This window comes from Chitinophaga sp. HK235 (genome assembly GCF_018255755.1).
GTDB lineage: Bacteria > Bacteroidota > Bacteroidia > Chitinophagales > Chitinophagaceae > Chitinophaga.
Map to the genome: position 1 here is coordinate 980,417 of NZ_CP073766.1, position 57,671 is coordinate 1,038,087.

22 protein-coding genes (2 of these 22 running past the window's edge) are annotated in these 57,671 nt (G+C 49.1%); 7 read left to right on the forward strand and 15 right to left on the reverse strand.

Features of this window, described 5'->3' with window-relative positions:
• From KD145_RS03350 to KD145_RS03400, 11 genes are all read right to left on the reverse strand, one after another.
• Positions 1-415 carry the 5' portion of a Crp/Fnr family transcriptional regulator gene (locus KD145_RS03350; RefSeq protein ID WP_212004495.1) on the reverse strand. Its footprint begins 212 nt before the window's first position, so the window shows 415 of its 627 coding nt (coding positions 1-415); the start codon lies at positions 413-415; the stop codon falls past the left edge of the window.
• Positions 416-537: 122 nt separating this feature from the next.
• Complete coding sequence (locus KD145_RS03355) at positions 538-738, reverse strand: hypothetical protein (protein ID WP_212004496.1); 201 nt, start codon at positions 736-738, stop codon at positions 538-540.
• A gap of 56 nt (positions 739-794) precedes the next feature.
• Positions 795-1,991: a lanthionine synthetase LanC family protein gene (locus KD145_RS03360; RefSeq protein WP_212004497.1), complete on the reverse strand. Its 1,197-nt coding sequence runs from the start codon at positions 1,989-1,991 to the stop codon at positions 795-797.
• Between the two features lie 154 nt (positions 1,992-2,145).
• Complete coding sequence (locus KD145_RS03365) at positions 2,146-3,873, reverse strand: ABC transporter ATP-binding protein (protein WP_249219727.1); 1,728 nt, start codon at positions 3,871-3,873, stop codon at positions 2,146-2,148.
• 75 nt (positions 3,874-3,948) lie between these two features.
• Positions 3,949-5,238, reverse strand: a complete 1,290-nt coding sequence (gene ectB, locus KD145_RS03370) for a diaminobutyrate--2-oxoglutarate transaminase (protein WP_212004499.1) — start codon at positions 5,236-5,238, stop codon at positions 3,949-3,951.
• Positions 5,239-5,267: 29 nt separating this feature from the next.
• On the reverse strand, positions 5,268-12,656 hold the full coding sequence (locus KD145_RS03375; RefSeq protein WP_212004500.1) for a non-ribosomal peptide synthetase: 7,389 nt from the start codon (positions 12,654-12,656) through the stop codon (positions 5,268-5,270).
• Between the two features lie 10 nt (positions 12,657-12,666).
• Entirely contained in the window at positions 12,667-17,433 is a 4,767-nt protein-coding gene (locus tag KD145_RS03380) for a non-ribosomal peptide synthetase (protein WP_212004501.1), read from the reverse strand.
• 41 nt (positions 17,434-17,474) lie between these two features.
• Positions 17,475-37,766, reverse strand: a complete 20,292-nt coding sequence (locus tag KD145_RS03385) for a non-ribosomal peptide synthase/polyketide synthase (protein WP_212004502.1) — start codon at positions 37,764-37,766, stop codon at positions 17,475-17,477.
• Positions 37,767-37,820: 54 nt separating this feature from the next.
• The gene (locus KD145_RS03390) at positions 37,821-38,792 is read right to left on the reverse strand and encodes a 2,3-diaminopropionate biosynthesis protein SbnB (RefSeq protein ID WP_212004503.1); all 972 of its coding nucleotides are present in this window, start codon (positions 38,790-38,792) and stop codon (positions 37,821-37,823) included.
• A 23-nt stretch (positions 38,793-38,815) separates the two neighbouring features.
• On the reverse strand, positions 38,816-39,787 hold the full coding sequence (locus KD145_RS03395; RefSeq protein ID WP_212004504.1) for a pyridoxal-phosphate dependent enzyme: 972 nt from the start codon (positions 39,785-39,787) through the stop codon (positions 38,816-38,818).
• Between the two features lie 584 nt (positions 39,788-40,371).
• Positions 40,372-40,995, reverse strand: a complete 624-nt coding sequence (locus KD145_RS03400; protein WP_212004505.1) for a response regulator transcription factor — start codon at positions 40,993-40,995, stop codon at positions 40,372-40,374.
• Between the two features lie 574 nt (positions 40,996-41,569).
• Here KD145_RS03400 and KD145_RS32435 point away from each other — a divergent pair.
• Positions 41,570-41,695: a hypothetical protein gene (locus tag KD145_RS32435; protein WP_256441261.1), complete on the forward strand. Its 126-nt coding sequence runs from the start codon at positions 41,570-41,572 to the stop codon at positions 41,693-41,695.
• Between the two features lie 630 nt (positions 41,696-42,325).
• Complete coding sequence (katG, locus tag KD145_RS03405) at positions 42,326-44,605, forward strand: catalase/peroxidase HPI (RefSeq protein ID WP_212004506.1); 2,280 nt, start codon at positions 42,326-42,328, stop codon at positions 44,603-44,605.
• A gap of 133 nt (positions 44,606-44,738) precedes the next feature.
• On the opposite strand, the gene KD145_RS03410 is transcribed toward katG, so the two are convergent.
• Positions 44,739-45,953, reverse strand: coding sequence for a family 16 glycosylhydrolase (locus tag KD145_RS03410; RefSeq protein ID WP_212004507.1), 1,215 nt, complete (start codon positions 45,951-45,953; stop codon positions 44,739-44,741).
• 110 nt (positions 45,954-46,063) lie between these two features.
• Positions 46,064-46,630 carry a DUF4256 domain-containing protein gene (locus KD145_RS03415; RefSeq protein ID WP_212004508.1) on the reverse strand — a complete coding sequence of 189 codons (567 nt, stop codon included), beginning with the start codon at positions 46,628-46,630 and terminating at the stop codon, positions 46,064-46,066.
• A gap of 309 nt (positions 46,631-46,939) precedes the next feature.
• On the opposite strand from KD145_RS03415, the gene KD145_RS03420 reads away from it, so the two are divergent.
• Genes KD145_RS03420 through KD145_RS03440 form a run of 5 tightly spaced genes read left to right on the forward strand, consistent with a single transcriptional unit; the run spans position 46,940 to position 54,726 of the window.
• Positions 46,940-48,436, forward strand: a complete 1,497-nt coding sequence (locus KD145_RS03420) for a ferritin-like protein (RefSeq protein WP_212004509.1) — start codon at positions 46,940-46,942, stop codon at positions 48,434-48,436.
• Between the two features lie 24 nt (positions 48,437-48,460).
• Positions 48,461-50,860, forward strand: coding sequence for a hypothetical protein (locus tag KD145_RS03425; protein WP_212004510.1), 2,400 nt, complete (start codon positions 48,461-48,463; stop codon positions 50,858-50,860).
• Positions 50,857-52,242 carry a radical SAM/SPASM domain-containing protein gene (locus tag KD145_RS03430; RefSeq protein ID WP_249219728.1) on the forward strand — a complete coding sequence of 462 codons (1,386 nt, stop codon included), beginning with the start codon at positions 50,857-50,859 and terminating at the stop codon, positions 52,240-52,242. Before KD145_RS03425 ends, KD145_RS03430 begins: the two co-directional genes overlap by 4 nt.
• A 16-nt stretch (positions 52,243-52,258) precedes the next feature.
• On the forward strand, positions 52,259-53,713 hold the full coding sequence (locus KD145_RS03435) for an NAD(P)/FAD-dependent oxidoreductase (protein WP_212004511.1): 1,455 nt from the start codon (positions 52,259-52,261) through the stop codon (positions 53,711-53,713).
• Positions 53,714-53,769: 56 nt separating this feature from the next.
• Complete coding sequence (locus tag KD145_RS03440) at positions 53,770-54,726, forward strand: hypothetical protein (protein ID WP_212004512.1); 957 nt, start codon at positions 53,770-53,772, stop codon at positions 54,724-54,726.
• A gap of 13 nt (positions 54,727-54,739) precedes the next feature.
• Here KD145_RS03440 and KD145_RS03445 read toward each other — a convergent pair whose 3' ends face one another.
• Together KD145_RS03445 and KD145_RS03450 are read right to left on the reverse strand one after the other, a co-directional pair.
• Positions 54,740-56,068: an HlyD family secretion protein gene (locus KD145_RS03445; protein WP_212004513.1), complete on the reverse strand. Its 1,329-nt coding sequence runs from the start codon at positions 56,066-56,068 to the stop codon at positions 54,740-54,742.
• 24 nt (positions 56,069-56,092) lie between these two features.
• A protein-coding gene (locus KD145_RS03450) for a peptidase domain-containing ABC transporter (RefSeq protein ID WP_212004514.1) crosses the window boundary here: on the reverse strand, positions 56,093-57,671 show its 3' portion. It continues 614 nt past the right edge of the window; the window shows 1,579 of its 2,193 coding nt (coding positions 615-2,193); its start codon lies beyond the right edge, outside the window; the stop codon is at positions 56,093-56,095.

Here is a 57,671-nt window from a genome sequence, read left to right on the forward strand (position 1 = left end):
TTTCCAGATCATGACAGGTATCATACAGTGCAGCCAATTGCCTAAAATCTGCTATCCGGATAGTACAGGCAGTCAGTGCCTGCTGGGAAACCAGTGCCTTCTTTCCGGTGATGAGCGATGCATATCCTCCAATGAGTGAAGGGGCTGTAAACAACATTTTATTATACTCTTCTCCGTTATCCTTGCTGTAAAATGCCCGCACAACGCCTTTCTCCAGGAAAGCAATATTTTTTGCCGGTTCCCCTTCCCGGGTAAAAAAATCATTTTTTTCAAGTGTCTGAAGGACAAATAATGATTGAACACGTTTCCAGGTTGTCTCCCGGAGTGGGCTATACGATTCAATATAAGTACGCAACTGATCCCGTTTATCAGCTGTGACCAGTGAAGTATTATTATTTCCCGGATGAACAGACATGATCATCTATATTTTCAGGTAGCAAGTATAAACATAAATTCCATGAAGTGATCAATTTGCTATAGCCTAAAAAAGCCTTCAAATCCAGCGGACCTGAAGGCTTTGCCGATAATGCTACACAATCAGGCCTGAAAAAAATTGGCTACCGGTGGCTCTGTCGGACACTTTTCCGCTTTTGAAGGAGTGGTGCAACAGGGATCGCTCTGGGTACAGCGTACAAAAGACGTGGTAAAACCACCCAGCACTTTGTTTTGCTGGTCAGCGTTTAATGGATTTAATTGGTGGATGACCTGTTTCTTTAATACAAGTTTTTTCTTTTTCATACGGGTCGGTTGAGGGTTTATAAATGATGATATTACTACACGCGGCTTATAACGTATCAGCCCAGGAAAAGCGCCTCCAGCAAGTCGCTGTGACATCTCAGCATATCCGGATACTGCTGTATCAACAACAGTACAGCACATCCACTTAATCCATTTAACAAATCGTAATGACCAGAAAATTCATCATTACTTTCAATCCTCTTTTTAAACAAGCGCTCCTTTTTTTGCTCCAGAAGCAGCACAGATTCTCTCAACCAATGACTGGCAGCGATTTTAAAAGCCACTTCCCCTGTACAGTCATACGGTAATAAAAAAAGCAGACCGGCCCCACTCGTTCCGTGACAGACACTGATTTCATTGATACCTGTCTGATCATAAGTCAGCCGCTTTGAAGACTGTATCAGCATGGATAACAAATGTTGTTTTAACGACCCGTTCAAATCCAGCCATTCTGTAACTGTATACAGCGTATATAAAACGCCCAGATCTCCATAACACCAGGCTAAACGGGAGAATGATTTCTGCGGCGTTTTTCCATACTCCGCACATGGAATGGAATGCGGAAAACAGGCTCCGTTCAGCGTTTCCGCTCCATCAGCCTTATTCAGATAAAACCGGATAATACCCCTGGCCATCTGCCGGCATTCCTTTTTTTTGATACCGGCCTGGTAACATTTCCCTAGAAAATATAATATTCCCGCATTGCCATGGGCCAGTCCCATATCATAAATCGCGGTGCTATCGTTGGCACTATAGCGTCTCCATAGCCATTCATTCCCTATCCTTTCCGCCTTTTCGCGAAGATGGTTGATGATACGGCAAACATTTCCCCGCCTTACTTTTCTTCTGAGGAAATAAATACCGATTCCGAGATATCCAAACAACAGATCATATTCTGAACGGGCGAAATAATAATCCAGGGCTTTCGTTAAAAAAACATCAATATCCTTTAACAGCGGATGATAGGATTCATCCAGCATATTTTTTTCACACAAAAAAGCCATCAACCAACCTATGCCTGATAGTCCGGAACAGTGATTAAACTCAATATCATCACTATTTTCAACGACTTTAATAATGTGATCGATATTTTGCCGGATGCTTGAAAACAAAGCAGGATCCATATCGGCAGTGTTGCCTGTCAGGCCTGATAATGATTGAATAAAAACGGCCCCTGCTTCTCCGGTAAACAAAGAGAAATTTTCCAGTGAACATTCAAAGTCACGGTAAAAAGTCTCAACAGTATTTACCATTTCACTGCCGGGCACCATAGCGTATTTTCAGTACAGAGGTGAATGTATTGTTACTTCCAACAACAGACTTACCACAAGCATTCTTTTCATTTGTATTTTTTTATACAAATGAAGCACTTCTGTTGAAGGTGAAATTGTAAAATTGCGAACAAAATTATGACTGGACCTGCAGGGCATTCAAACTTCTGTATATTCCTCCTTCCTTACCGATCAGCTGATGATGCGTGCCTTCTTCCGCCACTTTTCCCTTGTCTATTACGATGATCCTGTCGGCTTCCCGGATGGTGGAAAGCCGGTGAGCGATGATAATACTGGTACGGCCCTGCATGAGATTATTCAATGCGCCCTGTACCAGCTGTTCGGATTCAGCATCCAGCGCAGACGTGGCCTCATCCAGGATAAGGATACGCGGATTTTTCAACAAAGCTCTTGCAATGGCTATCCGTTGCCGTTGTCCGCCTGAAAGCTGTACACCTCTGTCTCCCACCATTGTATCGATACCCTCCGGGAAATACCGGATAAAATCCCAGGCATTAGCCTGTTGAGCTGCAGTAAGGATCTCTTCCTCACTGGCCCCGGGATTGCCATAGGCAATGTTATCCCGGATGGAAGCGGCAAACAGGAACACCTCCTGTGGCACCAGCGCGATCTGACTTCTCAGCTCAGAATAAGATACATGGCGAATGTTACGTCCGCCGAAATAAATATTACCATTCACCGGATCATAAAGTCTCAGCAGTAAGGCAGCAATGGTACTTTTGCCGGCACCACTATGGCCTACCAGCGCCACCTTCTGATTGGCGTCCACTGAAAAGGACACATCATCCAGTACCTGCTGATCAGGCCGTGTTGGATAATTAAAAGAGACGTTCCGGAAAAGGATGGTGCCATCCAGTATATGCTGAGGCACTATGCCTGTAGTATCCGTTAATGACTCCGGTTCTTCGTCCAGGATTTCAAACAGGTGCCTGGTGGCGCCCACGCTCTTCTGCATCTGTGTATATACCTCCGCCAGTTCTGTAACAGACCCACCGATAAATGCAGCATATACCACAAAAGAGATCAGGGCGCCGGCAGAGTTCATTTCGCCGGTAGCCACCAGCAGCGCGCCTTTCCAGATCACGGCTACAATGGCCCCGAAGCCGCAGAGCAACAACATCGAGGTAAATACCCCTTTGAACTTCCCGTTCTTCATACCGATATCAGCACCTTCCATCACTTTCCGGCGATAACGTTTCATCTCAAAAAACTCGTTGGCAAACGCTTTCACGCTCAGTATCCCCTGCAGGGTTTCTTCCAGGATATTGTTGGCCTCCGCCAGCTTCCCCTGCGCATCTCCGGCAAACTTCCGGATATACCTGCCAAACAACAGGCCGATGGCCAGGATCAAAGGGAATACCAGCAATACGAACAATGCCAGTTTCAGCGAAGTTGTCAGCAACAATACAAAGGCTCCCGCAAACGTGATCATGTTACGGATAAACTCAGCCAGTGTAGTGGCAAGGGTTTCCTGCAACAAAGATATGTCAGCAGATATATGGCTGTTCAGTTCCCCGATCTTCCTTCTCATAAAAAAAGACATGGGCAATCTGATCAGATGATTATATACATCCTGTCTTAATGCTGACAATGTCTTTTCGGTAACATTAACGAAAAGGGTTACACGAAAAAAAGACAATATCGCCTGTCCACACAGGACGGCCAGCAAAAGTAATCCTACCCGGTTGATAGCCTCCGGCAGATGATCTTTTGCACCATAATCCACGAGCTGCCCCAGCAGATAAGGGATGGTCAGCCCCGCCAGACTTGACAGGACCAGGAATAACATCCCTGCAGCAAAGGAACCCCAATAAGGCTTTATATAGCCATATAACCTGAACATCTGCCGGGGCTTTGATTTCAACGAAGTGTTTGTCTGCATCGGTTATGATTGAAGATAAATACTGACTGTTTTCGTTTATGCGTGTACTTTTTTAGTGGAAGCGCCGGATGGGATATTCGCAGTAATATGACGCTGCAGGATATCCAGTGCCTGGTCCAGTGTTTCCTGCTCAATGGTCAGTGCAGGCAGTAGTTTGACTACTTTATCATGCCGGCCTACACATTCCACAATCAGTTTATCCTGGAAGCTCTGCTGCGCCACTTTCTTTGCCAATAAAGGATCTTCGAAAGATGAAAGATCGATGCCCCACATCAGGCCCCGGCCTCTGATAACGATACGTTCATCTGCGGCGGCCAGTTCTTCTTTCAGGAAACGTTCTATGTAGGAGGCTTTTTGTTTTACTGCAGCCTCCAGGTCTGTATCCCGTCTGAATTCCAGGGCAGCCTTGGCACCGATGAAAGCCAGCTGGTAACCTCTGAAAGTACCGTTGTGCTCACCTGGCTGCCAGATGTCCAGCTCCGGTTTCAGGAGCAGCATAGCCATTGGAAGTCCGTAGCCACTCAATGATTTGGAGAGCACCACAATATCCGGTACAATGCCTGCCTGTTCAAAAGAGAAGAAGTCACCTGACCTTCCGCAGCCAATCTGTATATCGTCGCAGATAAAGAGTATGTCGTGTTTTTCGCAGATCTGTTTGAGCCCACGCAGCCATTCAGAGGAAGCAACATTCACGCCGCCTTCCGCCTGTACCGTTTCAAGGATAACGGCAGCTGGTTTTTCGATACCTGAATGTGTGTCCTCCAGCATCATTTCAAGATAGGCAAGGCTGTCAAATCCGGCAGGGCCGTTGTTTTCGAAGGGCAGGAAGGTGACATTATGCAGACCAACGCCAGCCACCTGGCGATGGTACTGGTTACTAGTCAGTGCCAGGCTACCCTGTGACAATCCATGATAAGCGCCCATGAAAGCGATCACATTGGAACGTTTGGTATAATTCCTGGCCAGTTTTAATGCAGCCTCAATGGCATTGGTACCGGTAGGTCCGCAGAACTGGAACTTATACTGTAATCCTTTGGGCTTCAGCAGGAGATCATTAAATGTGGTGATAAATTCGCTCTTGGCAACGGTGAACAGATCCAGGCCCTGCATGATGTTATCCTCCGCCATATAGGCCAGCAGCTGCTGTTTGATATATTCATTGTTATGGCCGTAGTTGAGCGCACCCGCTCCCATCAGAAAGTCAATATATGCATCTCCGTTAGCTGCATACAGATGTGATCCTTTTGCTTTGTTAAAGAGGGCCGGAAAACTTCTGGAATAGCTCCTTACATTTGATTCCAATGTTTCAAAAACCTGTGTTGACATATCTGTAGATTGATTTAAGGGTTAAGAATTTATATAATAGGATTAGTGGTCAGGCTGATATCATTCAGATATTTGTTCAGTGTGCCGGCCAGTTTTATTGCATTGTCATTTTTGATCATCGACACGTGATCCCCTGGTACTTCTGCTGCTCTTACTTCCTCTGCAAAGGGTTTCCAGCCCAGCCACTCATCGAAGCCCAGCTGTGACCATTGCTGATCTGCAGCACGTATTACCAGCAACGGAGCATTCACTTTACCCGCAATGGTATAACCAATAGAAGCATTGCTGGTCAACAGGCGGATGGTCCGCTGTGTCAGATCCGGCAGGCCGCTGTGCGCCACATACTGTTGGTGGATGGCATGGAGCATAAAAGCCCGTCTTTCCGCTACCGGCAGTGATGCCAGCCTGGCTTTGAGATCCTGTACCCATTGCGGATAAGGCTTAGTCAGCAGGTGATATTCTTCGAGATACTGCAGCGCATCCCCTACCAGCATGTCCACATCTTCAAAGGATACATGGCGGGCTGCCGGCGCATCCAGTATAATGGCTTGTTCTACCTGCTCATCCACGGCTTCAAGTTGCCTGATCATCTCATACAGCACATATGCGCCAAAAGAATGCGCCATCAGTCTGTAAGGCCCCTCCGGCTGTAAGTCCCTGATACGGCTGATATTCCATGCCGCCAGTGCTTCCACGCTGTCCAGTGGCTGTTCTCCTTCCAGGAGACCGGGCATACTGATACCATACACCGGCCCGGTATCTTCCAGACAGGCTGCTATACCATCGTACCAGTCTACCACGCCATCGCCGCCGGGGATAATGAACAGCGGCCTGTTGGCGGTTTTACCACCCAGCACTACTACATGCTCTCCGCCGGGAAGTGCCGTTGCAGCAACATTTTCGCCATTTGTGCGTCGGTCCAGCAGGCTGGCCTGTGTAGCAATGGTTTTATGTGTCATGAGATCATTCAGCCGTATATCGTAACCAGCTTTTCTGATATGTGAAAGCAAACGTACCGCTGCAAGTGAATGCCCGCCTGTTTCAAAAAAGTTATGATGAATGCCTGGTTGTTTTACTCCCAGTAACTCTTCCCAGATAGCGGCCAGCAATTGTTCAGTAGCTGTCACCGGTGCTACATAGGGCGTACCGGAGAGCAGACTGGATTCTGGTTCCGGCAGGGCTTTGCGGTTTACTTTTCCGTTGGCTGTCAGCGGAATTTCTTTCAGTTCCAGTATGGCAGCGGGTATCATATATTCAGGCAGACGGCTTCTCAGCATCGTCAGCACTTGTTCACGTGTGAAGCCTTCTTTCATGACGAGGTAGGCAGCCAGGTATTTGTTGCCGGTACTGTCTTTACGAGGCATCACGATTCCCTGTACTACCATACCACTTTCCTGTAACACCCGTTCTATTTCACCGGGCTCTGTTCTATAGCCGCGGATCTTTACCTGATCGTCGGTGCGCCCCATGAAGAGAATGTTACCGTCGGGCAGCCAGCGGGCCATGTCGCCGGTTTTATATATTCTGGCGTCGGGGTCAGCGCTGAAAGGGTCCTGTATAAATTTCTCTGCAGTCAGCTCCCACTGATTCCAGTAACCTCTTGCTACTCCGGCTCCCCCGATCCATAGTTCGCCGCCTACACCCGATGGTACCAGGTTTCCGGCCTTATCGGTGATATAGGCTACCGCTCCGGCCATGGGCGTACCTATAGGTATACCTGTACCGGTACTGTGTACCCCTGTTTTGTACATACACTTACCGATCGTTGTCTCCGTAGGTCCGTAATGGTTATATACCTGGATCCCAGGGCTAAAGCCCTGGGCAATATTAGCCTGTATCATGGTCAGGATATCCTGCTGAAGGGCTTCGCCCCCGAAGATGAGCAGCTTTTCCGGCAACAGCAGCCTGCCTCCGGTGCTCAATGCTTTCCAGTGGGAAGGCACTATTTTCAGACAGTCGATGCTGTTAGCCTGGAAATATTCCTGTAGCAGCTCTGCATCGGTAATCCTTTCGGCAGAAATGATATGCAACACCGCGCCGGCAGCCAGAGCCCCAAAGAGCACGGTATTGCCCAGGTCTGTGGCGATAGTGGGTACCAGTGCAAACGAACGGCATGCTTCTGAGTTGCTCCGCTGATGAAGACCATACAGATAGTCTGATAGCTGAGCATGTTCTATCATGACCCCTTTGGGCCTTCCGGTAGAACCGGATGTATAGATCACATAAGCCAGATGATCTGCATGACTATCATCGGCTACCACGGCTGTTTCTGCAAGGGCACTGATCTCCTGCCAGTCCTCACGGAGATCTATACACGTAGTAATATTATTCAGCTGTAGTCCAGGCTGCAGATGACGGTCTGCCAGCACAATCCTGCTGCTGGTATCTTCCAGTATCCAGGCAATTCTGTCTTCCGGGAAAGCAGGATCAATCGGCACATAAGCGCCGCCGGCCTTGAGGATGCCGAGTATCGCTACCATCATCTCTAGGCTGCGTTCCATACATATCGGCACCAGCTTGTCGTGTCCTATTCCTTTCTTTTTGAGGAACTGCGCCAGTATGCCTGCACGCTCATCCAGTTCCCTGTAGGTCAGTTGCCGGCCTTCATATACTACAGCCGGTGCATCCGGGTGTTTAGCCACCTGGTCGATGAACTGAGCGATAATTGTTTTGCTGTTTCCGCCGGTAAGGTGGGCGGATTGTCTGCAGAACTGATGCAACAGTGTCTGCTCTTCTTCTGGCGCCAGCATATAAAGTGCACCTACTTCCTGGGAAGGCAGCGTAACGGCAGACCATAACAACTGTTCGAAATGTTTGGCCATACGCTCAATGGTGGCCGGCGCAAAGAGATCACTGCAATAAACGATATTCAGATCAATGCCTTCCTCTGATGTAGACCACATAAAATTGAGGTCGAACTTGGAAGCGGTATATTCCAGTTGTCCGGGTGATACCTGCAGATTGCCCAGCCGGAATTCGCCCTCCGCTGCATCTTCAGATACAAACATGGCCTGGAACAAAGGACTTCTGCTCATATCACGGTCTTTCACCACCAGCTCCACTACTTTTTCGAATGGAAGGTACTGGTGTTCGTAACTCTCCAGCAGTGTGGCTTTCACCTGTTTCAGTAGTGAGGTAAAGGACAGATTCCCATTCACTTCACTTCTCAGGGCAAACGTATTGACAAAAAAGCCGATGAGATTTTCGGTTTCCTTTTGCTGCCTGCCTGCGGCCACTGTGCCTACACAGATATCTTCCTGTCCACTGTAGCGGTACAGCAGCACTTTATAAGCCGCCAGCAGGGTCATATACAGCGTTACGCCTTCACTGGTGCTAAGTTGTTGTAATTTGGCTGTCAGCAGCGGATCTATGCGGAGTGGAAAGATAGCACCGGCATTACTTTGCAGCAGCGGACGTTCATAGTCTGTTTGCAGCTGCAGTGGCTCTGTGCCGGAGAGTTTTTCCGTCCAGTAGGTTTGTTGTGACTGCAGGAAATCCCCTGTCACATTGGCCCGCTGCCAGACCGCAAAATCTGCGTATTGCAATGGCAGGGCTGGTAAAGAGAATGGAGCTGCAGCCACAGCCTGTTCATACAGAGCACTAAGCTCTTGTACCAATATGCCGGCAGACCAGCCATCAGAGGCAATGTGGTGCATCACCAACACCAGCATGGTTTCTTCCTCTCCTATAACAGCCACGCCTGCACGCAGCAGGTAATCTGCCGACAGGTCGAATGGCCGATTGATAAAGGTATTAATATTTTCATCCAGGTTATGGAGGTCAATATCTTGCAGTGTCCACTGTTCATGTCCTCTGATCACCTGATAAGGAATGCCCTCTTCAGCGATGATGGAAGTCCTCAGCACTTCATGGCGTTCAATGATAGCCCGCAGTGATTGTTCCAATGCCTCCCGGTGTAATTGTCCTTTCAAGCGGAGTACAGAAGGCATATGATAGTGCAGGCTTCCTTCCAGCTGATCGATAAACCACAAACGTTCCTGGCTATACGACAAGGGTATCCGTTGCGGGCGCTGGGAGGCTGTGACTGGCGGGAGCTTTGCATGGTGCCCTTTCTCGCGGAGATGATCCGCCAGCGTTGTGATGGTAGGAAAGTCAAATATAGTTTTGACGGACAACTCTGCCCCTATCTCATCCCGGATGGCGGCCACCAACCTGATAGCCAACAGAGAGTGGCCACCCAGATCAAAGAAATTATCGTAAATACCGATGGGCTCCTGCTTCAGCAGCCGCTGCCAGATGGGCACCAGCTTTTCTTCCGTTTGATTACGGGGAGGGGCATACGAAGTATCCGTTTGATCACTGGCGCTGGGGACTACTAGTTTTTTCTTATCGATCTTACCGTTGGCAGTCAGCGGCAGCTGGTCTATCTCTACCAGTGTGCCCGGCACCATATAGGAAGGCACCTGTTCCCGCAAGGAGTCCAATATTGCTTCTCTGTCAAATTCCTCCTGCGGTACAATCCAGGCCACCAGGTTTTTCTGTCCGTAATCATCAGCAATGGCCAGTACTACGCATTGTTTTACCAGTGGGCATTTTTGCAGGGCTGCTTCCACCTCTCCCAGCTCTATACGGTATCCGCGGACCTTTACCTGATCATCTGCCCGGGTGATATATTCTATATTGCCATCCGGAAGCCGGCGCGCAATATCACCGGTACGGTATAATTTTTCCAGTGGATTGTCACTGAAAGGATGAGCGATAAATTTTTCTGCCGTCAGTTCGGGCCGATTGAAATAACCTCTGGCAACACCGGCACCACCGACATACAGTTCTCCGGTAACACCTACCGGAACCGGCTGCAGCCGGCTATTCAGCACATAGGCAGTACGGTTATTGAGGGGTACTCCTATCGGAACATTATCGTACAACGGATTTCCATTGATAAGATAACTGAGAGAGAAGGTGGTGTTCTCAGTTGGTCCATAGCCATTGCTGATAGCGATATGTGGGTAATGATGATGGAATTTTTTCACATGTTGTGAAGACAATTTTTCTCCACCCACCAGTATATGCTTCAAGCCCTCAAATACAGTGATATCAACGTCCACCAAGTGATTGAACCAGGCGGCCGTCATAAATAGCTTGGTCACCCTGCCATTTATCAGCGTCTTTCTGAGTACAGCAATATCCACCAGGTTATTATCTTCACTCAGTACCAGCCGGCCTCCATTGAGCAGCGCTCCCCAGTATTCAAAAGTAGTGGCATCAAAGGCCAGCGATCCTGCCGACAGTATTGCATCTTCGGGTTTGAAATCAATATAACCGGCATCATATACGAGGGTGATGATGTTGCGGTGTGTCACCAGCACCCCTTTGGGTTTTCCGGTAGATCCGGAAGTGTACATGATATATGCCAGCTGGTCAGGATGTATAGATACTTCCGGCAACATTGTTTCAGCGGCGGTCAGTACCGGCAGATCTTCTTTACAGATGATTTCCGGGATCACAGCTAGCTCCGCTTTCATCTTGTCCCTGAAAGCCGCATCTGTGATGATGATACGGTTACCGGCATCTTCCAGCATAAAACGAATACGCTCCCACGGATATGCCGGATCAATGGGCACATAAGCACCACCCGCTTTCAGAATGGCCAGGATCACTATCATCATCTCGAGGCTGCGGTCCATACAAACCGGCACCAGTGTTTCGTTTGTTACGCCTTTTTTATGCAGGTAATGCGCCAGCTTTCCTGACTGCTCATCCAGTGATTGGTAGGTAAGCTGTCGGGAGCCACAGATGGCAGCTATCGCGTCCGGGCATTGCTGCACCTGGCTGCTAAACAGCCCGCTTATATTTTCATGCTCCGGATAAGGCGTAGATGTTTGGTTTACTTCATACACCAGATGCGTATACTCTTGTTCCGTCAGCAGAGACAGCTCCCCGATTTCGCTGTAACGGGATGAGATCATCTGCAGCAGCACCTGCCGGAGATGGCTTTCCAGCTGTGTAACATAAGCATCGTCCAGGATGGCCGCATTGTATTTGAAAAGTACCTGTATCTGTGCACCTGCACCCACAATAACACTCAGCGGGTAATTGGAGTGTTCTTTGATCTCCACATTATCTACCCGGAATGCTCCCGGTGCGATGGCTTCGTCTTCTGCATGCGGATAGTTTTCGAATACAAAGATGCTGTCAAACATATCCCCGCTGATGCCTGTCCATTGCTGGATGGTATTCAGTGACAGGTAGCCATGTTCGCGGCATTGTATCTGTCCCTGTTGCAGTTGTTTCAGCCACTCCACAATAGCTGTTTCTGCAGTAAGGGTTGTAAACAGCGGTAAGGTATTGATGTACATACCAGCACGCTTTTCGACCCCTGGCAGCTGTTCCGGCCTGCCAGACACGATAACCCCATATGTAATGGCATCCTGGCCGGTATAACTATGTAACAGGTACGCCCATACGCCTTGTATCAGTGTATTGATCGTAAGTCCGTGTGCTCTCGCAAATACTTCAGCCTGGCGGCTGTTTTCTTCGTCGAGCGTAAGCAATCGTTCATGATAATGACCAATGCCCTTTGTACGGTCCGCGTTTGCCTGGATGAATGGCAACAGTGTTCCTTCTTCAATGCCGCTCATATATTGCCGCCAGTGCTGCTCTGCAGCGCTGGCATCCTGTGATGAGATAAAGCGGATATAATCTTCAAACACATCTGTTGTCGTATCCTCCACTGTTTTACCTGCGGCCAGTTGTTTATAGTACTGCATGAATTCTTCCATCAGTACCGAGATAGACCATCCATCCAGCAGGATATGATGAAAGGTCCAGACCATTAAATAATTACTTTCACCGGTCTGCAACAATGCAATACGCATCAGCGGCGGTGTTTTGAAATCAATTCCCTTTGCCTTGTCTTCCGCCAGGAATGCATCTATCGCGGCCTGTTGCACAGCAGCATCCGGATGACGAAGGTCCTGTATAGTGAAAGGCAGCGTCACTTCGTTATATACACATTGTACCGGTATCTCCAGCAGTTTATGTTCGAAGCCTGTACGCAGAATGGTATGCTTCTCCATCAACAGCTGCCAGGTCTGTTTCAGCAGTTCAGGGTCAGCGTTAAATACATAGCTGGAAACCTGCTCCAGATATGCAGAAGTCTGCCCGTCATACAACCCGTGAAACAGCATCCCTTCCTGCAGGGGGCTTAGGCGGTACATGGAATCAATATTGCTGGCCCTCTTCTTTACCTCAGGCTGCGAAGCGGTCTTCAGGAAACTGATCAGCTCCTGTTTGTTAGCCTTGATAAATCCTATTACTTCTGTATCTTTCCTGATAGCTGCTATCTGTTCATCAGTAAGCCGGCTTTTATCACCTTTCAGGATCAGTTTTTCTCCTTCCACAGTCAGCGAGAAATGTGACTGTTGAAGCCTGTCAACAAACGCTTTAATGGTCATTTTTACAATTTTAAAAGCTAAGTATATCTTCGGACTGGTCTTCTTCGCTATTCAGGAACCGGTCCATTTTCTCAAAGGTCACTTCACCAGAAAGCCCATAATCTGCGGGTGTAAACACCTGTCCCTGTTTTCCCTGTTTCACGCAGTGATTGATCAATTCCTGCAGATGGCTGATGTAAACGGCGCCGAGTGACTGTACGGTGGCATCTTCAAAGTGACGGCTGCTATAACTCCAGTGGCATGACAGCACACCGTCCTGTATCATACTGTTGATGGAGATGAGATCTCTTACCGGGAAATTTCCACCGACTTCCTTCCCTGTATATTCTTCTGCTGCTGACAACAGTCCTTCTTCGCTGTTCATATTATCAAACTGGCCCAGGTAGTTAAAAAGAATGTTCCATGGTAACATGCCTTGCAATGCAGGCTCCCGGCGGACATAACGCAGTAGGCCAAAGCCCATTCCTTTGTCGGGCACCTGCCGGAGCTGTTCCTTTATGCTGACGATCAGCGCGGCTTTATCCGTTGTTCCGGTCATATCGAGCAACAGCGGATACATAGAAGTAAACCATCCTGTAGTACGGCTGATATCTGTCCCGGGGGCCAGGTTTTCCCTTCCATGTCCTTCAAGGCCGATGGCTATCTGTTGATAACCTGTCCAGTCGTGGAGTGTAAGTGCCAGTGCAGACAACAAAATATCATTGATCTCTGTATTATAAGCCTGTGGTACTTCCTGCAGTAAACGACGGGTGACCGTTTCATCGAGGTACAGACTGAAGGAAGTGGTCTCCTTTGTAAGTGCAGCTGTGCCTTCATAACGGTCTGCAGGCAATGGGCGGGCCATTTTCATCACCCGCTCCCAGTAAGGCTGCTGGGCCAGCAGTGCGGGACTCTGGCTATATTGTTCCAAGGCAGTATACCACTGACGATATGAATTGGTTTTGTCCGCCAGGTTATCGTTCATGCCTTTCAAGAGCTGTTCAAGATCTTCAAGCAGAATACGCCAGGATACGCCGTCAATAGCAAGATGGTGAACAGCCATGAAGAGGCGGTTGTGTGAAGCCGTTTCCGGTGTGATGATATGTAATATGCTGAGCAGTTTTCCGGCGGTAATATCCAGGGATTGTTGCCCCTGAGCACAGGCATCACTGATGCGGGCTGACAGCTCTTTTTCTGAAACAGCTGTCAGATCAATCGTTTCAGGCGCACCCGTTGTTTCGCCATATACCTGTTGCCATCCGTTTTCATTTTTTGAATACGAGAAACGAAGTGCATCATGATGCAGTATAAGCTGTTCCACTGCGCGCGACACCTCTGCTGAACTGAGTTGTTTGTTTATGTGAAACAACATGCTTTGATTAAAATGACTGAGGTCAGCCACCTCAGTGGGTCCTTCTTCAAAGAACCACTGTTGTATAGGGAGAAGTCCTGCAGGACCTTTTAGTGTGCCCTGTTCGCTGGCCACCAAAAATGTTGCACCGCGATGTGTGGCCAGTGCAGCTAATTGTGCGACGGTCTGATGCAGAAACACATCTTTGGGTTGCAACTCACATCCGGCGCGGCGCGCACGGCTTACCAACTGAATACTGATAATAGAATCACCTCCCAGCCGGAAGAAATTATCGTGAATACCAATATTGTCTTTTCCTAACAGTTCCTGCCATATGGCCACGAGTGCGGTTTCTGTAGCATTACGGGGTGCCACGTATTCCTGCGATGAGGCTTGTTCTTCCATCCGGGGTTCAGGCAGGGCGCGGCGATCTACCTTACCGTTGGCTGTCAGCGGGATAACAGTCATCTCTACATACCAGGCTGGTACCATATAGGCCGGTAGATGATCTTTCAGATATTCAGCGATGGCTGTTTCATCAAAAGTATCTGTAGGCACGATATAAGCGACCAACTGCTTATTACCACGTGAATCGGGAGTAGCTGTAACCACCGCCTGATCGGCCAGGCCGCTCTGCAACAATACATTCTCTATTTCCCCCAGCTCGATGCGGTGCCCGCGGATCTTTACCTGATCGTCTTTTCTTCCCAGGAACTCGATGTTACCGTCGGGCAGCCAGCGTGCCAGGTCGCCGCTTTTATACATGCGGCCATCGATACCTGCGAGGTCTGTAACAAATCTTTCAGTTGTCAGTTGCGTTCTTCTGAAATAACCACGGGCCACTTGTACGCCGCCGATATACATCTCACCCGGAACGCCTACCGGCACAGGGTTTCCGTTATCATCCAGGATATGGATAATGACGTTATCGATCGGTTTTCCGATCACCACCCTGCCGTTCTCTTTTACAGGCTGATCAGTAAGGCTGGCGCATACTGTATTTTCCGTAGGGCCGTAAGCGTTAATAAGTCGTATACCCTTGGATTGTATCCAGGTGGCCACTTCATTGCTAAGTGCTTCACCCGCAGAGACAACAGTTTTGAGAGAGACAGGAATATAATCTTTAATCGCGTGCAGATAGGAAGGCAGCAGTGTGGCTGCTTCCACGCCTGTATGATCGAGGAAAGCGCAGAATTTCTCAGCGGAAAGAATATCTTCGGTTTCTGGTATCACCAGGCATCCGCCACTCAACAACGTATTAAAAATTTCATAGCAGGAGGCATCAAAGCCGAAAGAAGCAAATTGCAACGACTTCATGGCTGGCTGCAATCTTAATGCTGCCGCCTGTGAGGTGGCAAGATTTACAACGCCACCATGCGCTACCAACACCCCTTTAGGTGTTCCGGTAGATCCTGAGGTGTATATCATATAGGCAAGATGATGCGGCTTCAGGTCAGTACAGGCCACAACACCGGGTTGCCCCCTGAGAACAGCCAGGTCGTCTATGCAGATGAGCTGGCCAGCTTCGGGCATCAGTTGCTGCAATGGTTCCAGGTAATCGGTAGTAGTAAGATATAAAGACGCACCTATATCATCCAGCATGAACCTTACCCGTTCAGCCGGATATTGTGTATCGATGGGCACATAGGCACCTCCGGCTTTCAACACAGCCATGATACCAACAATCATATTGATACCCCGGCCAGTATATAAAGGTACCAGCGTATCTTCCTTAACACCCTGGCTGCGCAGGTAATTGGCCAGTTTTCCCGCAACGTCATCCAGCTCACGGTAAGTGAGCACATCGCCTTTATACCATACTGCAGCTGCATCAGGTGCATATTTCACCCAGGTATCAAAGGCATCGGGAATTGTTTTGCCGGCTGCATCTCTATTCACCGGCCTGTTAAAGCCATACAATACCTTTTGCTCTTCTTCCTGCGTGAGTAACTTCAGTAGGCCAGCCGTCTCTCCGGGTGCTTCCACCACAGCCTGCAGCAGCTGCTCATAGTGGCCTGCCATGCGGGTGATGGTTTCTTCCATAAAGAGGTCTGTACAGTATTCCACATCCAGGATAAGTCCGGACGGCGTTTCATCCAGTACAAATGACAGGTCGAACTTAGCGCTGGTATGTGCAGCTTCACCGACAGACAATACCATATCCCCGAGTTTCACGTCTTCTGTCTCCGGGGTATTCTGCAGGGAAAACATCACCTGAAACAATGGTGTCCTATCCAGTTCCCTTTCCGTGACAACGGCATCCACCACTTTTTCAAACGGCGTGTCCTGGTGCTGATAAGCCTGTAGCAATGTTTCTTTCAGCTGTTGTAGAAAACCGCGGAAAGAAAGTGTACTCTCCACGTTGCTGCGTATCGCCAGTGTATTGATGAAGTAACCAACCATAGGCTCCGTTTCACGCAATTTCCTGCCGGCAACGGGAATGCCTACACAGATATCTTCCTGTCTGCTATACCGATATAACAAAACCTTAAATACCGCCAGCAGCGTCATAAACAGGGTTACCCCTTCACGCTGGCTGAGCTGCTTCAGTGCTGCCGTGAGTGTGGCATTGAGGCTGAACCCTGCCAGGGCTCCCCTGGTGCTTTGCAGTGCCGGTCTTGTATTGTCAAGCGGCAGTTCCAGGGCGGTAACGCCGGAGAGTTGTTTTTTCCAATATTCCAGCTGACCGGCCAGTACTTTCCCTGTAAGATGATTACGCTGCCACACTGCATAGTCAGCATAGCGGAAAGGCAGCTCCGGCAGTTGTGGTACCCGTTTCTCCACCCGGGCACCATATAGCTCAGCAAGCTCCGAAATGATAATTGACTCAGACCATCCATCAGAAGATATGTGATGGGTGACAATTACCAGTGTATGCACCTCCGGGACAGAAGTGATAAGCGCCGCACGCAGCATATAATCAGCAGAGAGATCGAAAGGCTTTTGCACAAAGGCATCTGTTTCTGCTATATTGATATCAGCCAGCTGCCAGGCTGCTGCATCCAGTGTGTGCTGCCAGGCTACGTCATCATCGGCCGACCATTGTATCACCGTTCTCAATGCCTCATGACGCCCAACGATGTCACGCAAGGCTGCCTCCATGCTGTCCCGGTCAAGATGGCCCTTCATGTGCACCACAGACGGAATATGATAATGCGCGCTGCCCTCCAGTTTGTCTACCAACCATAATCGTTCCTGGCTGAAAGAGAGCGGAATGCGCTCCCCGCCGGATATCCGCTGCAGTCCCTGCTCTTTCACTGAGCTGTTCAGCGGACCATTATCTTTCAGATATTGCAGCAGGGCACCTTTGTTGTTTTTCAGGGTATCCCAGAAATCATCGTCCACATCTTCATCTTCATCCATTTCAATCACCAGCTGATTATCTTCCAGTAATATCTCCACCCTCAGTGCTGCTGCTTTTTCCAGCAATGCTGTTATGTCTGTCATTTCCGAGGTTTTCATATTCAATTATTTCAAGGGTTATCTCTTTATAATGCAATACGTTTACGTTTCCTGGATTCGCCTGCTTTTCTTTCCTCCGCATATACTGCCAGCGCTTCAATGGTAGGCTGTTCAAAGAAGGTCTTTACCGGTATCTCTATCTGGAGAGCTTCCAGTACAGCGGCGGTAAACCGCATCACCATGAGGGAGTGCATACCCAGTTCGAAGAGGTTAACGTTGACGCTTATACGGTCTGCATTCAGCAGCTCCTGACAAATACCGGCCAGTGTTTCTTCCGTTGTATTACGGGGGGCGGTATATACTCCGGATTGCTGGCCTGCATCCGGCTCCGGTAAAGCTTTCCGGTCTATCTTGCCATTGGGGGTCAGCGGCATTTCGGCCAGTTCCACCAGCAGCGGTATCATATACTCGGGCAGTCTTTCCCTCAGATAAGCCAGTACGTCTTCCTTCTTCAATGGCTGCCCAGGCACGATATAACCTATCAGCTGGCTGATTCCCTGTGTATCCTTGCGTACGATCACTACACTTTGATGTATCAGTTCGTACTGCTGCAATACACTCTCTATTTCGCCCAGCTCAATACGGTTACCCCTGATCTTCACCTGGTGGTCTATCCTGCCGAGGTATTCGATATTGCCATCCGGCAGCCAGCGGCCAAGGTCACCGGTACGGTAAGACCTTAGCCCACTGCCGGGAGTCAGGCACACGAATTTCTCTGCCGTAAGGTCCGCACGGTTCAGGTAACCACGGCCTACGCCAATACCGGATACTGTAATCTCTCCGGGTACCCCTATCGGGCAAAGTTGATCTGTGAGATCCAGGATCTCTATCTGCAGGTTCTGCACCGGCCTTCCCAGCGGAACGCTGCTCGTCTCCGGTGCTTCATCCATGAAGTAATGGGTGATATCATCAGATGCTTCTGTAGGACCATAAGCATTCACTACCGGAATATGTTTATAGTGTGGATGGCTGAACCATTGTTTCAGGAGTGATGGCGTCACCGTTTCTCCGGTAACCAGCAAGTAACAAAGCTTCTTCAGATCTACGGCCACATTGTGTTGCAACAGGATAGCCAGGTAAGACGGTACCAGCTCAAGGATGTTCACCCTGTCTTCCGCCACTTTGGTAATCAGCGCCGCCGGGTTCAAAACCGTATCAGCAGGATAAATGATAGTACGGCCCCCGCTGACAAGCGCAGCAAACATCTGCCATACAGAAATATCAAATGTATAGGATGCCGTAAAAGCAATGGTGGTGGCGGCATTTACCTTCAGATCATTTATTTTGGCATACAGGTGGTTCACCATCCCTGCATGTTCAATCATCACGCCCTTGGGACGCCCTGTGGACCCGGAGGTATAGATAACATAACAGAGATGATCCGTTGCAATGACATTACCGGGAGTGGTAACAGGCTGACGGGTTAATACTTTGTCATCATCCAGGCAGATGACCGTAATACTGCTGTTAGCAGGCAATTGGTCGCTGCATCGCTGATTGGTGAGCACTACGGTTGCCTTTACATCTTCCAGGATAAATTCTATGCGGTCCTGCGGATAGCCGGGATCAACGGGCACATAGGCTCCACCGGCTTTCACTATACCGAGTATGCCCAGAATCATTTCCAGACTTCTGTCTATGCAGATGGGTACCAGCACGTTTTCCTTCACGCCCTTGCCTCTCAGGAAATGAGCCAGCTGGTTGGCGCGTTCATTCAGTTCGCGGTAAGTGAAGGTAGATCCTTCAAACTCAATAGCCACGGCTTCCGGAAGCATAAGCGCCTGCTTTTCGAAGAGGCTGGCCAGTGTCTGATCTTCGGGCCATGGTACTACAGGGCCTGCAGATAATGCTTGCAGCACCTGTGTTTCTTCGCTGGTCAGTAACTTAATAGCTCCCAGCTGTTGTTGTCCGTTGTCCAGGAACTGTAACAACACACTTTCGAAATGCCCGGCCAGCTGACGCATGTACTGCTCTTCCAGCAATTCTGTATTATAATTGAAGGTAATCGAGGTCTTTTCCTTTGACAACGCAATCAGTATATCCAGCGGGAAGTTGGTTTGTTCCTGCAGTCTGACGTGCTCTGCTTTCAGGCTCCATTTATCTTCTCCCGCCTTTAATGCCTCACTAACCGGATAGTTATCAAATACCAGCAGGCTGTCAAACAGGTCGCCGGTGATGCCGGTAAGGGCCTGAATCCTGTTCAGCGACGTATATTCATATTCCCTGGACTGCACCTGATTCTTCTGAATCTGTTGCAGCCAGCTACTGATCGCTATATTTTTTTCGAAGCGGGTATGCAGCGGCAGCGTATTGATGTAAAGGCCGGCACGATGTTCCACACCCTGTAAGCTGGCAGGACGGCCTGATACCGATACACCATATACAATGTTCTGCAGACCGGTATACTTATGTAACAGTAACGCCCACACGCCCTGCATCAGGGTATTGACAGTGATACCGTAACGTTTTGCCGTTTCCGTTATCTGTAGTGTAGTGCTTTCACCGAGCAACAGCTGCTGTTCCTGATACTGCCCCACTCCTTTATTGCGGTTGCTGGTTGTTTTAATGAAAGGCAGCAGCGTAGCTGTTTCCAGGCCTTCCATGTAACGACTCCAGTATTCCTGTTCTTTCCATTTGTTGCGATCCCCGATGTAACGGATATATTCACTGTATTTATCTTCCGGTGCTGACTTCTCAACACCTCCTTTTACTTCATATTCATATTGCTGCAGCAACTCTCCCAGCACAAGGGATACAGACCAGCCATCCAGCAGCAAGTGATGGAATGACCATAGCATATGATAATTCCTTTCTCCTGTTTGTATCAGGGTGATACGCATCAGCGGTGCTTCCTCATAGTTAAATCCTCTTTCACGATCCTGGCGGATATATGTATCAATAGCCGCTTCCAGCCTGTCTTCCGGAAGATCACGGTAATCTACCGTTTCAAACGGCATCGTAAGGGTTTTGTATACATATTGTGCCGGTACCGGAAGGTCTTCGTAACTAAAGCCGGTACGCAGGATCGTATGTCTGTTGAGCAGCTGGTTCCAGCTACGCTGCAGCGCCTGCACATCCACATCCGGAAGGTCACAGCTGAATTGTTCTATATAGGCAGCGGAATCCTTATCATACAGTCCATGGAAGAGCATACCTTCCTGTAGTGGCGTCAACGTATATACCTCACTGATAGCCTGAAGACGGCTGATACTGTTTGTAGCACTAACCGGTGATTCCAGGAATTTATCGAGGGCTTTGTAGCCAACAGTGGCAGGCAGACCATATCCCCACGGTGTAGGTACAGACCCGAGCCTGCCCAGCTGTACACAGTGATCTATCAGCAATTCCAGCTGACGCAGATATGAGGAAGATAATGTAGTGATGGTGGCATCACTGAAATGCCCGTTGTTATAACTCCAGTTGATATAGAGCTCACCTTCTTTCACAAAACTGTGTACGGATATCACCTGATGGCCATGGAACGGGCTGCCGGTAACACCGTTATCACCCGCTCCAAATCTATCTGAGTGGCCGGTGTAATTAAATACCAGCTGATACGGGTTTTCACGCTGTAATCCGGGTTCCTGCATCATATATTTCAGTATGCCAAAGCCAAGACCATTATCAGGTACATGTAGCAACTGCTCTTTGACGCTTCTGATCAAACGGCTGTCATCTGTGCAATCCCGGGTATTTAACAGTAACGGATATACGCTGGTGAAACATCCCACGGTACGGCTTATATCCAGCGCCTCATTCAGCATTTCACGGCCATCACTTTCCAGTCCGATCACGATCTCCTGGGAGCCGCTCGGGCCGGCCAGTGTGCGGGTAAGTGCTGCCAGCAGGATATCGCTGACGGCTGTATGATAAGTAGCCTGTACGTCTTTCAATAACAACGAGGTCAGTGCTACATCCAGGTGGGTGCTGGTATTTTTCAGCGAACTTACCGGAGAAACGGATGTATGACCCGCCAGTAACGGCTGCCGCTGTTGCATGGCCTGTTGCCAGTAACGTTTTTGCGACAACAGCTGTTCGCTTTTTGCATATTTTGTCAACTGCTCATACCATTGACGGTAAGAAGCGGTTTTTTCTTTTGTTTCTTTTGAAGGATGATGAATCAATTGCTGCAGATCCTCTTGCAGTATGCCCATGGAAACCCTGTCGGCCACGATAGGATGTACTGCCAGCAACAGCCGGTGATGGCTACTGTATGCAGGCATTTTTATCCAAACAGCTTTCACTACATTGTTCAGATCAGGTTGGTATTGACTATAGAAATCAGCCAGTTGTGCTCCCAGTGATTTTCTGTCAGCAGCCGACAGATCTTCGGTATACAAGGTTACAAAGTGATCACTGTATTCCTGTAGCCAGCCGCCCTCATCGCGGCGATAAACAAAGCGGAGCGCATCATGTTGTTCCTGCAACCTTCTAACGGCAGCCTCCAGTACTTCAGGGGCAATATCCTTATCGGTTTCCAGGAGTATCACCTGACTAAGGTGGTTGGGTGCTTCCGTCACATTATGAAGATACTGTTGCTGCACAGGCAGTAACCCTGCAATACCTTTCAACACTCCCTGCTCCGGCGCTATTCCGCCATCTTTGTGGCGATCAGCCAGCACAGCAGACAGCTGCGCGATAGTCTGATACTGGAATACATCCTTTACCTGCAGGTTGATGCCTGCCTGTCTGGCGCGGCTTGCCAGCTGTATACTGATAATGGAATCACCACCCAGCCGGAAGAAATTATCATGGATACCTACATTACCTGTTCCTAACAGTTCCTCCCATATCAGGGCCAGTGCGGCTTCGGCGGCATTACGCGGCGCTGCGTACAAGTATCCGGATACTTGTTCTTCCTCTTCCGGTTCTGGTAATGCACGGCGATCAATTTTTCCGTTGGCGGTAAGCGGCAGCTCTGCCAGTGCCACATAACGCGATGGCAGCATATATGCCGGCAGGCGCCCCTGTAAGAAGTTGTTCAGCGCGGCTTCATCAAATACTCCTGACGAAACGATGTAGGCGATCAAACGTTTGATACCGCGGGCGTCTGGCGTAGCGGTTACGATCGTCTGATTTACCAGTCCACTCTGCAATAACACATTTTCAATTTCTCCCAATTCAATACGATAACCGCGGATCTTCACCTGTTCATCTTTCCTGCCGAAGAATTCTATATTTCCATCAGGCAGCCAGCGTGCGAGGTCACCGGTGCGGTAAAGGCGCTCACCGACCCGGAACGGATGCGCTACAAATTTCTCTGCTGTCAGCTCAGGCTGGCCAAGATAACCACGTGAGAGCTGGTTACCACTCACACAAAGCTCACCGGCCACACCCACCGGAACAGGACGTAGTGCCGTATCCGTTATATAGATACGTGTATTGCTTATGGCCCTGCCAATGGAAGGCTGTGTGCTGCCATCCACCGGCAACAGGTAACTGCTCGTTACCACCGTATTTTCCGTAGGCCCATAGTTATTCACCAGCTGGTAACGGGTGTCAGACAGTGACACCGATGCCAGGCGGTCGCCACCTGTCAACAGGTATTGCAGCGGCAGCTCGCGGCCCCGTAATGCCTGCATGATCTCCGGTACCAGGCCGGTAGCCACAAAGCTGTGGGTAATACCTGCCGAAGCGTACAGCGACACCACCGTTTCCGGCGACAGACGTGCATCATCATCCAGCAGCCAGAGACCGGCTCCTGCACAGAGGTATGGCCACAGCTCCCAGCCGAAGGCATCGAAACCAATGCTCGCCATTGCGGTTGCACGGCTTGCTGCACTCACTTCATAATAAGCCGCATGCCAGCGCACCAGGTTCACCACGTTGTGATGTTCTATCATCACACCTTTGGGACGGCCGGTAGAACCAGAGGTATAGATGACATAAGCCAGTTGTTTTTCAGTAATGCTATCTTTTAATGGAGACACAGGACTGTCTTCCCATATGTTTTCATCTGTCAGTATGATAGTCGCTTTTGTATCGCTGCACAGTGAGGCATATTTCGATGTGGTCAACACTAGTTCACTACCACTATCAGCCAGCATATAGGCAATACGTTCACGCGGATAACCTGCGTCCAGTGGAACATAAGCCCCACCTGCCTTGAGGATGCCCAGCATACAAACCACCAGCAACGGACGGCGGTCCATGCATACGGCTACCAGGCTCTCTGCCTTCACCCCACGTGATTGCAGATAATGCGCCACCTGGTTGGAACGTTCATCCAGTTCACGGTAACTGAGTTGAATATCTCCGCTAACCAGTGCCAATTCCGCTCCACGAAGTGCTACCTGTTCTTTGAAGAGCGATACCAGCGTGGCAGGAGGCTGCGCAGGCAGCTGTAAGGGCGATGCAGGGAATTTTTCCAGCACCAGCCTGTTCTCTTCCGGCGACAGTATATCCGTTGTCGTTAGCGGTTCCTCATAATGTTCGAGATAGGCGTTTATTATTTTTCTGAAATAATAGATCAGGTCTTCCAGCTTCTTCCCTGCACTTAGTTTTCTGCGTAAAGACAACTGAACGGTAAAGGTATCACCGGTAGTACTTACGGTACAATCCAGGAAAGTGTTGGTAAGTTCAAAATCATTGATAGCAGGCAGTTCGCTGGCATCTTCCGGCACCATTGCAGACATGCCGTCTTTCAATCCATCATACACATGGAAGTTGATGAAGTTGAAGATCGTATCAAAATAAGGGTTGTTGTTGGATGAATGCTCTCCGGTGATCTTCGTAATCTCGAAGAGGCTGGTACGGTCACGTTCCTTGAGCGACAATAATTTCGCTTCCACACCTTCGAAATAGGATTTCCAGGTGAGGCTGTTGTCCATGTTGTATCTGAGCGGAATAGTATTGAGGAAACAACCCAGCAGCCGGTCTGCATCTTCAACAAGCGGACGGGTGTTGGTCACCAGCCCTACGGTCAGATCACCTTCATAGGTCAGCAGGCTGAGTGTATAAAGATAAGCGCCCAGTGCCAGGCCTTTGATGGAGATATTATCCCACCTTGTCCGTTCCCTCAGTAACGCAGCATATCGCTCATCGAACCGGTAGTTGACCACTTCCAATACCGGCTCATCGGTGAAGATATCCAGTCGTTTATAATCTGTCAGCTCTGCCTCCCAGAAGTTCCTGCTATCATCTAATTTTTTAGTGACCAGTCTTTCGATGATATAATCCTTATAGGATGCTCTCAGCGGGGCTGGCAGCTCCATAGTTTTGTTGCTCACCAGGGCGGTGCACAGGTTATAAAGTTCTGTATTGAGTGATGCCACACTCCATCCATCAAGGATAGCATGATGGAACTGGAACACCAGCAGATTACAATCTTTCAGGGAGAATAAGGAAGCCCGCCACAATGGCGCATCTTCAATCACAAAAGGCCGGGTCCTTTCTTCTTCCAGATACTGTTCTATCGCTGCTTTTACTTCGGGGCCGCTGAGATGGCGGATATCATAGGTGGGCACCTCCACCTGTACGGATTTGTACACGATCTGTATATCCTGGTCATGGAGGCCCATTCTGAAGCCTGTTCTCAATATGCTGTGCCGGGCAATCAGCAGCTCATATGCCTGCCGGACGATAGTAGCATCAAATGTTTTCGGCAGCTTGCCAACAAACTGGTCGTGATACAGCGCTTCGGTGGGGTTCATCAGGGAGATGAACAACATTCCCCGTTCGATATCGCTGACTGGGTACAAATCTTCAATGTTGGCAGTTTCTTTCAGTAAAGGCAGGAGACTTTCCTTCTGCCGGTCGAGCGTTTCATTCACCTCCTGATAAACCGCTTCCCTGTATTCAGCGGTAGCAGCCTTGTTATCCACTACCCTGGCCAGTTCCCCGAGTGTTGCGGCCTGATATACCTCAAATACTTTTACTTCCTTATGGAAGAGATGATATATTCTGCTGGCCACTTTGATCACACGGATCGAGTCGCCTCCCAGTTCAAAGAAATTATCGTTGACGCCTACCCTTTCTGCCCCCAGTAATTCCTGCCAGATGGCTGCCAGGGAAATTTCTGTGGCGGTACGTGGTGCTACGTAGTCAACATTAGCCAGCCTTGCAGTATCTGGTTCCGGCAATGCCTTCCTGTTTACTTTTCCGTTGGAAGTAAGTGGTATGGCCTCCATCACTACCCAAATGGAAGGTATCATATATTCCGGGAGCAGCTCTTTGAGATGACCGATCACGGCCTCCCTGCTGTAGTTTTCTCCAGGCACCACATAGGCCACCAGCTGTTTATCGCCGGTGCCAACTGTTTTTGCAAGTACCACGCTGTTACTCACTACCCCGCTACCCTGTATGGCGTTCTCTATTTCTCCCAACTCTATCCTGAATCCGCGGATCTTTACCTGATCGTCTATACGGCCCTGGTATTCAATGTTACCATCATGATACCAGCGGGCAAGGTCACCGGTACGATACAGCCGTTCGCCTGCTTTGAAAGGACTGGCCAGGAACCTGGCTGCTGTAAGCTCGGGGCGATTGAGATACCCGCGGGCCACGCCGGCCCCACCGATGTACAGCTCACCGGTTACACCTACCGGTGATGGCTGCTGCTCACTGTCAAGGATATACGCATTTAAAGTGGGAATAGGTCTTCCTATGGCGCTGGCGCTGCTGTTCAGATGGACCTCCTTCAGTTCGATGAAAGTTACGTGTACTGTTGTTTCTGTAATACCGTACATGTTGATCAGGCGGGAAGCAGGGAAGCGTTCCTTCCAGGGCCGGAGTTTGGCCGGATTCAGCGCTTCACCACCGAAGATCACATAACGCACGGCAATGCTCTCCGGCCTTGTGGTCAGGTAATCCTGCAACACGTAGAATGCAGATGGCGTCTGGTTCAGCACCGTAACTTTTTCGCTGATCAGCAGATCACCGAAGCGCGTAACATCCCTGGCCACGTCTTTTGGCACTATCACCAGACGGCCACCGTAGAACAATGCACCGTACATCTCCCATACAGAGAAGTCGAAGCTGAAGGAATGGAACATCGTCCATACGTCATGGGAATTAAAATCATATAGCGGTGTCTCCGTTTCAAACAGACGTACTACGTTGATATGCTCTATCAGCACGCCTTTCGGACGGCCGGTGGAACCGGAAGTGTAAATCACGTAAGCAACATTGCCGGGCTTCACTCCTGTATTCAACCGGGTACGCGGCTGTGCGGCAATAGCAGAATCGGTATCCATTTCTATCAGGGTGTCAATACCTGCGGTGCGAAGCACTGTGCTATCAGCACTAGTGCTGATGGCCAGTTTGGCACCGGTATCCTCCAGCATGAAGTGTACACGATCCTCCGGATAATCAGGATCTACGGGTACATAAGCACCGCCAGCTTTAAGAATAGCCAGCATACTGATGATCATTTCCAGCCCTCTTCCCATACAAACGGGCACCAGTGTTTCTTCCTGCACACCCTTGATTCTCAGGTAATGGGCCAGCTGGTTAGAACGTTCATCCAGTTCCCGGTAGGTAAGCCTTTGGCTGTTATACACTACTGCCGTGAGTTCCGGCGTTTTGTCCACCTGCTCTTCAAAGAGGGTGACAATGGTTTTATCTTCAGGGTAACCCACCGCTGGGCCGTTGAATGACTTCAGCAACAGTTGCTCATCATGCGATGTGATCATCTGGAGCAGGCTTAGTCTGGCCTCCGGTGTGGTAGTCACGGCTTTCAGCAGCTGTTCATAGTGTTTGCCCAGCTGTGTGGCGGTGGCTGCACTGAACAGGTCTGTGCAATATTCTACATTCAGCAGCAGCCCGTCTTTCTTTTCTTCGAGTACAAATATGAGATCGTATTTGGCGGTGGTGAGTTCCGTTTCTTCTTCTGTGAGCACAGCATCACCCAGTTTCAACGCCGCTTCTTCAGGAGTGTTTTGCAATACCAGCATCACCTGGAACAGCGGGCTTCTGCTGAGGTCCCTGTTTTTCACTACGGCATCCACTATCCTTTCAAAAGGCAGTTCCTGATGCTCGTAGGCTTCCAGCAATGTGGTTTTCACCTGTTGCAGGTAGGTATCGAAAGGCAAGGCACCATCAGGCTGACTGCGTAATGCCAGTGTGTTGATGAAGAAACCTGCGAGGTTTTCAATTTCCTGCTGCCCTCTTCCTGCTACCGGGGTGCCTACACAAATATCCTGTTGACCAGTATAACGATATAATAATACTTTAAAAGTGGCCAGCAATGTCATGAAGAGCGTAACGCCCTGCTGTCTGCTGAGATCATTTAATGCGCCGGCGAGGCTGTTTTCCAGGTGGAAGGTGAGCATAGCACCCTTTGTGCTTTGCACCAGCGGCCTGGCATAATCTGTCGGCATATTCAATGCATCGATGCCGGACAACTGTTGTTTCCAGTATTGCAGCAATGTTTCCAGCACCGGCCCGTTGAGGTAGGTACGCTGCCAGATGGCATAGTCACTATACTGTAATGCCAGTGGCTCAAGGGCTGCATCACGTTTTTCAATATAGGCAGCATAGTATTCAGACAGCTCACCGATAACAATACCGGAAGACCATCCGTCAAAGGCAATATGATGTACTACTATCACCAGCACATGATCATTGGCTGAATCGCTGATCAGAGCAGCACGCAGCATATGGTCCCTGCTGAGGTCAAAGGGTTTTCCAACGAAAGCAGCAATGGCAGCTGGTTGGCCCGAAGCCGTGTCAATGCTCTCCATTTTCCAGCTATCCGATGGGAGGATATGCTGGTAACCGGTGCCATCTGCTTCACGGATTACTGTCCTCAGCACCTCATGCCGGTTGATGACCTGTTGCAAGGCCCATGCGATGCCATCAGCGCTGACAGCACCTGTCAGTGTAAGGATGGAAGGATTGTGATAATGGGTGCTACCTTCCAGTTTGTCAATAAACCAGAGTCTTTCCTGACTGAAAGACAAGGGTATCTGTTCGGGCGCCGGCACTATTCTGGTTACCGGCGGCAGCAACGATGCTGTCGCTACATCGATGCCTGCCGCGAGGGAAGCGATGTCTGAGTGTATGAAAACATCCTTCACCTGTAGCTCAGCGCCGATCTCCTTACGAATAGCGGCGATGAGACGGATAACCAGCAGTGAGTGACCTCCCAGCTCAAAGAAATTATCGTATATGCCTGCCTGTGATATGCCCAGCAGCCGCTGCCAGATATCTGCCAGCTGGCTTTCGAGCGGATTGCGCGGAGCCACATAGTTGCTGATGGCACCGGCCGCAGGGTCAGGCAATGCTTTTTTGTCTACTTTACCATTGGTGGTAAGCGGCAGTTTATCCAGGACAACCAATACCGGTATCATGTATTCCGGCAGCCGTTCCTTCAGGTATACCGTCAGTGTATCTTTATCCAGTTCCCCTTCGGGTACAAGATAACCTACCAGGCGTTTGATGCCTTTATCATCGGATTTTGCCACCACTACTGCCTGTGCGATCTGCGGATACTGTTGCAGGGTGTGTTCTATCTCACCCAGCTCTATACGGAAACCGCGGATCTTGACCTGATCATCTGCACGGCCAATGTATTCCATGTTGCCATCCGGCAACCATCTTCCGAGGTCACCGGTACGGTACATTCTTTCACCGGGGCAGAAAGGATCTTCCACAAATTTCGCTGCTGTGAGTTCCGGGCGGTTCAGATAGCCACGGGCTACTGCCAGACCGGCTACACATATTTCGCCCGGCACTCCCTGCGGGCACAGCTGCAGGTTGTTATCCAGCACGTACATCCGCAGGTTACGGATTGGTGTGCCTACCGGCACCTGCACCACATCCGGTGCTTCATTCATGAAATAGAAGCTCACGTCGTCAGACGCCTCCGTAGGCCCGTAAGCGTTAGCTACTATAATATTTCCAAAACGTTCGTGCGCAAACCACTGCTCCAGCAGGGAAACGGTGACCGCCTCTCCTGTCACCAGCAGGTAATCCAGCGACTGCAACGTTACATCCGGCTCTTCCTGTAATACAGAAGTGAGATAGGAAGGTACCAGCTGTAACAGTGTCACACCCTGCTCCTCCACTGTTTTAATGAACAGGTCGGGGCGATGGATAAGACTTTCTGTATAGATGACTGTTCTGCCTCCACATACCAGTGCATTCACCATTTGCCATACAGAGATATCAAAGGTATAGGGAGCCGTAAAGGCCAGTATGGTAGAAGGACTCATGTCGAATTCCTCTATCATGGCCAGCAGGTGGTTTAGCAGACCGGCATGTTCTACCAGCACACCTTTGGGTTTTCCAGTAGAACCGGAAGTATATAATACGTAGGCAAGGTGTTGTTGTGTGGCAACAGGTTGTAATGCAGTACGCGGCTGATTACTCAATATATCTTCTTCATCCGCTGATATTACGGCTGCTGTTATATCTGCAGGCAGCAATACACTACTTCGCTGATTGGTAACCACCACCTGTGCGGCTGTCTCTTCCAGTATATATCTTACCCTTTCTTCCGGGAACTTAGGATCAATGGGCACATAAGCGCCGCCGGCCTTCCAAATGGACAGCACCGCGATGATCATTTCAGGACAGCGGTCAAAAAATACCGGTACTTTGCTGTCCGCTCCAATCCCTTTACTACGCAGGAGATGCGCCAGCTGATTGGTACGTTCATGAAGTGTATGGTAAGTGATTTCCGTTTCTTCAAACTGAATAGCTACCGCATCGGGATATCGCTGCACCTGTTCTTCAAACAGCGTCACCACTGTCTGATCTGCCGGCAGGTCAATCACCGGGCCGGTAGCAAATGTCTGTAACGTTTGTTTTTCCGGAGCAGTCAGCATATTCAGCGTACTGATCTGCTGTGCCGGAGCAGCTGTTACTGACAGCAACAACTGCTTATAGTGTTCGGCCATACGCTCCACTGTTTCTCTGCAAAACAGATCTGTACAGTATTCCACGCCCAGCAGCAGTTCATCTTCTTTGGCCTGCAGGGTAAATATCAGGTCGAATTTGGCAGTGGTTTCTTCCACTTCTTCCATCTCTATAGCAAGGTCACCCAGGCTGAAGGCAGGAATATCCGGTGTGTTATGCAACAGAAACATTACCTGGAACAGTGGATGGCGGCTCAGATCCCTGGTCCTCACTACAGTGTCCACCACTTTCTCAAAAGGCATATCCTGATGCTCATAACCTTCGAGTAATGTATTTTTCACCTGCTGCAGGAAAGTATCGAATCCGGGATTGTTGCCCAGGTCGCTTCTTACAGCCAGTGTATTGATAAAGAACCCTATCAGGGATTCTACTTCCTGTTGTTTTCTGCCTGCCAGCGGTGTACCTACACAGATATCATCCTGGCCACTATAGCGATAAAGCAGCACTTTGAAAGCTGCGAGCAGCGTCATAAACGGCGTTACTCCCTGCTGGCGTGAAAGCACGTTTATTTTATCCGTAAGCTCACGGTCTATGCTGGTGATGAACAGCGCACCGTTATTACGCTGTACTGCGGGCCGTGCATAATCTGTGTGCAGATTCAGCGGCTCCAGGCCAGACATTTTTTTCAGCCAGTAATCCTGCTGACGTGAAAGCACTTCACCTGTAACATAGGTTTTCTGCCAGATGGCATAATCGGCGTACTGTATGGCCAGCGGCTTCAATACAGACTGTCTTTCTGTAGTGTATGCGTCATACAGCTCAGACAGTTCAGCAGCGAGTATAGATACAGACCAGCCATCTGATGCAATATGATGCATGGTGATCATCAACTCATACGTCTCATTGCCTGATTGCAGCAGTGCTGCGCGCATCATATAATCCGATGTAAGATCAAACGACTGATGGCTGTATGCTACAAAATCTTCCGCTGAAGCCAGTTCCAGCAGTTGCCAGTTATCCGCTGGTAATACCAGCTGGTAGGCGATTCCCTCGTTTTCCCTGAAAACGGTCCTCAAGGCTTCGTGGCGTTCTACTATATGGTGCAGGGCATGCTGAAGGGCCTGTCTGTTCACCTTTCCTTTAAGCTTCAGCAAAGTGGAAGTGTGATAGTGCATGCTGCCTTCCAGCTTATCGATAAACCAGAGCCTTTCCTGGCTGAACGACAAGGGGATATACGGAGGTTTGTTTTGTACGATGATTTCCGGCAATACCGTCTTTTCCTGCTGCTGGTCAATGAATGCAGCCAGTGTTTCGATGGTATTACGGGTGAATACATCCCTTACCGACAGCTCGGCGTGCAGCTCCTTACGGACAGCTGCGATAAGGCGGATCGCCATCAGGGAGTGGCCTCCGAGGTGGAAGAAATGGTCCTGTATACCGATCTGTTCTTTATCCAGCAGTTCCTGCCAGATGTTTACCAGCAGCTGTTCTGTATGGGTGCGTGGTGCCACATAGGCCTGGATATTTACCATACTTCCCACCGGTTCGGGCAGTGCCCTGCGGTCCACCTTTCCGCTTGCAGTAAGCGGGAAAGCCTCCATCTTCACCAGCAACGGAAGCATATATTCCGGCAGTTTGTTTCGCAGCCATTCTGTGATTTGGCCCATATCACCTTCTTTTGTGATGATGTAGGCCACGAGATAATTATTGCCGGCAGTGTCTTTTCTGGCTATCACCACCACATCTTCCACCAGACCGCTCTGTTGCAGTACGGCGGAAATTTCTCCCAACTCAATCCTGTAACCACGAACCTTCACTTGTTCATCTTTCCTGCCAACAAATGCGATATTACCATCTGGTAGCCAGCGGGCAAGGTCGCCGGTGCGGTAGAGCCGCTCGCCGGCCCGGAACGGATGCACTACAAATTTCTCTGCTGTCAGCTCCGGCTGGCCGAGATAACCACGGGAAAGCTGGCTGCCGCTTACACAAAGTTCGCCGGCAACACCCACCGGAACAGGACGTAGTGCCGTATCCGTTATATAGATGCGCGTATTGCTCACCGCCTTGCCTATGGATGGCTGTGTACCACCATCTGCCGGCATCAGGTAACTGCTTGTTACCACCGTGTTTTCCGTAGGCCCATAGTTATTTACCAGCTGGTAACCTGCATCAGACAATGATACAGACGACAGCCTGTCACCACCTGTCAACAGATATTGCAATGGCACCTCACGGCCACGCAGCGCCTGTATAATCTCCGGTACCAAACCGGTAGCCACAAAGCTGTGGGTGATCCCTGCTGAAACATACAGCGACACCACGGTTTCAGGCGATAACCGCGCCTCATCGTCCAGCAGCCAGATACCAGCCCCTGCACAGAGGTATGGCCAAAGCTCCCAGCCAAAGGCATCGAAGCCTATACTAGCCATCGCCGTTGCATGGCTCTCTGTACTCACTGCATAATATGCAGTATGCCAGCGCACCAGGTCCACCACGCTGTGATGTTCTATCATCACACCTTTTGGACGGCCCGTAGAACCAGAGGTATAGATTACATAAGCCAGTTGTTTTTCAGATATATCATCTTTCAGAGAGGACACAGGAATGTCCTCCAGTACATTTTCATCCACCAGTATCACATCCCCTTTTACATCACTAAACAGGGAAGCATATTCCGGGGTAGTCAATACCAGTTCACTGCCACTATCGGCAAGCATATACGCAATCCGTTCACGTGGATATCCGGCATCCAGCGGAACATAGGCTCCACCAGCCTTCAGGATACCCAACATACAGATCACCAGCAAGGGGCTGCGGTCCATACATACTGCGACCAGGCTCTCCGCCTTCACACCACGCACTTGCAGGTAATGCGCCACCTGATTGGAACGCTCATCCAGTTCACGGTAAGTCAGTTCAATACCTTCACTTACCAGCGCTACTGCATTTGCAGAAAGCAAAGCCTGTTGCCTGAAGAGCGACACCAGGGTCGCAGGTGCCTGCACAGGCAGTTGTAAAGGTGATGCCGGAAATATCTCCAGCAACTGATATTGTTCGGCGGCAGTTAACATGTTTAATGCTCCGATCAATTGCGCCGGGTCTTCAGTAACCGACTCTAGCAACTGCAGATAATGCTGTCCCATACGTTCAATCGTATCGCTATTGAACAGATCTGTGCAGTATTCCAGTCCGAATGTCAGTTCATCTGCTTTTTCCGTAACAAAAACAGTAATGTCAAATTTGGAAATAGTATGTTCAACATCTCCCGGTGATAATGTGAGGCCGTTCATGTCCACCTCCGCAAAATCCGGCGCATCCTGCAACACAAACATGGCCTGGAAAAGTGGCGTTCTGCTCAGGTCTCTGTTATCGGTAACGGCTTCTACTATTTTTTCAAACGGAAGGTCCTGGTGTTCGTATCCTTCCAGCAGCACTTCTTTCTCCTGTTGTAATAAGGTACTGAAAGCAGTGTCTGCATCAAGATGGCTATATAACGGCAGGGTATCTACGAAGAAACCGGCCATGCTCTCCAGCTCCTGTTGTGTTCTGCCAGCCACAGGTGTTCCTACGCAGATATCCTGTTGTCCGGTGTACCGGAACAACAATACCTTAAAGGCCGACAAGAGGGTAACAAACAGGGTCGTATCCTGCTGTCTGCCCAGCTGGTACAGCTTTTCAGACATTTCCTTACCGATGCTGAAATGCGTAACAGCCCCCTTCTTGCTTTGTATAGCTGGTCTTGGATAATCTGTAGAGAGATTCAGTGGTTCTATACCGGCCAGTTGTTTTTTCCAGTACTGCTGGCTGGCGGATAAGACTGCTGATAAAGAAGCCCGTTGCCAGATAGCGTAGTCAGTATATTGCAGCGGTAATTCCGGAAGCCCGGCTGCCTGTCCTGCAGCGGCTTCATTGTAATAAGCTGCAAATTCCTTTATGATAAGCGCCATTGACCAGGCATCAGCAGCGATGTGATGCACGGTGATGACCAGCGTATGTTCGTCTTCAGATTGTTTCAGGAGCGCTGCACGCAGCATATGATCTTTTGAGAGATCAAAAGGCCGGTAGATAAAATGGCTGATCGCCTGTTGTACATTGCCTTCGTTGGTCGGCTCTTCCAGCTGCCAGCTGTCTTTCGCCAGTACCAGCTGATAACCGGTCCCCTCCTGTTCGTAAACCACCGTCCTCAGTACTTCGTGGCGGTTGATCACTGACTGAAATGCGAATTGCAGTGCATCTCTGTCGACATGCCCTTTTAACTTCAGCACAAGAGGAATATGATAATGTTCGCTGCCCTCCATGGAGTCGATGAACCAGAGGCGTTCCTGGCTAAACGACAGCGGTTTGGGCGTGATATGCGGCTGGGCCGTGATCTGCAGCCTGCGGTTTCCACTTTGTTGCCGGATATAAGCCGCCAGCGTGGCAATCGTTGCATAGCGGAACAGCGCCCGTACGGTAAGGTCGGCGTTGAAAGTTCTGGAGATCACGGCAATCATCCGGATGCCCAGGAGCGAGTTACCACCCAGTTCAAAGAAATTATCGTGGATGCCCACCTTTTCTATGCGCAGCAGGTCCTGCCATATATCAGCGAGCGTCTGTTCTGTTTTATTCCGCGGCGCTACAAAGGCATCTGCGATATGTGCCTCTGCAAGCGGATCTGGTAATGCCCGTTTATCCACTTTCCCGTTGGGCGTGAGCGGCATTTTCTCCAGCTCTACGATCACGGGGATCATATATTCGGGCAGTTTATCTTTCAGATGTAAAAGTGCGGTTTCCCTTTCGAAACCGGCGGGCGCCACCACATAGGCCACCAGCTGTTTGTGGCCTTTATCTTCCCTGGCTACCACCACCGCTTCATTTACAAAGGGCAGCTGATGCAGCACTGCCTCAATCTCACCCAGCTCTATACGGTATCCGCGGATCTTTACCTGATCGTCCATACGGCCCAGGTATTCAATGGTACCGTCCCATGACCAGCGGCCAAGGTCGCCGGTTCTGTACATGCGCCTTGTTTCGCCGGTGGTCAACGGATCTGAAATAAATTTCTCTGCTGTCAGTTCCGGGCGGCCCAGGTACCCGCGGGATACGCCTATACCCGCCACACATATTTCTCCGGCTACGCCTATAGGGCACAGCTCCATATCCTGACTGACGATATAGATGTCCATATTCCGGACCGGCCGGCCCAGTGGCACATTGGCACTGGCGGGCGTTTCATACATGGTATGATGAGTGATATCATCAGAGGCTTCGGTGGGGCCATAGGCATTCACTACAGGAATACGACCATACAACGGATGCGTGAACCACTGCTGTAACAGATGCTGGCTCACCGCCTCCCCTGTTACCATCAGGTATTGAAGCCTGTTCAGTGATACAGTTGTTTTCTCCTGCAACACGGCAGCCAGGTAAGAAGGCACCAGTTCCAGGATGGTCACCTGGTCTTCTTCCACAGCACTGATCAGTGCTGCAGGCTGATAAATATGATCATCATCATACACAACAGTATGCCCACCGCACATCAGTGCTGCGAACATCTGCCATACAGAAATATCAAAAGTATAGGAAGCAGTAAACGCCAGTATGGTTTCGGCATCTATCTGCAGGTCGCCGGTTTTGGCATAGAGGTGATTAAGCATGCCACGATGCTCCACCATCACACCTTTGGGCTTGCCGGTAGAACCGGAGGTATAGATCACATAGCTGAGGTCCTGCGGGGCCGGATTAAAGGCAGGCGCCACTTCGGGGCCAGCTGTCATTTCATCCGGGAGTTCATCTATTATCAGTGTTTCCACGTGACCACCAAAAAGATGACGGGTGGCGCGGCTGCATATTACTAATGAAGCAGTCGTATCTTCCAGGAGATAGGCGATCCTTTCTGCCGGATAGGTAGTATCTACCGGCACATAAGCACCACCGGCTTTCCAGATAGCGAGGATGGCCACAAACATCTCCATAGAGCGCTCCAGGCAGATGGGCACCAGCTTATCTGTTTGAACCCCTTTATTGTGCAGGTAGTGAGAAAGCCTGTTGGACAAGGCTTCCAGTTCACCGTAAGAAAATGCGGCATCACGGTAAACCACGGCCGTACGCTGCGATGCAGCCCTGGCCTGTGCCGAGAACAATGCCGGCAATGTATCATCCACACCATAGGGATCATGGGGAGTAGGACTGCTGAAGCCCGCAAGCAATACCTGTTCTTTAGCAGGAAGCAGGTTCACCTGCTCCACCAAAACATCCGGTGTTTCACGGAACTGATGCAGCACATACAGCAAACGATGCACCAGCGCCGAAATTTCTTCTTTATTAAAATAAGCTACCTGGTAGTCCACCCGTAATTGTAACGGTTGTTGTTTACCGTAATCATACCAGAACATTTCTATCGGGAAAGGCAGGTAACCGCTGGGAATATTGACCAGTACGGAAGACAGCTCTTCTCCGAGGTCCAGGGTAAAGTCAACAGGCGCAAAGTTGACGGCGATCTCTATCAATCCATCATCAGGTCCTACTTTAAAATGCCTGCTCAGGTCACCGATCAGGTAATTCTGATAACGGTAATCTTCGCGCTGGGAAGAAATGACGGATCTGATAAGCTCTGATACGCGGGTACCGGCTTTATAACTTCCGGTAAACGGAATAACACCGGTAAACATACCGGCGATAGCGCGCAGCAGCTTGTTTCTTCTGCGATGCAGGGGAATGCCGAAGATAAAGTCTTCCTGGCCGGAAGTTCTGGCATAATAAATCATCATCGCCGCGATGGTCAGCTGCTGGAGGTTGGCATTTGTATCTGCCTGCAACGCTTCCAGCAAAGCCCTTTCTTCTCCGGCAAATTCAAGGATGAAGGTATTACATTTGTTCTTCATCCCTTCTTCTTCCACAAACCGCTTCTGCAGCAGCTTTGGAGGCAGTGTTCCGATCTTCTGCTTCCAGTATTCTCCTTCCGCCGCATATGCTTCGGAGGCACAAAATGCGGCTGCACGTTTTGCCTCTTCGATATAGGACGGATAGTTAAAGGTAACCGGCTCGCCGGTTACCAGTGATTTATATTTTTTCGCGATATAATGCAGCATGCCTGAAACGCCGTATCCATCCACTATCAGGTGATGATATCTGAAGTAATACCAATGCTCTTCTTCCGAAATATGGATGAGATAATGGTCTGCCAGCATGATATCTTTCTCCACGCGGAAAGGTGTGGCCAGCTTCTCCCTTATCCATTGCTCCACTCGTTCCTTCTTATCTTCTCCCTCCGGAAACTCCATTTCCGTGAGCTCAAACACGGAATAGGTTTCATCCACATAAGCAACCGGCTCTTCATCGCGGAGATCGAAACGCATTTTGAGGACATCGAATACTTCCGGTGCCGAGCGTACAGCTTCGATGAATTTTTCCTTATTAAGACGGCCTGTCAGTTTTAAATATCCTCCCATATTGTAATAGGGAGTGTCTGTATTGATCGCCTGGTCTAAATACACATCCTGTTGAGCCGGATGAAGAGATAAAGTCTGGAGTGTCATAAAATATATCTTGTGGGTTGTTCGGAGGAGAAGAAAGAGCAGCTGCAATTATTATCAGTCGGGCATTTCAGAACCTATTTTCCTCGCGGTGGCCTCTCTGAAATAATAGTATCCGGTAGCAATATCGAAGATGGCCATACCCATCGGGTTGAACATCACCACTTCCGGAGCCTTGTGTTGTTTCAGGGCATCGTTGCAAACAATATCGGAGATGGAGAGCGTATCGTTTTTCTGCAATCCTTTCGCCTTATGCATATTCTCGATGTCTGTGTTCTGGCGGCATACTTCGTCCCAGTCGTCTACCACGATCACATCCACCTGGTCTTTCATATCCACTTTGTAGTCGCGCAGGGAAACGTTGAGCTGAAGGGAGCCGCTACGGGGTGTTTTATCGATATAGGGGGCAGCGGAAACAGTACAGGTCATGAAGATATCCGCATCACTGTATGCTTCTTCCCAGGTGCCGGCTACTTCCACGAGGTGTCTGATTTCAGGATCCACCTGTTCTTTATCAACGCCGGCGATATCGTGGAGGTAAATTTTCGCTATGTTGTCTCCCAGAATAGCGGTCACCATTTTAAGGTGCATTTTTCCGATGGGGCCAAAGCCATTGATGCCAACGATCAGCTTCCTGTTGATGGTATTGGCTTCCAGGTATTTGACGATCATCAGGCCGGATACGGCGGCAGTTCTTACCGCGCTGATCAGCGAAGTGTTGATGACGCACAGCGGAATGCCGCTATCGTGTTCATTCAGGACGGTAACGGAGTTTGCCCGGAGTTTGTTTTTGTAGATATTGTCCGGAAAACTGGCTATCCATTTGATTCCGGCCATAGGCTGGCTTCCGCCGAGATAGGCGGGCATAGCAATGATTCTGTTTTTCGGATCGCCGTACCGCAGATAGGGTTTGATAGGCTGGGAATAATCGTTCTGGTGGAGGGCGGCCACGGATTCACTGATTACTTCTGTCAGTTTTTTCCAGTCAAATCCGATAGACCTGATGTCATCAGCATTCAGATAAAGCATATATATTTCTTTAAATCATGAAATCATCCTTGTGCAGAAGTGGCGGGTTGCAGTTTTTCAGCCAGCTGGTCTACCCATTCCTGGTCGTAAATAGTATCCAGGTAGGTATGTCCTTTATCCGGGAAGATCAGCAGGGATTGAGGTCTATCTGTATGCTCACTGTATTTCGCATAGTTTTTGGCGGCCAGGTATACCGCGCCGGAAGAGGCACCTGCGAAGATGGCCTGTTCATTGAGCAGTTGGTGGCAGCCTTTGATGAGGTCCAGCTGTGAAACGATCACCACATCGTCGATGATGGCATTTTCGATGATGGGTGGTATTTTGCTGGCGCCTATGCCGGAGATATAGCGTTTGCTGCCTTCCTTGCGGAAGATCACGGAGCCTTCCACATCCACACCAATGATTTTGATCTCTGGTCTTTTCTGTTTCACACTTCTGGAAATCCCTGTGATGGCGCCACTGGAGCTCACAGCGATGAAGATATAATCCAGCTTGCTGAAGGAGGTGATGATCTCGTGTCCGAGGCCGTAGTATCCTTTGTAATTGTTGGGATCTGCGTACTGGTCGGCGATGAAAGCGTTGTCCATGCCGGCATATAATTCGTTCACCGTGTCTATTCTGGTGAGCAGGTAGCCGCCGGTATGGTCTCTTTTAGTCACCTTCACTACTTTGTAGGAGGTGAGGTTGAGCAAAGCCTCGTATGCTTTATTGATATTGGGGTCGATGACAGGAATAAATTTCAGGTGTAACCTTTTACAGATGGAAGCCACCGCTATAGCGAGGTTTCCGGAGCTGGAGGCGATGATGGTGGTACCTTCGTTGATGGCGCCGGATTTGATGCCATTGTAGATAATGCTGAAAGCTGCGCGGTCTTTTGAGCTGCCAGAGAAGTTGTTGTACTCCAGTTTGGCAAAGAGATCGGCATGTTCATTTTCCAGGGGGATGAGGGGTGTCTGGCCAATAAAGGCGGCGAGTTTATTAAGTTCAGTTAACATTTATTCAGGATTTAACGACTTGGTTAACGAATTGGAGATGAGAAAATTGAGGTATGAAGAATGCTGCGACAATGGCAATAGCATTCCCATTTCCTGATACAGGAAGGACAGAATATTCGGATAGAATTTTGTTGTTAATGCAATAGGATTCCCGCCGGGACAGCCATTAATGCTGAAACCGTGAGCATGTTTCCAAATACGGGAATGACCTGCGGGAAGGGTTTATGCAGTACTCTAAGCGTATTTATTTGTTGACATAAGAAAATATTTTGGATAGTTAATTTATACGGGTTTCCTCACGCTATCACTATCATGGGCGGAGTAGACAATGATAAGGGTTCCTTAATTGTTCATATAATGGTCAAATATGATGATAATAATCGAGGCATGTTGTTATTATCATTCAAATACTGGGTTTCTATTCTCTGCACCCATCCGGGATAATATTTTGTGACCGCTGTAATTTTACAATAAGGCTTGTTGAATTATTCAGGATTTAAAAACGATTACAAAAGTATACAAGCTTAGTATAAAGGACAATCCCCAAATCAGGTGTTTTTCACACCCCTGAAATTAGGGGGTATCTACATCAGACTATTTTCAGTGGCAATTTTTATGACAGCCGCCATACTGTTGACTTTGAACTTCTCCATGATTTTCTTCCGGTGCCCGTCCACCGTATAGGTGCTGATGAACAGCTGCGAGGCGATTTCCTGTGAGGTATTCCCCTGCCCTATCAGTGACAGCACCTCTTTCTCGCGCCGGGTGAGATGAGGCAGCTGCAGGACCACTTCAGAGCTTTTATTATTGAGCACCTTCTGGGTGCCGGTGCAGAAATAAATACCGCCATCGTGAACTTTTCTGATAGCATCCGGTATCTCTTCCATAGGAGTATTTTTCAGTATATATCCACTGGCTCCATTCCCGACTGCAGACAATATGATATTTCTGTCGTTGCTGTTGCTCAGCACTACAATACTTACCTGGTTATACGTTTTTCTGATATCTCCGCAGAGCACTATCCCATTGATATCGGGAAGATTAATATCGAGCAGGATGATATCCGGCTGAAATTCACGCAGGGCCTGCAAAGTATCTTTCCCGGATGAGACCTGTTTTTCCAGTACCACATCCGGTTCATTCAAGAGCAGGTTCTTCAAACCTTCCAGTACAATAGGATGATCATCGACAGTAATAATTCGAATCATAAATTTATCATATTAAACTTCCCCGGTTATATCCGTCCTTTTTTGTGCGGCAGAACGGGTGGAGGCCATTATTTTAATTTACCAGGCAGTGAAAACTCCGGGTTAACATCAGTACTGCAGCATGGCTGCATTCAACATTATGTCGCGGGATAGCTGTATAGCATGAGGTAACGGCAAACATCCATCACCTGGGGGTACTTCTCTCTTTTCTTCCCAATCAAACAATAGCATGTATTTCCACACATTGTCCAAGTTTTCATAGTAATAACAAAAGGGTTCTCTCAATTCCCCGCCGGCATCACCGGAGAGGTGTTTGTTTCAATATACTATCATTCCTTTAACCGTGTTAACACAGGAGCTTCCATGCTACTGCATTTCTTCCGCCGGAGACAGATGGTGGAATGGGGTAACGCGACTCCAGGCTGGCTTCCACGGTGCCAGGGATTATTAAAACATCCCCGGCCAGGTCAACAACTTATGCTTCAGTAAAATACTGCATTCATATTTTGCGGCCTAAAATTAGTAATTCTATTTCTTTTCAAGCTGCACCCGGACAAAAAATATTCATTTTTTTTTGCGTACTGTATTACGTGCAAGCATCACCGTTACCCGCGGTGCTATTACGCTGCAGCTGCCTGCACAGGAATATAACGGCCGCCCCTGCTACTATAATTCAGCAGCAATAAATTACTGCAATTAAGTGGACCTTCTCACTGCAAAGTTTGCTATCCTTCCGGAAAAAAGACGCTAAACAAAGACACCTGTTAGCAATGCAAACGATCACCAATTGAAATGAAAAATATGGATGGGAATGATAACTGAGATACCGGATTACCGGCATCCCTACCGCAAAACACGCCTGTGTTTGATTAACTATCCCTTAAAACAAATAGCAGCACACAAACCTGAACTTTTTAGTATATTGTGAAGAGGACCCAAAGGACATGGAATTTAAACAGTAGCGCATGTGTGTGGGGAGAAGATTCCATCCTTCAATAATAGCAATGGGAGATCAGACTGGCCCTATTGGCCGGCCTGCTTCGATACCCACAAATGAATATACCCTTCCAAAGTGGCTTACAAGCATTAATTTATTTCAGATAAAACGGACCGACTCAATGCTGTAATACCGGCTATATATTATAACAACACCGCATCGGCAGAACAATTTCCCCGGAATCGCAGTCCGGATGAATTACACAAAAATAGGTTTTAACTATTAAATTATAGAATCTATTGATTATGACTATATCTTCAATATCCTAATTTTATGGCCTGCACAATACCAGGTGCAAAGCATGAGTTCATTCCGTACCCAAAACTTTTAAAAATGGAAAAAGAATTAAAAGACATCAGTAAATGCCCGTTTCATAATGGCAGCATGAAGAACAACGTTGGCGGTGGCGGCACCAGAAACCGTGACTGGTGGCCTAATCAGTTAAAGCTCAGTATCCTGCGCCAAAACTCGTCCTTATCCAACCCGATGGGTGAAGATTTTAACTATGCCGAAGCTTTTAAAAGTCTGGACCTGGAAGCTGTGAAAAAGGATCTTCATGCGCTCATGACCGACTCACAGGAATGGTGGCCGGCCGATTTCGGGCATTATGGCCCCTTGTTTATCCGCATGGCATGGCATAGTGCGGGCACCTATCGTGTAGGTGATGGCCGCGGTGGAGCCGGCGCAGGTCAACAACGTTTTGCGCCGATTAACAGCTGGCCCGATAACGTCAGCCTCGACAAAGCCCGCAGACTGCTCTGGCCTATCAAACAAAAATATGGCCGTAAAATATCCTGGGCGGATTTGCTGATCCTCACCGGTAACATAGCCCTGGAGTCCATGGGCTTCAAAACATTTGGCTTTGCCGGCGGACGTGAAGATGTATGGGAAGCAGATGAAGCAGTATACTGGGGTGCAGAAACCACCTGGCTGGGCGGTGACCTGCGTTATGCCCATGGTTCGCCCGGTGTGGAAGAAAACCACGGCGTACTGGTATCAGACGAAAAAACCGATGGCGACATACACTCCCGCAACCTCGAAAAACCACTGGCTGCCGTACAGATGGGGCTTATCTATGTAAACCCCGAAGGCCCCGATGGCAATCCCGACCCCATTGCAGCCGCTAAAGACATCCGCGATACTTTTGGCCGCATGGCCATGAATGATGAAGAAACCGTAGCACTGATAGCAGGCGGGCACAGCTTTGGTAAAACCCATGGCGCCGCACCAGCTACCAACGTAGGCAAGGAACCAGAAGCAGCCGGACTGGAAATGCAGGGCCTGGGCTGGCAAAACAGCTATGGTACCGGTAAAGGTGCAGACACCATCACCAGCGGTCTGGAAGTAATATGGACCAAAACGCCCACCCAATGGAGCCACGACTTCTTCGAAAATCTGTTCCGCTATGAATGGCAGCTTACCAAAAGCCCCGCAGGCGCACACCAATGGGTAGCCAAAAACGCAGAAAATATTATTCCTGATGCATATGATGGTGCTAAAAAACATTTGCCCACCATGCTCACCACCGATCTCTCTTTAAGACTTGATCCGGTTTATGAAAAAATATCCAGACGTTTTCTGGAACATCCTGATGAATTTGCAGATGCTTTTGCCCGGGCATGGTTTAAACTAACACACCGCGACATGGGCCCCCGTGCACGTTATCTGGGCCCGGATGTACCACAGGAAGAACTGCTCTGGCAAGACCCTATCCCGGCAGTGGACCATCAATTAATAGATGAAAATGATATTGCAGCACTGAAAGCAAAAGTGCTGGCCTCCGGATTAAGCGTATCTGAACTGATATCTACCGCATGGGCTTCCGCCTCCACCTTCCGCGGTTCCGATAAGCGCGGTGGTGCCAATGGCGCCCGCATTCGCCTTGCTCCTCAGAAATACTGGCAGGTAAACAATCCGCCACAGTTGCAGAAAGTATTGGATAAACTGGAAAATATCCAGAAAGAATTTAATGCTGCGCAGTCAAATGGTAAAAAAGTTTCGCTGGCAGACCTGATCGTACTGGCCGGTAGCGCAGGTGTTGAAAAAGCAGCGAAAGACGGAGGTCATGCCATCACTGTTCCTTTTGCACCCGGCCGCATGGACGCTTCGCAGGAACAAACCGATGTTGAGTCTATCGGTTATCTGGAACCGCTGGCCGATGGTTTCCGCAACTACCGCAAAGCAAAATATCCTGTATCCACCGAAGCGTTGCTGATAGACAAAGCGCAGCTGCTCACACTCACAGCACCTGAATTAACAGTACTGATAGGTGGTATGCGTGTATTAAACACCAACTTTGATGGTTCTCAATACGGCGTTTTCACCTCCCGTCCGGGCCAGCTCACCAACGATTTCTTTGTAAACCTGCTCGACATGAACACTGCCTGGAAAGCCACTTCCGAAGACAGGGAACTGTATGAAGGCAGCGACCGCAATACCGGTAAAACAAAATGGACAGGCACCCGCGCAGATCTTGTATTTGGCTCCAATGCAGAACTGAGAGCCCTTGCAGAAGTATATGGCAGTGGAGATGCTCAGGGTAAATTTGTGAAAGACTTTGTTGCAGCCTGGAATAAAGTGATGAACCTGGACAGGTTTGACCTGGCTCAATAATAATATTCATCTATCATCAAAAATAGCCTCCGGTAACGGGGGCTTCTTTATGCTGTTTACCCAGATCTTCCTCGTAAAAACAAAACAGCAGGTACCCGGAGATACCTGCTGCACATCACCCATGTCTTGAAAATCAGTAACGGAAGGCTTCCCAGCCCGATATGGTGGCCCTGTTGCAGGTCATGGGCTGTGTCCCGTTCTCACTGGAAACATAGAGTCCATTATTACCGCGCAGGGAGAAAGAACCATCCGCATTCACGACCCAGTCGAATTTCTCCCAGTCGCCCACACTGGTACGGTTACACGTAATCGGGTTCTGACCGTTTTCGGAGGACACATATTTCCCCATGCTCTTCAGGGCTACTTTTCCACCGCCGGCATCTTCTATCGCAAATTGTTCCCAGGCCTGTGCAACGGCACGGTTACAAGTCATAGCCTGGGTACCGTTTTCGCCGCTCACATAGGCGTTATTAAATCCTTTCAGGGAAATGGTGGAACCGATGGGAGCACCACCACCGCTATTGGACATGGAATACACTCTTACATAATCCACGTACATACTGGCCGGCAGTTTGCTTTCGTCAATGGTCTGTCCCGGGAAGTCACCGCCCACAGCGAGGTTGAGGATAATAAAGAAGGGATTGTGAAATGCACCGGTATTATTGATACCATTGAGGATATTGGCAACATGGTACTGGTTACCGTCCACAAACCAGCGGATAGAACTGGCATCCCACTCTACCGCATATACGTGATAATCGGTGATGCTGGTAGTGGTGGTGCCGCCGTAAGATGCATGGCCATTGGAAAACCAGTGTATGGTCCCGTAAATGGTGTTGCTGGTATTGACCTGTTCCATAATATCGATTTCACCACATTGGGGCCAGCCTACAGAGCCGATATTATTGCCCAGCATCCAGAAGGCGGGCCATAGTCCCTGCCCGGAAGCCAGTTTGATACGTGCCTCTATACGTCCGTATTTAGTGGTAAAGCGACCGGCCGTATTGAGCCTTGCCGAGGTGTACGGCCATCCGTTCACGGATTGTTTACGGGCCGTAATTACCAGATTACCATTGCTGACCGTGGCATTGGCAGCCTGGTAATACTCTTTTTCGTTGTTACTGGTGTTAGGTCCTGTTTCGAACTGCCATTTACTCCCGTCTACACCGCTGCCATTAAATTCATCAGACCAGACCAGCTGGTAGGATACGGCGGCAGCCACCTGTGCAGCGGCAGCCTTGCTATCAATGGGCTGCAGGGTGTTACTTTCTTTTACTTCTTTTTTGCAGGAGGATAATGCGGCTAACAAAAACGCGCCAACGTGGAATACTAAAAATTTTGTTTTCATGGAATTTGCAATTATTATGATAAATGAGGGGTGATGTCGTAGGGTGCTACATATATCCTCAATATCCGTAATAATTCCTGTAACCACTCCACAGTTAGTGCCAGCATATATCAAACTTTCAGCAGGCCGCGAAAGCCCCTGACAGCATAATAGGAAGACGCACCGTTGTGATATACAAAGACGTGATTGTAACGACGGTCGGCAAAGAGCGCACCATCCAGTTTTCTGATATCCGCAGGTGTTTGTATCCAGCTCGATGTTTTCGTATCAAAATTGCCCAGTTGCTGTAACTCCCGGTACTGTTCTTCCGATAAAATGGTTATGCCCATGGCAGCTGCCATATCCATGGCACTGTTTTCCGGCTTATGGGTTTTTCTGGCATCCAGGGCTTCCCGGTCGAAACAAACATTCCGTCGGTCTTTAGGCGTTTCTGCCGAACAATCACAAAAATGGTATTCACCAGTCTTTTTATCATAACCAATAACATCCGGCTCACCGCCTGTTCTTTCCATCTCATGGAGAGAACACAGCTTTCCGGCATTGGCTTCCAGCTTTTCCTGCACGGCAGCCCATTCAAGCCCTTTATGACGGTTCATGTTTTTCTCAAAACGGGTTTTCAGGTTACTAAGCAGCTCTTTCTGTTGCGCTGAAGACAACTTCATTTTATTGCTATTCATACCGTCTGAATTTTATCGCTGTTAAACTTCCTAAAGTTAAAAATTACAATCCATTAAAGCCAATTTAATATACATAAAAAATATAATAAACCAACAAACAGTAAAGAATCCTAACTATAACCCATACACTGACAAAATAATTTTTCTAATCTAACAAAAATGAATTTATTTTATCCGCAATGAATGTATCCAACAGGAATACATTTGTTATATTCACCCAGGCACGCTCAAAATATCCTCTGAACAACAACTCCTCCGGTAATTCCAATCATTTACCATATCCATCAATAAAAATTAATCCTCCACAACATGCAACGTAACTACGAACGTTTCCTTGGCCCGATTTTCAAACAGGCCCGCAAACTGGACCAGCGGGCAGTATTACCCAGACTCGAAAACATTATCGGAGGCAAAGAAGGTCTCCAGACATTCCTACAAGAAGAACCACCACCAGAAGATTCCCACATCGTTATTCCGCCGGAGTTCAACGGGAAAGACTATTTTACCTTTCTGCTGCATATAGACGCAGAGATTGAACACGGACTCATGATCCAATACCTGTATGCGGCCTATAGTCTTGGTGGGCCACAGGTCCCGACAGACCAGAGAGACACCGTCAGCAGATGGCAGGAAATTATACTGGGCATTGCAAAGGAAGAAATGGGACATTTTGTATCGGTACAGAATGTGCTCAAGCTAATCGGAGCACCGCTCCACTTCGAAAGGCAGGACTATCCATGGGATACACCATTTTATCCCTTCCCCTTTAAACTGGAACCGCTCACGCTTAAGTCCCTCGCCAAATATGTATATGCGGAAGCTCCGGACTCCTTCCTCCAAGATACAGACCCTATAGCCCAGGAGATCATTCAATCCGTTCTGCAAGATGATCCCCACCCCAATACCGTGGGTGCATTATTCCACGTATTGCTGCAGCTGATACAGGACCCAAAGGTTATCAGCGATGAAGTGTTCCAGGCCAACACCTATCCATTCCAGGCCAAATTTGATGAATGGGGCCGGGGTTATGAGGGAGGCGCGAGAGGCAATGCACGTCATGGCAGTCCCACCGGCAGCCCCGATGTACTGGTGATGCCCCTCGCCAGCAGAGATGACGCCTATAATGCACTCAATGCTATTGCTGAACAAGGGGAAGACACCACCAATTCCGGCAATGATCCGTCGCACTTTACCCGGTTTTATAATATCTACAAAGAGATGCGGGAATTGCTCAAGGAACACCCGGAGCTGGAGCCGTCCAGGAATGTGGCCATCAATCCATGCATTGGTGACGATGAGCAGGACCCCGGCTCCTCTCCTTCCGAAGGGCAGACCAGTGATGAAGAAAGGGATGTCATCACCAATCCCGCCGCACAGCAATGGGGACATCTGTTTAATCTCCGTTATCGTATGCTGCTCAACTTCCTCACGCATAGTTTTGTACTGGCAGATGGGTTGAACATAGCAGGAGCAGTAACCCCCAGAGGTCTGATCATCAATTCCACCTTCGGTGAGATGTATAACCTGCGCAGCATTGCCTCCGAAATGGTGAAGCTACCGCTTAAAACCGGCATGGGCACTAAACTGGCGGGACCACCCTTCCTGATCCCCTACACACTGGAGCTGCCTACCGGTGAGCATAACCGCTGGCGTACCCATGCAGATCTGCTCCAGGCTTCGGCCAAACTGATCGAAGACATGCTGTCCAACACCGAAATAAGCCACCAGCGCTATCTTCATTCGTTAAAAGAAGCAGATGACAAACTGCTGCAGATCATCCAGGACATGCTCGCAGTAAATGCATAATCTTTTACCTCAAAATTCTACAACATGAAAATCACCGATATCAGAATATTACCTCCGTTTGCCATCGCCAGGCTGGGATCTGCTGCTGTTCCTCAGGCACCGTATGATCTGAAAATACCTGCCGACCAGCCACTCGGATTCCGCGAAATGATACCCGGGCCTGCTTATATGGTAGATCCTTCCACTGGAAAAATTAGTCTGAATGATACGAAAGAAATCATCTTCAAGGATGTCACAGACATCAACAACAAAAGTGGAAGAATCCGTCCGGTGGCGCCCTTTCTGGATGTTTTTGCCATTACTGACCAGGACCCGAATGTACTCCAGCCATTGACCACCACCCTGCTGGACCAGGCAGGCATTTCGATGGACAACATCGGCTGGACCATAAAACTGGGCAACCTTAAGATCCAGCGCAGAACGGGCCATGGCGATGATGCCATTTCTGCAGAAGTAACGATAAAAGGACGGGATTTTACCCCTAAACCGGTAGAAGGGCATTGTAAAAATTTCCTCCCCAATATGGTACTTCCGCTTGGCACTGTTCAATTCATTCAGCCTACCGCCGAATTCCCGCAGATAAGGTTGCGTTATACGCCCGGACCCGGGAAAGTGTATGGCTGTTCCAGAGACAGCATCAAGGCCGAAGGACAGCTCCCTACTCATGATCCCAATATCACCGATGATTCACAGGTGATATATGATCCCACAAAACCCTGGGCCACCTATAAAGAAGGGCCTGCATTCAATCCCACCTACACCATGCCTGCACAGATATTCGCAGGCTATTCCGACAAAGACGGCAATCAGTGTAGCTGGGGATATATAGATGACGAATGCGACGGACTGGTAAAACTGGACATCGTGACTCCGGGCGGACTTGTTGAAGCGCAGGCTAAAATATGTGCCGGCCCTCCTGCCTTTGCACCAGACATACTGCCGGTCCGCACCATCACCGATGAACTGGAGCAGGTACTGATGGGCAAAGACAGAAATGACAATGTGCCTATAGAAGAAGCGGAAGAAATTGTTCGCCGTGCGCTCGAATCCATCGTACTGATGAATACCAGCGTGATGAACGGAAACCCCATCAATGGCAGGTGGAATGTGGCCAGCACTATGGTACGCCAGGACACCAATGACCTGGGACGGCTATACGAACCCATCATGGCAAACTCCCTGGTGGACAATCTCGCACTCCGCACCCTGCACGAACGCGTGTTTAATGGCTTAAGCACCGGCATGGCCGCCTGGTTTGCCGATGCCCTGCGCAGACCAGACAAAATAGGCGATCTGTCTGATAAGGAAAGACGCAAAATGCCCGGACTTATGCGTGGCGCCGACGGACGTGCACTCACGCTCACCTGGCGTATGATCAACACCGTTATACAGGCTGCCGCCAATGCCCTCTTTTCAGACAATACCAGCGACCCTAAAGCGCCCTCCGGTAGCTCTATTAACAAGGATAATTTCCACGCGCAACTGAACTATCGCTCACCCGGCAATCCTTACAGCGTCATCCCACGATCTGCGATCTCCAACTGCTTCCCCGGACTGGAATCGGATTTCAGAAATATATGGGTTAATATTTTCAGCGGTCTGGTGCTGAGTGAAAATGATAATTATGTTATCAGCGGAAAAACCCACGAAGGTAATATAGATGTCTCCGGACGCAGGCTGGTAGGCATTAACGGGAAACCCACCATGGTAAAAGGAGAAGGTCCCGTATTTCCCGGTGGTGACAATGTGCCGCTTGTTACTGTCGACAATCCCAATGGTGCCGTATTCATGGAATGGTCTAACCTGATCGCTTCTCTTGGCATAAAGCAGGGAGATATTGTCAATCTTCAATTTACCCCGGAACCGGCCTGGCATCCTGTTCTCGTAACGGAAGACGAGTTAAAGAAAGACACACAAAAGTACCCGGTATATACAGCCCAGATGGCTAAAGTCTTTACCAGCCCCAAAGAGCAAGGCGCCGAAATCGATCCTTACCTCATCCTCAATCCGGGCGAACTTACCCGCAGTCTTTGTTCTCCCTGGCAGAACGATTACCGCGAATGCGCCTGTTACTACTGGGCTGCCACCCGTCCCGACTATGTGAATGTAGAACCGGGAGAAAACGGCCTCAGTAAAGGCGATATGTGGCTGGCGAAACGTCGTACAGGCGAATACGTGCCTGACAACCGGGTTGATACCAGACTGTTGTCTTATAATGATTTGTTCCAGAACTGGGAGGGTGAGCTCAACTTCATTGTCAAAGGGAAAGATGCGCTTACCAGTAGCGGTGCAACAGTGGTTGCCGGTCCTCCAATCTCAATGGACTTCGGTGTGGATGGAAAAATGGATGTAGGAACGATTGGGAAAGATGCAGTCATCGCCAGTGAAGCGACCGCGATTAACAACCCTCAAAAGACCTTATGATGTCTGTCACTACTTCCATGTTAGACCATTCTTCTTTAAACACGATCGCCGCTCAGCTGGCGTCACAGATAGCCAGGCAGTCAATGCCTGGCTCTTCTCTGATACATATCATTTCCGGCGGGGATAAAACACAGCTGCTGGTTACCAATGGCAGCCGCCTACACAAAATTACCACGGAAACGGAGCTACGCTTTAAACAGCTCATCGAACAGCAGGATGAAGCAGCCATACAGCGGGAGCTCGCATCAATGGGCATTGATACCACACCGCTGATTGATGATGTGCCCTTGAAAAGTCCGGATGTACATGCACTTTCACTGGCCATTGCCCAAAAGTGTAATATGGGTTGCACCTATTGTTATGCCGACCAGGGCGACTTTGGTGGCCCGGCCAAAAACATGCAGCTGGAAACAGCCCTACAATCCATCGATCTGCTGCTGAAAGACCGTGTGGCCGGAGATAAAGTCCAGGTCACCTTTCTGGGCGGAGAGCCACTGATCAACCGCAGGTCGCTGCGGGAAGCCACCGTTTATGCTGCGGAAGCAGCTGCCCGGAAAAACGTACAGGTCGGCTTCTCCCTCACCACCAACGGCACCCTGCTCAAACCCGATGATGCCCTCTTTTTTGAAGAACATGGCTTTGCCGTAACGGTCAGCCTCGATGGTATCGGTGAGCAGCACGACAAACAACGTCCGATGAAAAACGGTGCCGGCACCTATGAGCAGATCATAGAGAGGATACAACCCCTGCTGGCCCTCCAGAAGCGCATGCAGGTATCTGCCAGGGTAACGGTAACGCCTGCGCAGCACCAGCTTACGGATATGCTGATGGCATTCGTTAATATGGGTTTTCACAGCGTAGGGTTTTCGCCGCTGCTTCGCTCCTCCAACGGCCGCGATGAAATGACCGGAAAGGATCTTGAAAAGATGCTGGAAGAGATGATTGCCTGCGGACTGCTTTTTGAACAACACATTATCCAGAACAAACGTTTTCCATTTCTCAACATGGTGAACGCTTTGAAGGAAATTGCCAAAGGCACGCACCGTCCTTATCCCTGTGGGGCCGGAGCCGGATACATGGGTGTATCCGCCGACGGAGGACTGTTTGCCTGTCACCGTTTTGTTAACGAGGAAGCCGGGAGCATGGGCAATATTCACGATGGTATAGATGCAGCCCTTCAAAACAACTGGCTGGCATCAAGGCATGTACACCAGCAGTCACCCTGCAACAGCTGCTGGGCTAAATACCTGTGTGGTGGCGGCTGTCATCATGAGGTGCTGGAAAAAGGCCGGCACGCCTGCAATTATATACGGGGATGGTTACACTACACCATCCAGGCCCACGAAAGAATATCCCGGATGGCCCCTCAGTGGTATCGTTAAAAGCCATTTTACCTGCATGCACACCTACGACATACTCATTCTCGGCGCAGGTCCTGCGGGCACCTGCGCCGCCTTACGTTTGCTTTCAATGGGATATCGTGTAGCCATGGTAGAGAGTGAAACATTCCCCCGGCCGCAGATAGGGGAATCACTTTCTCCCGGCATCCGCAATATTTTTGATTACCTGGACGCCGCACCACTACTGCAACAGGAGCATTGTTTGCACCAGCTCCCTGCACAAATCATCTGGAACAAACCGGAAGCAGATATACAGGTCCGCGGCCACGGGTTGATGGTAGACCGTGGACACCTCGACAAAGCGCTGCTCGACCTCGCCGTAACCCGGGGGCTCATTTTATTTCAACCTGCCCGGTACGAAAGCAGCACCTACCAGGGAAACACCTGGCAGGTCACCATCCGGCACCTGAAGGGCGTACAAAACATTTCCGCACTATTCCTATTGGATGCCCGTGGCAGAAAAGGCATCCGGCTACAACAGCGCCTGCTTACCGCTCCCCCTACGCTGGCTATGTGGGCCTACACCAGCGCTGATATTATGCCCGCTGCCACCTGCGTGGAAGCGGTGCCCCATGGCTGGTTATGGGGCTCTCCCCTGCACAACGGCCGCTATAGAATCCTGGCCTTTGCCGATCCGCAATGGGTCCGGCAACAAACCGCTACACAGGCTTATCACCAGTTACTGGATAAAACCCGGCTGTTTCAATCTGCTCTTGATAAAGGCATACTATCATCCCTACAAACCTGTAATGTTTTCAGCTACATACACCAGCAACCCTGGCTGCAAAACCGTATACAGCTGGGAGAAGCAGCCTTTGCCATCGATCCCCTCTCTTCTACCGGCGTAGAGAAAGCCATGCGTCTTTCCATGCAGGCAGCTATTTCCATCAATACCATTCTGAAAAAAGGAACCACCGAACTGGCACAGGAATTTTATGAAAGCCGATTAATAACAGCAGCCGTTAATCATACCAGATGGACAACACAGTACTATGCAGAAGCATGGCCCGGTCCAACTTATCCCTTCTGGAAATCAAGAGCTGCCATGCCTGTTTTAAAACAACCGATCACCCACTTCGCCGCTCAACTCGAAACATCGATGGCACAACACCATCATCCCCCTGTATCATCTCCCGAACAAAAAACAGTTGCTCCTGAAGTGCTGGCCTATTTATGGCATAAAAAAATGCATCTCTCCCCTGCCATCTCCTACAAACAAACACCCTGCGTAATCGATAACTGTGTAGAGCTAAAAACAGCCATACATCATCCTAATCTGGAACAGGAAATCGCTTTCCTGGGCAACAATGACATCCTTCCGCTCCTCCAGGTGGCGAAAGAGACCGACAATTTCGGGCAGTTGGTGTTAAGATGGAAACAGATGGTCCCTCCCGAATTAGCCGCCCAAATGGTGGTATTACTCTGGGAGAAACAGATTCTCTGCGAGGATTGAGGCTTCCGGCTATTCATTTTCATATATTTGCCCCATTATTAGTAACATTTATACCTATGCGATATTTTTTCCTTTGCCTATCCCTACTGTTGCTACAACATGTTGCCAAAGCACAACTGCTATATCCTTACAAGGATACCACCTACAACTTCTCCATTGGTATTCCTGAAAAATGGCAGTATTGGGCTAAACCAGATAGCCCTATTGTAAAATTTATGGTCTATGATATGAGTATGGACGATTCCGGCATGCGGGTTCACAATAATTTCAATATCAGTGTTATTAATCATCCGGGACTGGGTGTGGATAGTGCCTTTATCTATATGGCGTATGCTACCGCTAAAAACCGTCTTCAAGCACTGGATACCGGAAGTTATGTAGTAGATGGGAAAAAGATGCTGTGGCTGGATGATGCACATCTGGGAGTGACTATGAAAGACACACTCTGTGCAAGCTACTTTGTTGTCTATAGCAATAACAAAGTATACCTCATTACCTGCTCTACCACCCCACTGCGTTTTTCGGAATCAAGAGAACTATTTCACAGGGTCGCGCAAACATTTAAAACTGACCTACCTGCCCCCCAGGAAGTATTGCAAATAGACTTTCCCAAGAACAGGGTATGGCAAATAAACATGGAAACTGACGATTCCACTATGCATCTCAGACAGGTTTTACCAGTCGATGAAACACCGGATCAATGGACGATGGCCATTTCATCTATTGCGATAAAAAACCCTAAACAGGAAAGCATGGAAAATTTCCTAACCCAATACCAAACGCAAATCGCAAAGGAATCCAAAGGCGCTAAATTCACCCTTCTGGAAAAAACCGCGCAGCATTTGCTATTCAAAATAGAAAACACGGGAGCTGAATCCAGTCTATCCTATCTGGTCCGGGGAACTTCCAGGCTGCATCAGGTCATCCTCAGCATTAAACAAGAGACCTTACCAGCTGAGACTACCAAACAATGGACTGAAATCTTTAAGAAGGCAAAACCAGTGATGGAGTAGATAACAACACTTGTTACCGCTTCACCTTATCTATCAGACGGTAATAGAAGCGGTCTATCAGCCGCATAGGACGGGTTATGATCTCCGCATTGGCCACCAGGCCATCCCGGTAAATGACAGGCTTGTTGTAGTTGGTGATCAGCCCCGATGGCAGCGCCACCTTAGCCAGGTAGCCGCTATCAGTAGGAATATGGGAAACAAACACCAGCTTTCCTTTTACAATCCCATATTCCTCAAATGGGTAGGAAGGGAATTTCAACAGCACATCCGCATTAGCGCTGACTTTACCAAAATTCATCTGAGGTATGAACATTTCTGCATAGTAGCTGCTATTGCCGGTGCTGATGAAACAAATGTTATCTCCTGCTTTCAGCTGTTGATTTTCCTGGAGGAAGTTGCTGAAAGTTACACGCCCTGCAATAGGTGCAACCAGCAGGAATTTTTTCTGCCAGTCGTCCAGGGCGCTTTTCAGTGTTTGTACGGCCTGTTCAAAGGTGATGCGTTGCTGGGACATATCATGGTCCAGCTGCGACAGCTCCTTCTGTTTGTCTCTTTGCTGGTTCTGATTAATCAGCAGGGATGTTTGCAGCTGAGGAATAGCCTGTTGTTTGAGCAGCAGCTTACTTTCCTGCTGACGGAACTCTTCGCGGGAGATCACTTTCTGATCAAATAGTGACTGGCTCATTTTGTAGGTTTCTTCCGCCAGCCGGGCATCGTTATGTATCAGCTGCGACTGGCCCTGCAAAGTTTGATGCACATTTTCCAGCACATGCAGATCATTTTCCAGCATAGCTTTTTTACGGGAGTAGAAGTTATTAACCAGGTAATCGTTGAACAGTTCCCGGGCGGTGACAAACTGCTGGTAGGCCGCCTGTAGCTCGCCGAGGTGCAGATATGGCTGGTCCAGCAGGCGGGCAACAGTATCCGTGCGGCCAGCTGTCAATAAAACGATGCTACGTTCCAGCCTTTCTGACAATGCAGTTACCTCTTGCGGAGAAGCAATAGACTCCATATAACCCAGCATCTGCCCGGCTTGTACCTGCTGTCCTTCGCTCACATACAGTTTTTGCAGCTTGCCATCGGTTTTAGCAATAATGTTTTTAGGGGCATTCAGACAAGTGAGTTTTGCATGGGCATTCACGGTATCCGGATACTGGATCATCCAGCAGACAAACAATAACAGTAACAGCAGTACGAAAAAAATGGTAATGCCCCATCGCACCAGGAAATCAGGGCGATGGGAAACAATATCAGAAATAGCATCAGAGCGGATAGCCTGCTGCTCTTTCCAGCAGGCAGTTTTATCTGTCAGTGAGCCGTTATCAGAAATGCGCATTGGCATAACAAGATGTTTTGAAATCAGGAATTAGTTGCCCAGCTCCAACTGGTTTTTCACCAGCTGATAATAATGCCCTTTAGTAGCTGAAAGCTGTTGATGGGTACCGGTTTCCACAATCATACCTTCATGCATTACTATAATATTATCCGCATTTTTCACCGTGCTAAGCCGGTGGGCAATCACCACTACTGTTCTGCCTACAAAGAACTGTTGCAGGTTTTCCATAATAGCCTTTTCGTTGTTGGCATCCAGTGCATTGGTGGCTTCATCCAGGAAAAGATAAGAAGGGTCACGGTATATCGCACGTGCAATCAGTATGCGTTGCCGTTGTCCGGCGCTGATACCGTTACCTTCAGCACCGATGCGGGTATTGAAGCCCAGCGGCATACCTTCTATGAAGTGCAGGATGTTAGCCACTTTACAGGCATGGATAAGGCGGTCGTAGTTCGGCGATTGTTCACTTAAAGCAATATTACGGGCGATGCTGTCACTGAAGATATATCCCTCCTGCATTACACTGGCGCATTGATGCTGCCAGTAAGACGGACTGATAGCGCGTAAATGTGTTTCTCCGATTTTGATCTCTCCCTGGTAATGTTCATAAAAACGCAGTAACAATTTAAATAACGTGGTTTTGCCGCTTCCGCTGGCACCCACGACCGCCGTTACTTTCCCTTGTGGTATTACCAGTTCTATATCGTTCAGTACCGGTTCATTGCCGGCACCGGCATAGGTAAATGACAGGCCAGAAATGCGGATCGGCTGCTGACTGGCAGGATAATGTAACAGCTGTTTACCATCCGGCTCTTCATCTTCCAGCTGATGAATTTCGTTGAGCCTTTCCAGTGATATCCTGGCATCCTGTGCCTGTTGCACAAAACCTACCAGCTGGTCTATCGGACTATTCAGCTGCCCGATGATATATTGTACCGCCAACATGGCACCCAGCGTAAGCTGACCGTCCAGCACGGCTTTAGCCACTACAAACGTGATGAGAATATTTTTTCCTTCATTGAAGAAGATAGCTCCTGACTGCTGTATCTGACTCAACGAAAGACCCTTGAAGCCTAACTTGAACAGTACCGCCTGCAGCCCTTCCCATTCCCAGCGGAACAACCTGCCGGCGCCATTTAACTTAATCTCCTGCATACCCTGAATGAGTTGCATGGTAGAAGAGTTTTCTCTGGATGCGGCGCCAAAACGCTGGTAATCCAGCCTGCGCCTGTATTTGAGAAATATCCATATCCAAAGGAAATATAAAACACTACCGGCCGTAAATATCAGAAACACCGGTATATAATAAGTCAGCAGCACCACTGAAAAGATCAGCAGATTAAATAAAGAGAACAAAGTATTGAGGGTGCTGCCGGTCAGAAACTGTTGTATACGCTGATGATCCCCTATACGTTGAAGGATATCACCGGTTTGTTTGGTATCAAAAAAATTCAGTGGCAGCTTCAGCAACTTGATCCAGAAATCCGACAGGATGGTAACATTGATATGTGTACTCACAAACAGTAACAACCTGCTACGGATAAACTCCACCAGGGTACGGCTGGCCAGCAGTACAAACTGGGCTATCGCAATGATGTAAATAAAATGCAGA

What these genes read in the sequence shown, in the direction of transcription:
- KD145_RS03355 (WP_212004496.1), bottom strand. Translation starts at nt 738, where the DNA reads ATGAAAAAGAAAAAACTTGTATTAAAGAAACAGGTCATCCACCAATTA.
- KD145_RS03360 (WP_212004497.1), bottom strand. Translation starts at nt 1,991, where the DNA reads ATGGTAAATACTGTTGAGACTTTTTACCGTGACTTTGAATGTTCACTG.
- KD145_RS03365 (WP_249219727.1), bottom strand. Translation starts at nt 3,873, where the DNA reads ATGTTCAGGTTATATGGCTATATAAAGCCTTATTGGGGTTCCTTTGCT.
- ectB (WP_212004499.1), bottom strand. Translation starts at nt 5,238, where the DNA reads ATGTCAACACAGGTTTTTGAAACATTGGAATCAAATGTAAGGAGCTAT.
- KD145_RS03375 (WP_212004500.1), bottom strand. Translation starts at nt 12,656, where the DNA reads ATGACCATTAAAGCGTTTGTTGACAGGCTTCAACAGTCACATTTCTCG.
- KD145_RS03380 (WP_212004501.1), bottom strand. Translation starts at nt 17,433, where the DNA reads ATGACAGACATAACAGCATTGCTGGAAAAAGCAGCAGCACTGAGGGTG.
- KD145_RS03385 (WP_212004502.1), bottom strand. Translation starts at nt 37,766, where the DNA reads ATGACACTCCAGACTTTATCTCTTCATCCGGCTCAACAGGATGTGTAT.
- KD145_RS03390 (WP_212004503.1), bottom strand. Translation starts at nt 38,792, where the DNA reads ATGCTTTATCTGAATGCTGATGACATCAGGTCTATCGGATTTGACTGG.
- KD145_RS03395 (WP_212004504.1), bottom strand. Translation starts at nt 39,787, where the DNA reads ATGTTAACTGAACTTAATAAACTCGCCGCCTTTATTGGCCAGACACCC.
- KD145_RS03400 (WP_212004505.1), bottom strand. Translation starts at nt 40,995, where the DNA reads ATGATTCGAATTATTACTGTCGATGATCATCCTATTGTACTGGAAGGT.
- katG (WP_212004506.1), top strand. Translation starts at nt 42,326, where the DNA reads ATGGAAAAAGAATTAAAAGACATCAGTAAATGCCCGTTTCATAATGGC.
- KD145_RS03410 (WP_212004507.1), bottom strand. Translation starts at nt 45,953, where the DNA reads ATGAAAACAAAATTTTTAGTATTCCACGTTGGCGCGTTTTTGTTAGCC.
- KD145_RS03415 (WP_212004508.1), bottom strand. Translation starts at nt 46,630, where the DNA reads ATGAATAGCAATAAAATGAAGTTGTCTTCAGCGCAACAGAAAGAGCTG.
- KD145_RS03420 (WP_212004509.1), top strand. Translation starts at nt 46,940, where the DNA reads ATGCAACGTAACTACGAACGTTTCCTTGGCCCGATTTTCAAACAGGCC.
- KD145_RS03425 (WP_212004510.1), top strand. Translation starts at nt 48,461, where the DNA reads ATGAAAATCACCGATATCAGAATATTACCTCCGTTTGCCATCGCCAGG.
- KD145_RS03430 (WP_249219728.1), top strand. Translation starts at nt 50,857, where the DNA reads ATGATGTCTGTCACTACTTCCATGTTAGACCATTCTTCTTTAAACACG.
- KD145_RS03435 (WP_212004511.1), top strand. Translation starts at nt 52,259, where the DNA reads ATGCACACCTACGACATACTCATTCTCGGCGCAGGTCCTGCGGGCACC.
- KD145_RS03440 (WP_212004512.1), top strand. Translation starts at nt 53,770, where the DNA reads ATGCGATATTTTTTCCTTTGCCTATCCCTACTGTTGCTACAACATGTT.
- KD145_RS03445 (WP_212004513.1), bottom strand. Translation starts at nt 56,068, where the DNA reads ATGCCAATGCGCATTTCTGATAACGGCTCACTGACAGATAAAACTGCC.